The sequence below is a fragment of the Micromonospora solifontis genome (assembly GCF_003725545.1).
Lineage (GTDB): Bacteria > Actinomycetota > Actinomycetes > Mycobacteriales > Micromonosporaceae > Micromonospora > Micromonospora solifontis.
On record NZ_RJLN01000005.1, the window covers coordinates 1 to 55,633 of the forward strand.

General features: G+C 73.1%; 49 protein-coding genes, 1 tRNA gene and 3 pseudogenes (1 of these 53 cut by a window edge). 24 read left to right on the forward strand and 29 right to left on the reverse strand.

Annotation, left to right across the window (positions count from 1 at the left end):
• The first annotated feature begins 620 nt into the window (after positions 1 to 620).
• Entirely contained in the window at positions 621 to 1,628 is a 1,008-nt protein-coding gene (locus EFE23_RS02875) for an NAD-dependent epimerase/dehydratase family protein (RefSeq protein ID WP_123239311.1), read from the forward strand.
• Positions 1,629 to 1,740: 112 nt separating this feature from the next.
• Here EFE23_RS02875 and EFE23_RS02880 read toward each other — a convergent pair whose 3' ends face one another.
• Positions 1,741 to 2,730: an Acg family FMN-binding oxidoreductase gene (locus EFE23_RS02880; RefSeq protein WP_123239312.1), complete on the reverse strand. Its 990-nt coding sequence runs from the start codon at positions 2,728 to 2,730 to the stop codon at positions 1,741 to 1,743.
• Positions 2,731 to 2,917: 187 nt separating this feature from the next.
• Between EFE23_RS02880 and EFE23_RS02885 the strand changes: the two genes are divergently transcribed.
• Positions 2,918 to 3,556, forward strand: coding sequence for a response regulator (locus EFE23_RS02885; protein WP_046565573.1), 639 nt, complete (start codon positions 2,918 to 2,920; stop codon positions 3,554 to 3,556).
• Between the two features lie 22 nt (positions 3,557 to 3,578).
• On the opposite strand, the gene EFE23_RS02890 is transcribed toward EFE23_RS02885, so the two are convergent.
• Positions 3,579 to 5,249, reverse strand: a complete 1,671-nt coding sequence (locus tag EFE23_RS02890) for a sensor histidine kinase (protein ID WP_199736898.1) — start codon at positions 5,247 to 5,249, stop codon at positions 3,579 to 3,581.
• A gap of 93 nt (positions 5,250 to 5,342) precedes the next feature.
• A complete protein-coding gene (locus tag EFE23_RS02895) occupies positions 5,343 to 6,353 on the reverse strand; it encodes an Acg family FMN-binding oxidoreductase (protein WP_123239314.1) in 1,011 nt (336 codons plus the stop codon).
• Positions 6,354 to 6,543: 190 nt separating this feature from the next.
• Between EFE23_RS02895 and EFE23_RS02900 the strand changes: the two genes are divergently transcribed.
• A complete protein-coding gene (locus tag EFE23_RS02900; protein WP_123239315.1) occupies positions 6,544 to 8,892 on the forward strand; it encodes a heavy metal translocating P-type ATPase in 2,349 nt (782 codons plus the stop codon).
• Between the two features lie 618 nt (positions 8,893 to 9,510).
• Here EFE23_RS02900 and EFE23_RS02905 read toward each other — a convergent pair.
• The 6 genes from EFE23_RS02905 to EFE23_RS02930 form a co-directional block, all read right to left on the reverse strand.
• Complete coding sequence (locus EFE23_RS02905; RefSeq protein WP_123239316.1) at positions 9,511 to 10,377, reverse strand: universal stress protein; 867 nt, start codon at positions 10,375 to 10,377, stop codon at positions 9,511 to 9,513.
• Positions 10,374 to 12,776: a phosphoketolase family protein gene (locus EFE23_RS02910; RefSeq protein ID WP_123239317.1), complete on the reverse strand. Its 2,403-nt coding sequence runs from the start codon at positions 12,774 to 12,776 to the stop codon at positions 10,374 to 10,376. Before EFE23_RS02910 ends, EFE23_RS02905 begins: the two co-directional genes overlap by 4 nt.
• 128 nt (positions 12,777 to 12,904) lie before the next feature.
• On the reverse strand, positions 12,905 to 13,732 hold the full coding sequence (locus tag EFE23_RS02915; protein WP_123239318.1) for a universal stress protein: 828 nt from the start codon (positions 13,730 to 13,732) through the stop codon (positions 12,905 to 12,907).
• A 68-nt stretch (positions 13,733 to 13,800) separates the two neighbouring features.
• Positions 13,801 to 14,625 (reverse strand): oxidoreductase, encoded by an 825-nt coding sequence (locus EFE23_RS02920; RefSeq protein WP_123239319.1) that lies wholly within the window; start codon positions 14,623 to 14,625, stop codon positions 13,801 to 13,803.
• A complete protein-coding gene (locus tag EFE23_RS02925) occupies positions 14,622 to 15,185 on the reverse strand; it encodes a TetR/AcrR family transcriptional regulator (RefSeq protein WP_123239320.1) in 564 nt (187 codons plus the stop codon). The genes EFE23_RS02920 and EFE23_RS02925 overlap by 4 nt, the downstream gene beginning before the upstream one ends.
• 91 nt (positions 15,186 to 15,276) lie before the next feature.
• Positions 15,277 to 16,077: a PP2C family protein-serine/threonine phosphatase gene (locus tag EFE23_RS02930; protein ID WP_123239321.1), complete on the reverse strand. Its 801-nt coding sequence runs from the start codon at positions 16,075 to 16,077 to the stop codon at positions 15,277 to 15,279.
• A 104-nt stretch (positions 16,078 to 16,181) separates the two neighbouring features.
• Between EFE23_RS02930 and EFE23_RS02935 the strand changes: the two genes are divergently transcribed.
• The 7 genes and pseudogenes from EFE23_RS02935 to EFE23_RS02960 all read left to right on the forward strand — a co-directional run bounded on the left by EFE23_RS02935 (position 16,182) and on the right by EFE23_RS02960 (position 21,487).
• Entirely contained in the window at positions 16,182 to 16,418 is a 237-nt protein-coding gene (locus tag EFE23_RS02935; RefSeq protein ID WP_030501777.1) for an HTH domain-containing protein, read from the forward strand.
• A pseudogene (locus EFE23_RS29680) lies at positions 16,418 to 16,618 on the forward strand (Clp protease N-terminal domain-containing protein); the annotation flags it as partial. The gene EFE23_RS02935 and the pseudogene EFE23_RS29680, both read left to right, overlap by 1 nt.
• A gap of 177 nt (positions 16,619 to 16,795) precedes the next feature.
• A pseudogene (locus EFE23_RS29685) lies at positions 16,796 to 16,972 on the forward strand (Clp protease N-terminal domain-containing protein); the annotation flags it as partial.
• A gap of 129 nt (positions 16,973 to 17,101) precedes the next feature.
• Positions 17,102 to 18,109, forward strand: coding sequence for a diacylglycerol/lipid kinase family protein (locus EFE23_RS02945; protein ID WP_123239323.1), 1,008 nt, complete (start codon positions 17,102 to 17,104; stop codon positions 18,107 to 18,109).
• Complete coding sequence (locus EFE23_RS02950; RefSeq protein ID WP_123239324.1) at positions 18,102 to 19,109, forward strand: YihY/virulence factor BrkB family protein; 1,008 nt, start codon at positions 18,102 to 18,104, stop codon at positions 19,107 to 19,109. The genes EFE23_RS02945 and EFE23_RS02950 overlap by 8 nt, the downstream gene beginning before the upstream one ends.
• Positions 19,110 to 19,183: 74 nt before the next feature.
• A complete protein-coding gene (locus tag EFE23_RS02955) occupies positions 19,184 to 20,674 on the forward strand; it encodes a phosphatase PAP2 family protein (RefSeq protein ID WP_123239325.1) in 1,491 nt (496 codons plus the stop codon).
• Between the two features lie 9 nt (positions 20,675 to 20,683).
• A complete protein-coding gene (locus tag EFE23_RS02960; RefSeq protein WP_123239326.1) occupies positions 20,684 to 21,487 on the forward strand; it encodes an endonuclease/exonuclease/phosphatase family protein in 804 nt (267 codons plus the stop codon).
• Between the two features lie 298 nt (positions 21,488 to 21,785).
• Here EFE23_RS02960 and EFE23_RS02965 read toward each other — a convergent pair whose 3' ends face one another.
• A complete protein-coding gene (locus tag EFE23_RS02965) occupies positions 21,786 to 22,586 on the reverse strand; it encodes an alpha/beta fold hydrolase (protein WP_233600838.1) in 801 nt (266 codons plus the stop codon).
• 68 nt (positions 22,587 to 22,654) lie between these two features.
• Complete coding sequence (locus EFE23_RS02970) at positions 22,655 to 23,617, reverse strand: TIGR03557 family F420-dependent LLM class oxidoreductase (protein WP_123239327.1); 963 nt, start codon at positions 23,615 to 23,617, stop codon at positions 22,655 to 22,657.
• A 380-nt stretch (positions 23,618 to 23,997) separates the two neighbouring features.
• Here EFE23_RS02970 and EFE23_RS02975 point away from each other — a divergent pair, with 380 nt between their 5' ends.
• The gene (locus EFE23_RS02975) at positions 23,998 to 25,371 is read left to right on the forward strand and encodes a cellulase family glycosylhydrolase (RefSeq protein WP_123239328.1); all 1,374 of its coding nucleotides are present in this window, start codon (positions 23,998 to 24,000) and stop codon (positions 25,369 to 25,371) included.
• Positions 25,372 to 25,456: 85 nt separating this feature from the next.
• Here the strand turns inward: EFE23_RS02975 and EFE23_RS02980 are convergent, their stop codons facing one another.
• The 5 genes from EFE23_RS02980 to EFE23_RS03000 form a co-directional block, all read right to left on the reverse strand.
• Positions 25,457 to 26,464 carry a polysaccharide deacetylase family protein gene (locus EFE23_RS02980; RefSeq protein ID WP_123239329.1) on the reverse strand — a complete coding sequence of 336 codons (1,008 nt, stop codon included), beginning with the start codon at positions 26,462 to 26,464 and terminating at the stop codon, positions 25,457 to 25,459.
• Positions 26,465 to 26,648: 184 nt separating this feature from the next.
• Positions 26,649 to 28,820, reverse strand: coding sequence for an alpha-galactosidase (locus tag EFE23_RS02985; protein WP_123239330.1), 2,172 nt, complete (start codon positions 28,818 to 28,820; stop codon positions 26,649 to 26,651).
• Positions 28,821 to 29,002: 182 nt separating this feature from the next.
• Positions 29,003 to 29,884: a carbohydrate ABC transporter permease gene (locus EFE23_RS02990; protein WP_123239331.1), complete on the reverse strand. Its 882-nt coding sequence runs from the start codon at positions 29,882 to 29,884 to the stop codon at positions 29,003 to 29,005.
• Positions 29,881 to 30,837, reverse strand: coding sequence for a carbohydrate ABC transporter permease (locus tag EFE23_RS02995; protein ID WP_123239332.1), 957 nt, complete (start codon positions 30,835 to 30,837; stop codon positions 29,881 to 29,883). The genes EFE23_RS02990 and EFE23_RS02995 overlap by 4 nt, the downstream gene beginning before the upstream one ends.
• A 22-nt stretch (positions 30,838 to 30,859) precedes the next feature.
• The gene (locus tag EFE23_RS03000; protein WP_123239333.1) at positions 30,860 to 32,188 is read right to left on the reverse strand and encodes an ABC transporter substrate-binding protein; all 1,329 of its coding nucleotides are present in this window, start codon (positions 32,186 to 32,188) and stop codon (positions 30,860 to 30,862) included.
• A gap of 276 nt (positions 32,189 to 32,464) precedes the next feature.
• On the opposite strand from EFE23_RS03000, the gene EFE23_RS03005 reads away from it, so the two are divergent.
• From EFE23_RS03005 to EFE23_RS03015, 3 genes are all read left to right on the forward strand, one after another.
• Positions 32,465 to 34,531, forward strand: a complete 2,067-nt coding sequence (locus tag EFE23_RS03005) for a beta-galactosidase (RefSeq protein WP_123239334.1) — start codon at positions 32,465 to 32,467, stop codon at positions 34,529 to 34,531.
• A gap of 27 nt (positions 34,532 to 34,558) precedes the next feature.
• Complete coding sequence (locus EFE23_RS03010) at positions 34,559 to 35,335, forward strand: DeoR/GlpR family DNA-binding transcription regulator (RefSeq protein ID WP_123239335.1); 777 nt, start codon at positions 34,559 to 34,561, stop codon at positions 35,333 to 35,335.
• A gap of 152 nt (positions 35,336 to 35,487) precedes the next feature.
• Positions 35,488 to 36,441, forward strand: a complete 954-nt coding sequence (locus tag EFE23_RS03015) for a sporulation protein (RefSeq protein WP_123239407.1) — start codon at positions 35,488 to 35,490, stop codon at positions 36,439 to 36,441.
• 64 nt (positions 36,442 to 36,505) lie between these two features.
• On the opposite strand, the gene EFE23_RS03020 is transcribed toward EFE23_RS03015, so the two are convergent.
• On the reverse strand, positions 36,506 to 36,883 hold the full coding sequence (locus EFE23_RS03020; protein WP_123239336.1) for a hypothetical protein: 378 nt from the start codon (positions 36,881 to 36,883) through the stop codon (positions 36,506 to 36,508).
• A gap of 393 nt (positions 36,884 to 37,276) precedes the next feature.
• On the opposite strand from EFE23_RS03020, the gene EFE23_RS03030 reads away from it, so the two are divergent.
• On the forward strand, positions 37,277 to 37,699 hold the full coding sequence (locus EFE23_RS03030) for a hypothetical protein (protein ID WP_123239337.1): 423 nt from the start codon (positions 37,277 to 37,279) through the stop codon (positions 37,697 to 37,699).
• Positions 37,700 to 37,994: 295 nt separating this feature from the next.
• Here EFE23_RS03030 and EFE23_RS03035 read toward each other — a convergent pair whose 3' ends face one another.
• Positions 37,995 to 40,289, reverse strand: coding sequence for a HelD family protein (locus EFE23_RS03035; RefSeq protein ID WP_123239338.1), 2,295 nt, complete (start codon positions 40,287 to 40,289; stop codon positions 37,995 to 37,997).
• 249 nt (positions 40,290 to 40,538) lie between these two features.
• Positions 40,539 to 41,666 carry a LolA family protein gene (locus tag EFE23_RS03040; protein WP_123239339.1) on the reverse strand — a complete coding sequence of 376 codons (1,128 nt, stop codon included), beginning with the start codon at positions 41,664 to 41,666 and terminating at the stop codon, positions 40,539 to 40,541.
• A gap of 95 nt (positions 41,667 to 41,761) precedes the next feature.
• Here EFE23_RS03040 and EFE23_RS03045 point away from each other — a divergent pair, with 95 nt between their 5' ends.
• Positions 41,762 to 42,418, forward strand: coding sequence for a response regulator transcription factor (locus tag EFE23_RS03045; protein ID WP_123239340.1), 657 nt, complete (start codon positions 41,762 to 41,764; stop codon positions 42,416 to 42,418).
• Between the two features lie 80 nt (positions 42,419 to 42,498).
• Positions 42,499 to 43,890 (forward strand): sensor histidine kinase, encoded by a 1,392-nt coding sequence (locus tag EFE23_RS03050; protein ID WP_123239408.1) that lies wholly within the window; start codon positions 42,499 to 42,501, stop codon positions 43,888 to 43,890.
• Positions 43,891 to 43,893: 3 nt separating this feature from the next.
• On the opposite strand, the gene EFE23_RS03055 is transcribed toward EFE23_RS03050, so the two are convergent.
• Both EFE23_RS03055 and EFE23_RS03060 read right to left on the reverse strand, forming a co-directional pair.
• Positions 43,894 to 45,495 (reverse strand): tetratricopeptide repeat protein, encoded by a 1,602-nt coding sequence (locus tag EFE23_RS03055; RefSeq protein ID WP_123239341.1) that lies wholly within the window; start codon positions 45,493 to 45,495, stop codon positions 43,894 to 43,896.
• 57 nt (positions 45,496 to 45,552) lie between these two features.
• Positions 45,553 to 46,014 carry a MarR family winged helix-turn-helix transcriptional regulator gene (locus tag EFE23_RS03060; protein WP_123239409.1) on the reverse strand — a complete coding sequence of 154 codons (462 nt, stop codon included), beginning with the start codon at positions 46,012 to 46,014 and terminating at the stop codon, positions 45,553 to 45,555.
• A gap of 50 nt (positions 46,015 to 46,064) precedes the next feature.
• On the opposite strand from EFE23_RS03060, the gene EFE23_RS03065 reads away from it, so the two are divergent.
• Positions 46,065 to 46,586, forward strand: a complete 522-nt coding sequence (locus EFE23_RS03065; protein WP_123239342.1) for a VOC family protein — start codon at positions 46,065 to 46,067, stop codon at positions 46,584 to 46,586.
• Between the two features lie 44 nt (positions 46,587 to 46,630).
• Positions 46,631 to 47,539, forward strand: a complete 909-nt coding sequence (locus EFE23_RS03070; RefSeq protein ID WP_123239343.1) for a hypothetical protein — start codon at positions 46,631 to 46,633, stop codon at positions 47,537 to 47,539.
• Here EFE23_RS03070 and EFE23_RS03075 read toward each other — a convergent pair.
• The 4 genes from EFE23_RS03075 to EFE23_RS03090 form a co-directional block, all read right to left on the reverse strand.
• Positions 47,499 to 48,023, reverse strand: a complete 525-nt coding sequence (locus tag EFE23_RS03075) for a potassium channel family protein (protein WP_123239344.1) — start codon at positions 48,021 to 48,023, stop codon at positions 47,499 to 47,501. The genes EFE23_RS03070 and EFE23_RS03075 overlap by 41 nt on opposite strands.
• 120 nt (positions 48,024 to 48,143) lie before the next feature.
• Positions 48,144 to 48,323, reverse strand: a complete 180-nt coding sequence (locus tag EFE23_RS03080) for a DUF4236 domain-containing protein (protein ID WP_123239345.1) — start codon at positions 48,321 to 48,323, stop codon at positions 48,144 to 48,146.
• A 137-nt stretch (positions 48,324 to 48,460) separates the two neighbouring features.
• On the reverse strand, positions 48,461 to 48,916 hold the full coding sequence (locus tag EFE23_RS03085) for an RrF2 family transcriptional regulator (RefSeq protein ID WP_123239346.1): 456 nt from the start codon (positions 48,914 to 48,916) through the stop codon (positions 48,461 to 48,463).
• 7 nt (positions 48,917 to 48,923) lie between these two features.
• Positions 48,924 to 49,838 (reverse strand): helix-turn-helix transcriptional regulator, encoded by a 915-nt coding sequence (locus EFE23_RS03090; RefSeq protein WP_123239347.1) that lies wholly within the window; start codon positions 49,836 to 49,838, stop codon positions 48,924 to 48,926.
• A gap of 171 nt (positions 49,839 to 50,009) precedes the next feature.
• Between EFE23_RS03090 and EFE23_RS03095 the strand changes: the two genes are divergently transcribed.
• The gene (locus EFE23_RS03095; protein ID WP_123239410.1) at positions 50,010 to 50,789 is read left to right on the forward strand and encodes an SDR family oxidoreductase; all 780 of its coding nucleotides are present in this window, start codon (positions 50,010 to 50,012) and stop codon (positions 50,787 to 50,789) included.
• A 67-nt stretch (positions 50,790 to 50,856) separates the two neighbouring features.
• Here the strand turns inward: EFE23_RS03095 and EFE23_RS03100 are convergent, their stop codons facing one another.
• The gene (locus EFE23_RS03100) at positions 50,857 to 51,288 is read right to left on the reverse strand and encodes an SsgA family sporulation/cell division regulator (RefSeq protein ID WP_007457244.1); all 432 of its coding nucleotides are present in this window, start codon (positions 51,286 to 51,288) and stop codon (positions 50,857 to 50,859) included.
• 308 nt (positions 51,289 to 51,596) lie between these two features.
• Between EFE23_RS03100 and EFE23_RS03105 the strand changes: the two genes are divergently transcribed.
• The 4 genes from EFE23_RS03105 (at position 51,597) to EFE23_RS28110 (ending at position 52,965) form a co-directional block, all read left to right on the forward strand.
• Positions 51,597 to 52,103, forward strand: a complete 507-nt coding sequence (locus EFE23_RS03105; RefSeq protein ID WP_123239411.1) for a TIGR02611 family protein — start codon at positions 51,597 to 51,599, stop codon at positions 52,101 to 52,103.
• Positions 52,104 to 52,154: 51 nt separating this feature from the next.
• A tRNA-Val gene (locus tag EFE23_RS03110) sits at positions 52,155 to 52,226 on the forward strand.
• 96 nt (positions 52,227 to 52,322) lie between these two features.
• A complete protein-coding gene (locus tag EFE23_RS29250; protein WP_255421117.1) occupies positions 52,323 to 52,445 on the forward strand; it encodes a hypothetical protein in 123 nt (40 codons plus the stop codon).
• Positions 52,446 to 52,824: 379 nt separating this feature from the next.
• Positions 52,825 to 52,965, forward strand: coding sequence for a hypothetical protein (locus EFE23_RS28110; protein WP_158675821.1), 141 nt, complete (start codon positions 52,825 to 52,827; stop codon positions 52,963 to 52,965).
• 418 nt (positions 52,966 to 53,383) lie between these two features.
• Here the strand turns inward: EFE23_RS28110 and EFE23_RS03120 are convergent, their stop codons facing one another.
• From EFE23_RS03120 to EFE23_RS03130, 3 genes and pseudogenes are all read right to left on the reverse strand, one after another.
• Positions 53,384 to 53,764 carry a DUF3592 domain-containing protein gene (locus EFE23_RS03120; RefSeq protein ID WP_158675822.1) on the reverse strand — a complete coding sequence of 127 codons (381 nt, stop codon included), beginning with the start codon at positions 53,762 to 53,764 and terminating at the stop codon, positions 53,384 to 53,386.
• A 506-nt stretch (positions 53,765 to 54,270) separates the two neighbouring features.
• Positions 54,271 to 54,852, reverse strand: a complete 582-nt coding sequence (locus EFE23_RS03125; protein WP_123239350.1) for an HD domain-containing protein — start codon at positions 54,850 to 54,852, stop codon at positions 54,271 to 54,273.
• Positions 54,849 to 55,633 (reverse strand): annotated as a pseudogene (locus EFE23_RS03130) (helix-turn-helix domain-containing protein) (it continues 341 nt past the right edge of the window). The gene EFE23_RS03125 and the pseudogene EFE23_RS03130 overlap by 4 nt, the downstream one beginning before the upstream one ends.

The window sequence follows — 55,633 nt, forward strand, 5'->3', positions numbered from 1 at the left end:
CTCTCGCGGGGCTTTCGCGGGGCTCGGCCCTGTCCGGGCTGGGCCGCTTCGCGGCGCCGGGACCATGTGTAACGACCGGCGGGCCACCATCATTCCCGGTCATCTGCCGGGCGGGACTGCGTCATCCCGCTGGGCGGGGCGGTGGTCTTCCTCGGCCGTACACCGGTGTTCAACGCCCCCGACCCCACCACCATTCCGCCCCCACGATGTCCCCGGTCACACGCGGTCCGGCCCACACGCACAAACCGAACAGGCCATCCTGAAACCGGACCGCCCATCTCGACCTCGTGACCGGGACACCTCAGCCATACCGTGACCCGGCCACAGCCGCGACCGCCCAGCCCAGCCACACCGCGATCGCGCAGCCAGCCCACCACGACCGGGGCAGCCAGCGGCACCGACCGGGCCAACCCAGCCCACCGCCAACCAAACAGCCCTCCCGACCACGATCGGACAAGCACCCACAACTACCTGCCCGACCGGACCGCGGGGCCGGCCGCCGGCGTGATCCGACGCGATATCGCCGACGTGGCGGTATCTGATCCGCTTCTGCCCACGGCAGATCCGCTGCGGGTGAACAGGGGGCGGCGACCGGCCCGGGGGCGGGCAGGGTGGGACGCATGAGGTTGCTGATGCTGGGCGGGACAGGATTCGTCGGTGGGGCCACGGTGCGGGAGGCGCTGCGCCGCGGCTGGTCGGTGACGGTGTTCAACCGGGGATTGCACGGCGAGGTGCCGGCCGGCGTCCACCGGTTGCGCGGGGACCGGACGGCGCCGGACGGGTTGGCGGCGCTCGCCGGTGGCCGGTGGGACCTGGTGGTGGACACCTGGGACGGGGCGCCCCGGGCGGTGCGGGACGCGGCGCGGGCCCTCGTCGACGCGGTTCCGCACTACGTCTATGTGTCCAGCGGGTCGGTGTACGCCGAGCCGGTGCCGGACCGGGTGGGCGAGGACGCCGCGACCGTCGATGCCGAGGCGGACGCGGGCGACGGGGACTACCCGCGCAACAAGTCCGGCGGGGAACGGGCCGCGGTGGAGGTCTACGGTGACCGTGCGTTGCTGGTCCGGGCCGGGCTGATCCTCGGGCCCGGGGAGGACATCGGTCGGCTGCCCTGGTGGCTGCACCGGGTCGCCCGCGGGGGCGAGGTGCTCGCCCCCGGGCCGCGGGACCTGCCGGTGCAGTACATCGACGTCCGTGACCTGGCGATCTGGCTGTTGGACCGGGGCAGCGAGGGCGTCGGTGGGGCGTACAACGCGATCGGTCGGACCGGGCACGCGACGATGGGTGAGCTGCTCGACGCGGCGGTGGCGGCGACCGGGTCGGCCGCCACGCTGCGCTGGACGGACCCGGAGCCGATCCTGGCCGCCGGGGTGGAGCCCTGGAACGACCTGCCGATCTGGGTCCCGCCGGGGCACCCGTACCGCTGGTTGCAGGAGCGGGGCGTCGAGCGGGCGTACGCGGCGGGGCTGGTCTGCCGGCCGGTCGCCGAGACGGTCGACGACACCTGGCGCTGGCTGCGGGCGGTCGGTGGGGTGCCACCGCGCGCCGGGCGACCCGCTCGGGCGGCGGTGGGACTGGCCCCGGAGCGGGAGGCGGCACTGCTGGCGGGCACTGTGACCGGGAGTTGACCGGGCAGGCCCCACAGCGACAGCGGACAGCGAAGACGGAGCTGGTCCGGCGGGTCGGCGTCACGGTCGAGCACCCGGGGCTTGGGGCGCCGGCGTCCACCGCCCGGCCCGGTCATCGCCCGGCCGCTGGCCGGGTACCGACTGGTATGTCCAGCACCTCGTCCACCGACCGGCGCGGGGTGGCGACGCCCGGCTGGCCGTACCCGATCCGCATGACCATCTGTGGCGTGCCGAACCGGCCCAGCGACAGCCGCAGCGCCTCCCGGGCCGCCGGCACCTCGATCGGCTGGGAGATCATCGAGGCGGCCAGGCCGGCGTCGGTCGCGGTGAGCAGCACCCGCTGCAGGGCCTGGCCGGCCATGACCTGGTCGATCGCGGTGTTTCCCGCCGAGCCGAGGACCGCGACCAGGGGCTCCGGCTCGAAGTCCCGGCCGGGAGCCCGGTTGCGTCCGCCGAAGCCGCGCTGGGGCAGCAGGTCCTGCGGTTCGCTCTGCGGGCCGCCGGCCGCCGTCGGCACCCCGTCGGGCGAGGGCTCGGAGCGGATCCAGGCGGCCCGTTCGGCCACGTACGCGGGGTCGCGTTCCAGCACCCGGTGGGCGCTGCGGGCGACCTCCGCGAACGCGTTCACCGCGCTGGTCCCGATCAGCAGCTCCAGCCAGCACTGCTCGGCCCGGGCGGCCTCGCCCAGCCGCCAGCGGGCGTCGGCGGGCACCGGGTCGGGCCAGAACGGGGCGCGGTTGCTGAACCGGCGGCCGATGGCCGCGTACAGGCTCTGCTCGGTCGGGGTGGGACGGCGCGGGACGTCCGGGACCAGCCGGGCCACCACGTCCGGGTCGGCCGGGTACGGGCGGAGCCGGACGCTGGCCGGGGTGCCCGCGACGGCGAGCGCCAGCCGCAGGTTGAACAGCGCCGCCCCGCAGGCGATCCGGGCGCCCCAGCCGCTGGGGTCGGTGGCCGGCAGCCGGCGCAGCGGGTCGACGGAGAGTTCGATCCCGCCGTCGCGCAGCCGGAACCGCCACGGCTGGGTGTTGTGCAGGGACGGCGCCCGGACGGCGTCGACGAGGGCGGCCCTGAGCTGCTCGACGGTGAAGCCGGTGGTCATGATGCTGCTCCTTCCGTGCGGGCCGTGCCGCCCCCGGTTGGTGTACTCCCACGGTGCGTCGACCAGGGGCTTTCCGCGCAGGGCCGGAGGTCCCCTCCTGCTCGGGTCCGTCTGCCCGCCCGCGGCGCGTCCCGGTAGGGACCTTCGACCCGTGCACGAGACCGCCGACAGAGGGTAGAAAGGACGGATGATCCGGGTGTTCCTGCTCGACGACCACGAGGTCGTCCGTCGTGGCCTTGCCGACCTGCTCACCAGCAGCGGCGACATCGAGGTGGTCGGTGAGTCCGGCTCCGCCCAGGAGGCGGCCCGGCGCATCCCCGCGCTCCGCCCCGACGTGGCGATCCTCGACGCCCGGCTGCCCGACGGCAACGGCATCGACGTGTGCCGGGACATCCGTGCCGTGGACTCCTCGATCAAGGGCCTGATCCTCACCTCGTACGAGGATGACGAGGCGCTCTTCGCGGCGATCATGGCCGGCGCCGCCGGCTACGTGCTCAAGCAGATCCGCGGCACCGACCTGGTGGACGCGGTCCGCCGGGTCGCGGCCGGGCAGTCGCTGCTCGACCCGGCCATCACCACCCGGGTGCTGGAGCGCATCCGCAGCGGGGTGGAGCAGCCGCGCGAGCTGAAGAGCCTCACCGAGCAGGAGCGGCGGATCCTGGAGTACGTGGCCGAGGGGCTCACCAACCGGGAGATCGCCGGCAAGATGTTCCTGGCCGAGAAGACCGTGAAGAACTACGTCTCCAGCGTGCTGGCGAAGCTGGGGCTGGAGCGGCGTACCCAGGCGGCGGTGCTCGCCACCCGGCTGCTCGGCAAGAGCCACTGAGGCGGCGGGCCGCGCCGCCCGGTCAGTCGCGCAGCGGGACGCTCCAGCGCAGCTCGGTGCCGTGCGGGACCATCCGGCTGAGCTGGAAGTCCCCGCCGAGGCGCTCGGCGCGCTCGCGCAGGTTGACCAGGCCGCTGCGGGCCGCCTCCGGGTCGCAGCCCACCCCGTCGTCGGTGACCGTGACCGTCACCCAGCCGTCGTCGACCTTCACCTGCACCGACACCCGGTCGGCCCCGGAGTGGCGTACGGCGTTGGAGAGCGCCTCGCGGAGCACGGCGGTGAGTTCGGGGCGGAGCGTGTCCGGGACGGCGCTGTCGATCGGGCCGATCAGCTCCAGGCCGGGGCGGTAGCCCAGCGACTCGGCGGCCACCTCGATCGCGTCACGGATCTCGGTACGCAGTGCGGCGCTCATCGGGGTGCGCAGCTCGAAGATGGTGCGGCGGATGTCCCGGATGGTGGCGTCGAGGTCGTCGACGGCCTGGTTGATCCGCTTGGCCGCCTCGGGGCGGGCGCTCATCGCCCCGCTCTGCAACTGCAGGCCGGTGGCGAACAGCCGCTGGATCACCACGTCGTGCAGGTCGCGGGCGATCCGTTCGCGGTCCTCCAGGACCACCAGCAGCTCCCGCTCCTCCTGGCCGCGGGCCCGCTCCATGGCGAGCGCGGCCTGGCCGGCGAAGCTCCCCAGCAGCGCCACGTCGTCCTCGGCCGCCGGACCGTGGTCGGGGCCGTGCGCGATCACCAGGACGCCGTGCAGGACGTCCGCCGCGGCCAGCGGGGAGACCACCGCCGGCCCGGCGATCACCGGGCGGGGCCAGGGCGCGGCCTCCGCGATGTTCTCCACCATCTCGTGGCGGCGTTCGGTGACCGAGCCGGCGAAGGTGGTCTCGTTGGCCGGCAGCACGGCGCCGACCAGTTCCCGGGCGGCCTCGTCGGCGCCGTCGACCACCTCGACGGTGAACTGGCCCTCGTCCTCGTCGTAGAGCAGAACCAGGGCCAGCTCCGCCTCGGCGACCTCGCGGGCCCGCCGGGCCACCAGGCTCAGCGCGTCGGTGCGGCGCACCTCGCCGAGCAGCACCGAGGTGATCTCGGCGGTGGCGGCCAGCCAGCGTTCCCGCCGGTGGGCCAGCGCGTAGAGGCGGGCGTTCTCGATCGCCACGCCGGCCGCCGCGGCGAGCGCGACCACGATCTCCTCGTCGTCCTCGGTGAACTCGGCCGCCCCCTGCTTCTCGGCCAGGTAGAGGTTGCCGAAGACGTGGTCGCGGATGCGGACCGGCACGCCGAGGAAGCTGTGCATCGGCGGGTGGTGCTTCGGGAAGCCGTACGACTTGGGGTGCTGGGTGATGTCCGGCATGCGCAGCGGCCGCGGGTCGTCGATGAGCAGGCCGAGCACGCCGCGACCGTGCGGCAGATCGCCGATCTTGGCGTGCAGTTCCGCGCCGATGCCGTGGATGATGAAGTCGTGCAGGAGCCGGTCGGGGCCGATCACCCCGAGCGCGCCGTACTTCGCGCCGACCAGTTCGCACGCGGACTCCACGATCCGCTGCAGGGTGCTGCGCAGGTCGAGGTCGGAGCCGATGCCCACCACGGCGTCGAGCAGGGCCCGGAGCCGCTCCCGGCTGGTGACCACCTCACCGACCCGGTCGAGCATCTCCTGGAGCAGTTCGTCGAGCCGGACCCGGGACAGCGGGGTCAGCCCCAGTGACGGGGTGACGTGCTCGTTCCGGGGGTTCGGTGCGCTGGCCACCGGGCGATCTTACCGCCCGGTGGCCGGACCGGACGAGTCCGGTTACGGGAGGTAGTCGCGCACCGCCGAGGTGTCGACGACCTGCGCGGTGTCCAGCCGCGGGGTGTGCGGCGGCCCGGCGTGCGTCGGGTCCGCCAGCCCCAGCCGCATCGAGATGTACGGGTAGCCGAGGTCGGACAGCATGTGCCGGAGCGCGTGGCGGGTGGCCTCGACCTCCACCACGCCGCTGAGCGGGACCAGGGACACCCCGAGGCGGGTGGCGGTGAGCCAGGCGGCGGAGAGGGCCTCGCCGGCCCGCAGCCAGCTGTCCGGTTCGTCCTCGGTGCCCCAGAGGATGCCGTACACGGCGGCCCGGTCGTGCCCGGGACCCACCGGCAGGGTGCCGTGCCGGCCGAAGTCCCGCGCCGGGACAGTGGTCCGCGGCGCCTCCTGGGGCAGCACCTCCGGCGGCAGCCCGGTGCCGGTGCCGGCCCGGCTGGTCCAGTACGCCAGCTCCTCCTGCAGTTGCGGCTCATCGGCCTCGACCGCCGCCGCCTGCTGGGCCGCGCTGGCCAGTTGGATCTTCTGGGTGTCGTCCAGCACTTGGAGGTTGACCCCCTCGCGGGTGGCCGCACGGTCGATCTCGCCGAGCGCGGCGGTGGGGATCGGCTCATCGCTGACCGGCCGGCGGTCGGTACGGCGGACCTGCATGCACTGCACCATGTGCATCGCGTCCGGGTCCGCGCCGGTGTGCTTGAGCCCGGTCAGGCGGGCCAGCAGGTCCGGCTGGTCGGGGTCGGGCAGCCGCTCCACCACCGGTGTCCAGCCCTCGGCGGCCAGCGCCACCCGGGCGTGGTGCAGCGCGGTGCCGCAGCTGACGACCAGCAGCCGGCCCTCCGGGTCCATGGCGCTGAGGTGACGCTCCCGGACCACCCGCAGCTCCAGTCCCTCGTGCAGCACCGTCCAGTGCCACGGCTGGGTGTTGTGCACCGAAGGGGCGTGGCCGGCCATCCCGGCTGCCTCCGCCAGGGCGGTGGTCAGCGGGCGGTCCGTAGCCGGCGTCTCGTGGCTCATCGTCACGACCTTTCCTGTTTTCCCCATCGTGCCCCAGACCGGGGCCGACCGGGCGGGCTTGCCGCTCCATCCTCGGGCATCCCCGGACGGCCCGCACGCCCCGTCCGTCCCGCGCGTCAGGGCCGTTCGACCCCCGGGAATACCCGGGTTTGCCCTACCTGCGACACGGGGCCACTGAGACGATCCGCACGTGGGAGCGGAACCGCGCGAGTGCGTGCCCGAGCACCCGGTGCAGCGGCGCCGGGCGGACTGGTTGAAGTGGGCGCCGCTGACCCTGCTCACGCTGGCCGTGCTGGCCGGCGCCGGGCTGTGGTTCGTCGGGCTGCGCGGGGTGGCTCAGCTGATCTGGGCGGCGGTGACCCTGGTCGCCCTGGTGCCGGCGGTCTGGACCACGTTGCGGCAGCTCTGGCACCGCCAGTTCGGCGTGGACGTGATCGCCGTGCTCGCCCTGGTCGGCGCGCTCCTGGTCCGGGAGTACCTGGCCGGTGCCGTGATCGCGGTGATGGTGGCCACCGGGCAGGCGTTGGAGAACTACGCGCAGCGCCGGGCCACCCGGGACCTGCGGGCGCTGCTGGAACGCGCGCCCCGGCAGGCCCGGCGCCGGACCCCCGGCGGGGGGATCGAGGTGGTGCCGCTGGACCGGATCGCGGTGGGGGACCGGCTGGTGGTCGGTCCGGGCGACGTGGTGCCGGTGGACGGCACCGTCGAGGAGGCCGCGACGCTGGACGAGTCGGTGGTCACCGGCGAGTCGCAGCTGGTCACCCGGGCCGCGGGGGAGCAGGTGGCCAGCGGTGTGGTGAACGCCGGCGCGGGGTTCGGGCTGCGGGCCCGCAAGAACGCGGCGGAGAGCACGTACGCCGGGATCGTCCGGCTGGCCGAGGAGGCCACCGCCCGCAAGGCCCCGATGGTCCGGCTGGCCGACCGGTACGCGGCCGGCTTCGTGCCCTTCACCCTGCTGCTGGCCGGCGCCGCCTGGCTGCTCACCGGCCAGTTCATCCGGGCGGTGGCGGTGCTGGTGGTGGCCACCCCCTGCCCGCTGTTGCTGGCCACCCCGATCGCCATCGTCTCCGGCCTGTCCCGGGTGGCCCGGCGCGGCGTGCTGGTCCGCGACGGTGGTTCGCTGGAGCTGCTGGGCCGGGCCCGCACCCTGCTGATGGACAAGACCGGCACGCTCACCGCCGGCCGCCCGCGCGCCGCGGAGACGGTGGTCGCGCCCGGTGGCGACCGGGACGAGGTGCTGCGGCTGGCCGCCTCCGTCGAACAGCTCTCCCCGCACGTGCTGGCCGCGGCGCTGGTCCGGCAGGCGCGCGAGCAGGGACTGCCGCTGGCCGAGCCGACCGACGTCACGGAGGAGCCGGGGCGCGGGGTGACCGGCCGGGTGGGCGGCCGGCTGGTCCGGGTCGGCCAGCTGTCCGGCGAGCCGCCCGAGTGGGCCCACCGGGTCCGCGAGCGCGCCGAGCTGGCGGGCCGCTCCACCGTCTGGGTCAGCGACGACCGGGCCCCGCTCGGCGCGATCCTGCTCGAGGACCCGGTACGCCCCGACGCCCGGCGCACCGTGCGGCGGCTGCGCGAGGCCGGGCTGAGCCGCCTGGTGATGGTCACCGGCGACCGGCCGCGGACCGCCCGGCAGGTGGCGCAGACCGTCGGCGTGGACGACGTCTGGGCGCAGTGCTCGCCCGGGGAGAAGGTCGACCGGGTCAAGGAGGAGTCGGGCCGCGCGGTCACCGTGATGGTCGGCGACGGGGTGAACGACGCCCCGGCGCTGGCCGAGGCGCACGTCGGGGTGGCGATGGGGGCGACCGGAGCAACGGCCTCGGCCGACGTGGCCGACGCGGTGCTCACCGTGGACCGGCTGGACCGGCTCGCCGACGCCGTCGAGATCGCCCGATACGCCCGCCGCATCGCGGTGCAGAGCGCCACCGTCGGGATGGGCCTCGCGGTGGTCGCGATGGTGGTGGCCGCCGCCGGCGGGCTGCCCCCGGTGGCCGGCGCGTTCCTCCAGGAGGGCATCGACGTGCTGGTGATCCTCAACGCGCTGCGGGCCCTCGGCGGCGGGCTGCGCCGCCGCGATCTCCCGCCGGAGACCCGGGCCCTGCTCGACCGGTACGCGGGCGAGCACGGCGGGGTGCGCGACGTGCTGGACCGGCTGCGGGACACGGCCGACCTGGTGGCGCTGAGCCCGGAGGCGGCGGAGTGCGTACCGGCGCTGCGGGACGTGCACCGGCGGCTGGTCGACGACGTGCTGCCGCACGAGGCGGCCGAGGAGAAGCAGCTCTACCCGGCCCTGGCCGGCCCGTTGGGCAGTGCCGAGGCCACATCGACGATGAGCCGGGCGCACGTGGAGATCAGCCGGCTGGTGGACCGGATCGGCGGCCATCTGGCCCAGCACCCGGACGGCCGGCTGCGCCGCGACGAGGTCCCGGACCTGCTCGCCGCCCTGTACGGCCTGGACGCCGTGCTGCGCCTGCACCTGGCGCAGGAGGAGGAGGACTACTTCTCGCTCAACCCGGAGGAGGGGCCGGCCGCGTCGGGCCAGTGACCTTCGCGCCGGTCTGGCGCCCGCTCGGCGGGTCGCCCGCTCGGCGGGTCGCTCGCTCGGTGGCCCGCTCGCTCGGTGGCCCGCTCGCTCGGTGGCCCGCTCGCTCGGTGGCCCGCTCGCTCGGCGGTCGCGTGTCGTGACGACCCCGCCACCCGGTTCTCAGTGACATGTCGCTGCGACATATTCATGTCTCAGCGACATGTCTGAACAAAGGACAGGGCCTTCCCGCTGGGGTAACGGAGCGTCACGGGCGAAGCGCCGGGGGTGGGAGCGCCGCAGGCGGCGGGAGCGCCGGGGGTGGCAGGGAACTGCGGAGCCGGTCCGCGAAGGGCCGAGGGCGCGAGGGGCGAAGTCCGCAAAGGGGCGAGCGGGAAGGGGCACGGGTCCGCGAGAGACGCGAAGGGCCGAGGGGCGCGAGGGGCGCGGGGCAGGGTCCGCGGTGGGCGAGGGCGCGAGGGGCGAGGGCGCGAGGGGCGAGGGCGCAAGGGGCAGGGTCCGCGAGGGCGTGCGGGGGCGAGGGGCGCGGTCCGGGGAGGAGCGCTGGGGCGGGGCAGCTGCGGATTGGCCCGCCGTGGACCGGTCGGCCACCCGGGTGGGCGCCGACCGGTCCGCGCAGGCTCAGCGTTCCCGGACCACCGCGACGGGGCAGTGTGCGTGGTGGATGAGCTGCTGGCTGACCGACCCGAGCAGCATGCCCCGCAACCCGCCCCGGCCCCGGGTGCCGACCACCACGAGCTGGGCCTCCTGGCTCGCCTCCACCAGCAGCGCGGCCGGGTTGCCCGGGGTCACCCGGATCTCCACCGGGACCTCGGGGAAGGTCTCCCGCCACTGGGCGAGGTCCGCCTCGGCGGCCGCCCGTTCGGTGGCGGTGACCTCCTCCGGATCGAAGCCCGGCGGCACCCACCGCTCACCGGGCGGCTCCCAGACCCGCAGCACCCGCAGCGGTACGTCCCGCTGCGCGGCCCGCTCGACGGCGAAACCGAGCGCCCGCAGCGAGGTCTCCGAGCCGTCCACGCCGACCACCACCGGGCCGGAGGTGGCGGCCTGCCCGTCCCGTACCACCACGACCGGGCAGTGCGCGTGGGCGGTGACGGAGACGGCGGTGGAGCCGGCGAGCAGGCCGCCGAAGCCGCCGTGCCCCCGGCTGCCGAGCACGAGCATGCCAGCCTCGGCGGAGCGTTCCTGGAGCACCAGGGCGGGCGGCCCGTCGAAGACCTCCCCGTGCACGGTGAGGCCGGGCCGCTCGGCGGCGGCGTCCGCCGCCGCCTTGCGGACCAGGTCCTCCACCTGCCGGCGCGCGGTCTCGTCCGGCCAGATGCCGGGCGCGACCCCGGGACCGATCCAGCCGGCCACGGTCAACCACTCGAAGACGTACGCCAACCGGACCGGCCGGCCCGAGCGGCCCGCCTCGTCCATGGCCCAGTCCAGGGCGACCGACGCGTCCGCCGAGCCGTCGTAGCCGACCAGGATCTCCTCGGAACTCATGACTGGCCCCGCAGGCCCTGCTCGGTCTCCCGGATCCACCGCCACTCGGCGACCCGGGGATCGTCCTCGCCGTACCGGCGGGTGTAGTCGCGGCAGGCCTGGCGGGCGTCGACCATCTCCTGGCGGAGGTGGGCGGCGCGGGCGGCGAGCCCCGGCACCCGGTCGATGACGTCGATGACCAGGTGGAAGCGGTCCAGGTCGTTCAGCATGACCATGTCGAACGGCGTGGTGGTGGTGCCCTCCTCCTTGTAGCCGCGCACGTGCAGGTTGTCGTGGTTGGTCCGCCGGTAGGTGAGCCGGTGGATCAGCCACGGGTAACCGTGGTAGGCGAAGATGACCGGCTTGTCGCGGGTGAAGATGGTGTCGAACTCGTTGTCCGGCAGGCCGTGCGGGTGCTCCGACGGCGGCTGCAGCCGCATCAGGTCAACCACGTTGACCACCCGCACCCGCAGCTCCGGCAGGTGCTGGCGGAGCAGGTCGGCGGCGGCCAGCGTCTCCAGCGTCGGCACGTCACCGGCGCAGGCGAGCACCACGTCCGGCTCGCTGCCGTCGTCGGAGCTGGCCCAGTCCCAGATGCCCAGGCCGCGCCGGCAGTGCTGGATCGCCTCGTCCATGGTCAGCCAGTTCGGCGCCGGCTGCTTGCCGGCCACCACCACGTTGATGTAGTGGCGGCTGCGCAGGCAGTGGTCCATGGTGGAGAGCAGGGTGTTGCCGTCCGGCGGCAGGTAGACCCGCACCACCTCGGCCTTCTTGTTGACCACGTGGTCGATGAAGCCGGGGTCCTGGTGCGAGAAGCCGTTGTGGTCCTGCCGCCAGACGTGGCTGGAGAGCAGGTAGTTCAGTGAGGCCACCGGCTCCCGCCAGGGGATGTGCCGGGTCACCTTCAACCACTTGGCGTGCTGGTTGACCATCGAGTCGACGATGTGGATGAACGCCTCGTAGCTGGTGAAGATGCCGTGCCGGCCGGTCAGCAGGTAGCCCTCCAGCCAGCCCTGGCACAGGTGCTCCGAGAGCACCTCCATCACCCGGCCGTCCGGCGAGAGGTGGTCGTCGCCGGGGACCTGGCTGCCGACGAAGGCCCGGTCGGTGACCTCGAAGGCGGCGCCGAGCCGGTTCGAGGCGACCTCGTCCGGCCCGAAGAGGCGGAAGGTCTCCGGGTTGCGGGCGATCACGTCCCGCACCCAGGGGCCGAGCGCGCCGGTCGCCCCGGCCATCGGCTCGCCCGGCTGCTTGACCTCGATCGCGTAGTCGCGGAAGTCGGGCAGGTCCAGGTCGCGCAGCAGCCGGCCGCCGTTGGCCACGGGGTTGGCGCTCATCCGCCGGTCGCCCCTTGGGGGCAGCGAGGCCAGCTCGGCGACCGGGGCGCCGGTGGCGTCGAAGAGCTCCTCCGGCCGGTAGCTGCGCAGCCAGCGCTCCAGCTCGGCCAGGTGCGCCGGGTTGTCGCGTACCTCGGCGATGGGCACCTGGTGGGCGCGGAAGGTGCCCTCGACGTGCTTGCCGTCGACGTCCTTCGGCCCGGTCCAGCCCTTCGGCGTACGCAGCACGATCATGGGCCAGCGGGGACGCTCGACCTGGCCGCCGGAGCGGGCCCGGCGCTGGATTTCGGCGATCTCCTCGACCGCGCGGTCCAGGGTCGCGGCCAGCAGTTGGTGCACCCGGGTCGGGTCGTCGCCCTCGACCACGTACGGCTGGTAGCCGTAGCCGCGCATCAGGTCGAGCAGGTCCTCGCTGGGGATCCGGTCGAGCACGGTGGGGTTGGCGATCTTGTAGCCGTTGAGGTGCAGGATGGGCAGCACCGCCCCGTCCCGGGCCGGGTTGAGGAAGACATTGGACAGCCAGCTGCCCGCCAACGGGCCGGTCTCCGCCTCGCCGTCCCCGATCACGCAGGCCACCAGCAGGTCGGGGTGATCGAACGCGGCCCCGTACGCGTGGCTGAGCGCGTACCCGAGCTCGCCGCCCTCGTGGATCGAACCCGGCACCTCCGGCGCCACGTGGCTGGGGATGCCACCGGGGAAGGAGAACTGGCGGAACAGCCGCTGCATGCCGGTCTCGTCCCGGGGGATGTGGTGGTAGAGCTCGCTGTAGGTGCCCTCCAACCAGGTGTTGGCCACCAGGGCGGGGCCGCCGTGGCCCGGCCCGGTGACGAAGATGGCGGACAGGTCCCGGTCGACGATGACCCGGTTGAGGTGCGCGTAGATGAGGTTGAGGCCGGGGCTGGTGCCCCAGTGCCCCAGCAGGCGCGGCTTGACGTGCTCGGACTTGAGCGGCTCGCGGAGCAGCGGGTTGTCGAGCAGGTAGATCTGCCCCACGGTGAGGTAGTTGGCCGCCCGCCAGTAGGCGTCAAGCCGGCGCAGCTCGTCTTCGGTCAGTGGGCTGTGCAGGTCGAGAGCGGTGTCCATGCTGCGTTAGCCTCTCGCGGCTCGGGGTCTTCTGCCACCCGGGGCGGCGGATCTCCCACCCCGGCAGATCCAGCCTCGTCGCTGCGGCCGGAATTGATCAGGGCCGTTGGTCCCGGGATCCACGGGCGTCACGACCCCTCCCCGCGTTCCGGGTCGATGCCCCGGACGACGATCACCGGGGCGGGCGAGTGGTAGAGCAGGGTCTGGCTGACCTCGCCGAGCATGCCCCGCCACGACTCGTCGCCGCGCGGCCCGACCAGGGCCACCTGCGCCGAGCGGGACTGTTCCAGCAGGACGGTGGCCGGGTCACCGCGGATGGTGTGGCACTCGGTGGCCACCGTGGGGTGCCGTGGCCCGTACCGGGCCACCGCCTCATCCAGCAGGTGGTCGTCCTCGGGGTGCTGGTGCTCGACGACCCGGACGGCGAGCAGCCGGGCGGACCGTCGTCGGGCGCAGTCGAAGGCGTAGCCGAGCGCGACCCGGCCACTCTCCGACCCGTCGAACCCGACCAGCAGCGGCCCCTGCGGCGGCGGCGTCGACCGGCCGACCAGCACCGGGCAGCCGGCCCGGGCGGCGAGCTGCACGGCGGGTGCGTCGGCCGGCACGCAGGTCGGGCAGTCGGACATCCCACCGTCGCCGAGCGCCACCAGGAACGCCGAGTCGGAGGCCCGGATCAGCGCCTCGACCGGGGAGCCCTCGACGATCTCGCCGCTGACCGGCACGGCCGGCTCGGCGGCGGAGGCCACCTGCCCGGCCCGTTGCAGCAGCTCCTCGGCGGCGTCGCGTGATGCGCCGACGGTGGGCGCCTCGAAGGCCGCCGCCCAGTTGAAGGCGTGCAGCAGGTGCAGCGGGCGGCCGTGTGCGGCCGCCTCGCCGACGGCGGCCCGGACCACCTCGAGGTCCTCGTCCGACTGGCCGACGCCGACCACCACCGCGCCGTGGGTGGGTGCGGTCATCCCGCCTCACCTCCCGACCGCGTTCACCTCACCCACGGTAGTCAGCGGGTGGCCCGGCCCGGGTCGGGTCAGCGGAACTGGAGCCGGTTCACGGCGTCGAAGAGCCGGGCGCCGAGCAGCCGGCGGGTGTGCACCATCGCCCAGGCCGCGGCGGTGACCAGGTAGCGGGTGCGTGGCCGGCGGGCGGTCGCCGCCCGTTCGATCACCCGGGCCACCGTCTCCGGCGTCGCCGCGAGCATCCGGTTCTGGTACGACCGCGCCATCACCGTGTCGACGGTGGCGACCATCTTCCGGTACGGCCCGTCCGGGGCGGACCCGGCGCCGAGCGAGGAGGCGGCGACGGCGCCGAAGCCGGTCCGGATCAGCCCCGGTTCGACGATCGCCACGTCCACCCCGAACGGCTGGACCTCCTGGCGCAGCGCGTCGGAGATCGCCTCCACCGCGTACTTGCTGGCGTGGTAGTAGCCGCCGCCGGGGAAGACCAGCCGGCCGCCCATCGAGCTGACGTTGACGATCCGGCCCCGGCCGGCCCGCCGCATGCCGGGCAGCACCAGCTGGGTGAGCCGGCTGAGCCCGAAGACGTTTGTCTCGAACTGGGCGCGGACCCGGTCGAGCGGGGTCTCCTCGATCGGGCCGTACTCGCCGTAGCCGGCGTTGTTGACCAGCACGTCGACCTGGCCGTGCTCGGCCTCCACGGTGGCCACGGCGGCGCGCATGGACGCCTCGTCGGTGACGTCGAGGGGGAGCAGCCGGGCGCCGGTGTCGGCCAGGTCGGCGATCGCCTCGACCTTGCGCGCGGTGGCGTAGACGGTGAGGTCGGGTCGGCGGGCGAGCCGCCGGACGGTGGCGCGGCCGATGCCGGAGGAGGTGCCGGTGATCAGGACGGTGGTCATGTGGGGTCTCCCGGGTGCGGTCGCAGGCCCGCGACGACCAGCGCGACGCCGTCGCGCAGCCGCCGCCGGGGCAGGTCGGGGTCGGTGAGGTCGGCCTCCAGGCCGCGGGTGAGCGCGACCAGCACGTCGGCGACCGCGCGGGCGCGCGGCCCGGCGGCGTCGGCCAGCGTGCCGGCCACCAGGTCGGTCAGCTCCCGGGTGTACGCCTCGACGAGGTCGCCGGTGAGCTTCGTGCTGGCGTCGAGCAGTTCGGCGGCGTGCCGGCTCTCCCGGTGCAGCCGCAGGGTGAGTTCGAGCTTGGCGGCGAGCAGGTCGTGCAGCCGCCGCTCCAGCGTGCCCGCGTCGGCGGCGCTCCGGCGGGCGGCGGCGAGCGACTCGGCGAAGAGCCGCTCGGCCAGCCGCCGGTACGCGTCGTCCTTGTTGCGGACGTACTGGTAGACGGCGGGGCGGGACATTCCGGCCGCCGCCGCGATGTCGTCCATCGTCGTCCGCCGCACGCCGTGCCGGGTGAAGCACTCGTACGCGGCGGTGAGGATCGCTTCCAGCCGCTCGCTCGACATGCTGACAATGATTGCACAAATTGTCAGCTCGTCACAGGTGGCGCCGCTCACCCGGTGCCGGGCGAGGTCGAGGCGAGGGTCGAGGGTGCGCTCAGCGCGGGGTGGGGACCGCCGGGTGGACCCGGACGATCACCGCGGTGGCGTTGTCGTCGCCTCCCTCGTCGAGGGTGGCGGCGAGCAGGGCCTCGGCGGTACGCGCCGGATCCTGGCGGGCGGCCAGCAGGTCCCGCAGCCGGTGGTAGTCGAGCTGGTCGCTGACCCCGTCGGTGCAGAGCAGCCAGGTGTCGCCGGCGCGCAGCGGCACGGCGAGCAGGTCCGGTTCCGGCTTGTCCGGGTGGCCCACGTAGCGCAGCAACTGGTAACGCGCCCGGGCCGCCTCAGGGGAGTCCGCCGGCCACCAGCCGTGCACCACGCCCAGCCAGGCCATGGTGTGGTCCACCGTGATCAGCTCCAGCAGCCCGTCCCGCAGCCGGTACGCCCGCGAGTCGCCGAGCTGGACCAGCCATCCCTGGCCGGTCTCGGGCTCGACGACCATGGCGGTCAGCGTGCAGCCGGTGAGCCCGGCGACGGCCGCCCCGGCCCGGCGTACCCGGAGTTGGGCCTCGGCCGTCGCGGCGCGCAGCGCGGCCGGGTCGACGGCCGGCCAGCCGCCGCGGACCTGGTCGACGAAGGTGCTCATCGCGGTGGCGCCGGCGACCCGGCTGCCCTCGCCGTCGCCCATGCCGTCGGCGACCCCCGCGAGCGGCAGTTCCGGATCGAGGTGCAGCACGTCGAAGTTCTCGGGGTAGCGGTGCCCGACCACGCTGCCCCCGGCGATCTCCAGGCCGAGCCACCCGACCGTCAGCCGGCGGGCGGCCTCGACGGGTCGGTCCAGGGGGCGACGGCGGAACACCAGCGGACCGTAGCACCGGCCGGGGCGCGGCCGGGCGTCATGGAGTTCGTGTTTCCTGTCAACCAGGGTTGACAGGACTTCCCTTGTCAACCTATGTTGACAACATGAGTCAGGCGACGGAACTCGCGGCGGCCGCCGGCAGCACCGACCCGAAGGTCGGGCTCCGCGCGGTGCTCGCCCTGCGCCGGCTGCTCGAGCGACTCGAGGTGATCCAGGTCGACAACGCCCGACGACAGGGCTGGTCCTGGCAGGAGATCGCCGACGCGCTCGAGGTCAGCCGGCAGGCGGTCCACAAGAAGCACGCCGGGCGACCGGCGGTACGGGGAAGCTGGGAGGCGTGATGTTCGAACGGTTCACCGACCGGGCCCGGGCCGTGGTCCGGCACGCGGTCGACGAGGCCCGCGCCGAGGGTCGGCGCCCGGTCGGCACCGAGCACCTGCTGCTCGGCGTGCTGTCCGACGGCGACAACCTGGCCGTCCGGGTGCTCTCGGACAGCGGTGTCCGGGCCGAGGAACTGCGCGCCGCGGTGGCCCGGCACACCGCGGCCGGCGTCGACGGCCTGGGCGAGGCGGACGCCGCCGCGCTGCGCGAGATCGGCATCGACCTCGCCGCGATCGTCGCGCGGATCGAGGAGTCGTTCGGTCCGGACGCGCTGCGCGAGGCCCCACCCGCCCCGCGCCGCTGGTGGGGCGGCCGGCGCCGGCCCGACGACGGCCGGTTCTCGCCCCGGGCCAAGAAGGTGCTGGAGCTGTCCCTGCGCGAGGCGCTGCGACTGCGGCACCATCACATCGGTACCGAGCACATCCTGCTCGGCCTGCTCCGGGAGGGGAACGGCCTCGCCGCGCTGGTGCTCACCGAGGCCGGCGCCGACCTCGACGACCTGCGCCGCCGGGTGGAGGCCGCACTGCGTACGGCGGCCTGAGCGGCCTGCCCCGTCGCGGCCGCGGTCAAACCTGTTTGCCGTCCTTGCGACATCGTCCGCCGTCGGCTCGCTGACCCGCCGGATCTGCTGCACACTGGCGCCGTGGACGGTGGAGAGGACAAGCGCCCGGTGACCGCAGACAACCCCGCGCCGCGCTCCGCGGTGGTGGTCAACCCTGCCAAGGTGACCGATCTCGACAACTTCCGCGAAACCGTGGACGGCGCCCTCGAGGCCGCCGGCTGGCCCGCGCCGACCTGGTACGAGACCACGGTGGAGGACCCGGGTCGCGGGCAGGCCGAGGCCGCCGTCAAGGCCGGCGCGGAGGTGGTCTTCGCCTGCGGCGGTGACGGCACCGTGATGGCCTGCGTCACCGCGCTGGCCGGCACCGACGTCGCGCTCGCCGTGCTGCCGCAGGGCACCGGCAACCTGCTCGCCGCCAACCTCGGCCTCTCCAACGACCTGGCCGCCGGCTTGGAGGTCGCCATCGAGCGGGGCATGCGCCGGCTCGACGTCGGCGTCGTCGGCGACAGCTGCTTCGCGGTGATGGCCGGCATGGGCTTCGACGCGCAGATGCTCGACTCCACCTCCGAGACGACCAAGAAGCGGATCGGCTGGCCCGCGTACCTCGTGGGGGCCGCCCGGCACCTGCGGGACCGGCCGATGCGGGTGTCCATCCGGATCGACGGGGGCCCGCCGCTGCGCCGCCGGGCCCGCTCGGTCCTGGTCGCCAACGTCGGCCGCCTGCAGGGCGGCGTACGCCTGCTCACCGACGCCGAGCCGGACGACGGCTGGTTCGACGTGGCGGTGCTGACGCCGCGGACGCTGGGGCACTGGCTGGCGATGGGCTGGGCACTGGTGCGCCGCCGCGGCAGCGTGCCCCGGATGGAGGTGCTCCGGGCCCGCAAGGTCGAGATCACCAGCAACCGGAGCCAGCCCCGGCAGCTCGACGGCGACCTGATCGAGCCGGGCCGGTCGCTGACCGCCGAGATCCGGCCCGAGTCGCTCTGGCTCTGCGTGCCGCGACCCGAGCGTGACCCCGACCTGTCGGTGGACGCCGACGCGGCGGCCAAGCGCGGTGAGCGGTTGGTCGAGCAGGCCCGCCGTGAGTAGCACCAAACTGGTCCCCGAGACCCGGTTGATGTCGGAGGAGGAACTCTCCGCCGACGACGCCTGGCGTACCCTGCGCCGGCACGGCGGCTGGTGCCTGCTCCGGGACGCCTTCATCCGGTTCCGCTACGGCGACGGCTTCAGCCACTCGCGGGCGTTCGCCCTTCAGCTCTGCCTGGCCGTGGTGCCGTTCCTGATCGCGCTCACCGGCCTGATCTCCGACCTCGGGGCCGACGAGGGCGGCAAGGTGGTCGCCGACACCGTCCTGGCGCTCACCCCCGGGCAGAGCGAATCCGTGGTGCAGGAGCTGCTCGGCGACGGCCAGCACACCGAGCGGGCCGGCGAACTGGCCCTGGCCCTCGGTCTGATCACCGGGCTGGTCGCGCTCACCACCGTGATGGCCCAGATCGAGCGGGGCGCCAACCGGATCTACGGCGTCGAACGCGACCGGCCGGCCCTGGCCAAGTACCTCCGCGCCGCCGTCCTCGCCCTGGTCGCCGGGGTGCCCGCGCTGACCGGGTTCCTGATCCTGGTGGGCGGCCGGGCGATGGGCGACTCGGTGCAGCGGCACTACGAGTGGGGGACCTTCGCCAACGCCGCCTGGGACGTCATCCGCTGGCCGCTCAGCCTGGGGCTGACCGTGCTGGCCGTGGCGGCGCTGTTCCGGCACGCCCCCCGGCGCAACCAGCCGGGCCTCTCCTGGCTCTTCTTCGGCGCCGGGATCGCCACCGTGCTCTGGTGGCTGGCCAGCCTGCTGCTCGCCGCGTACGTGAAGTACAGCGGCGGGTTCGGGCAGACCTACGGGGCGCTCACCGGGATGATGGCCCTGCTGCTCTGGGCCAACCTGACCGGGATGGCGCTCTTCGGCGGCCTGGCCTTCGCCGCCCAGCTGGAGGCGATGCGGATCGGCGTGGAGGAGCCCGCCCAGCCCGACCGCTGGGAGCCGGAGGCGGAGGTCGCGCGCGCGGAGGTGCTCGACACCGGCGAGATGACCGCGCTCTGACGGCCGACGGCCGCGTGTAGCGGGGGCCGGAATCGGGTACAGCGCGCCTCGCAGCTGAAAAGGGAGGTGCTCAGGTGACCGCGGTCAAGGAGGCGGCCCGGCGGCCGCTCGGCCATTTCGCCGAGCGGAGCGTCGCGGGCCTGCTCGCCGTCGCCGGCGCGGGTGTCGGGTTCGGCGTGCTGCTGATGCTCGTGCGGTTCCACTGGGGGCCGCTCTACCACGCCGACCACGAGGCGGCCGAGTGGTTCAACAACCTCGTGGCGCCGCACCACCCCGTGGTCACCGTGCTCAAGGCGATCAGCGACCTGGGCGGCCGACCGGTGCTGATCTGGCTGGTCACCATCGCCGTGATCAGCCTGCTGATCCGCCGCCAGTCCCGGCTGGCCGCGTACCTGATCATCACCGGGGTCGGTGGGCTGATCCTCGACCCGTCGCTGAAGGCGCTGGTCGGTCGGCTCCGCCCGGTGGTGGACGTGCCGATCACCCACGCCCCCGGCAACAGCTTCCCGAGCGGTCACGCGCTCGGCTCGTTCGTCGCGTACGGGGCGCTGCTGCTGGTCTTCCTGCCGGCGATGCGACCCCGCTGGCGCAAGCCGGCCATCGCGGTCGTCGCCGTGCTGGTCGTCCTGATCGGGCTGACCCGGATCGCGCTGGGCGTGCACTTCGTCTCCGACGTGCTCGGCGGCTGGCTGCTCGGCGCCCTCTGGCTCGGCGTCAGCGCGTACGCCTTCCGGCTCTGGCGGCGGGAGCGGGGCCGCACCGTGCCGCCGATCAGCGAGGGCCTGGAACCGGAGGCCGGGGAGGAGATCAAGCCCGCACCGGCCGAGGAGCGGTTGCTGGACCACCCCCGCTCGGCCGTCGCCGAGCTGCTGGTCGGCTGGGTCCTCGTGTTCGGCGCCCTCTACGCCTTCGGCATGTACGTCAGCTACCACGCCAAGGGCACCGTCTTCGACACGCTGGACACCGAGGTCCCGCAGTGGTTCGCCGCCCGGCGCACCGACCAGCTCACCGAGCTGAGCTGGTGGTGGAGCAAGTTCGGCGACACCCACGCGATCCTGCTGGTCTCGCTGGTCTTCTGCCCGCTGGTGCTGGCGGTCTGGCGGCGCTGGCGGCCGGTGCTCTTCGTGGTGCTGGCGATGTTCGGTGAGCTCAGCCTCTTCCTGGCCAGCGCCCGGGTGGTCGAGCGCCCCCGGCCGCCGGTGGAGAACCTGGACGGCCAGATGCCCACCTCGTCGTTCCCGTCCGGGCACATCGCGGCCACCATCTGCCTGTGGAGCGCGATGGCGATCATCGTGTTCGTCCGTACCGACCGCTGGTGGCGGTGGCTCTTCGTGGCGATGGCGGTGATCATGCCGGTCGGGGTGGCCATCTCCCGGATGTACCGGGGCATGCACCACCCGACCGACTTCATGGGCGCGATCCTGCTGGGCGGGCTGTGGATCCCGCTGCTCTACTGGGTGGTCCGCCCGAACGCCGATGTGTACCAGGGCAACCGGCCGGCGATCGAGTCCGAGCAGGTGCACGAGCTGGACGACGAGCTGGCCAAGGCCGGCCGGGAGGGCTGACCGGGCGCCATGCTGCGGGTGATGACCTGGAACATCCGTACCGGCGGGCGGGACCGCGACGGGACCGACCGCTGGGACCGGATCGTCGCGGTCGTCGCCGCGCAGCGCCCCGACGTGCTGGCCCTGCAGGAGCTGCGCGGCCTGGACCGGGGCGGACGGCTGACCGACCTGGCGGGCCGGCTGGGCATGGCGCCGCACCTGGCCCGGTCCTGCTTCGGGCAGCCGGTGGCGGTGCTGGTCCGCGCGCCGCTGCGGGTGCTCCGGTCCGGCCGGGTGCGCCGTCCCTTCCACCACGCCGCGGCCCGGGTCGAGGTGGCCACCTCGACCGGGCCGCTGACCGTGCTCAGCACCCACCTGAACCCGTACTCCGGCGGCCGGCGGCGGATGGAGGCCGACTGGCTGGCGGCGACGGTCCGGCGCACCGGGGGCCCGCCGGCCCTGCTCGCCGGGGACCTGAACACCCTCGAACCGGCGGTCGACCATACCGCCCGGCTGGCCGGCCTCACCGAGCTCTACCGGCGGCGGCACCTGCGCCGCGACGGCCGTACCGTCGACACCCGCGCGGTGGCCCGGCTGCTCGACGCCGGTCTGGTCGACCTCTGGCCGCACCTCGGCGGCACCGAGCCGGACGGGCTGACCGTGCCGACCGGGTACGCCGGGGCGGAGTTCGCCGCGATGCGGCTGGACTACCTGCTCGCCACCCCGGACCTCGCGGCCCTGACCGACGCGGTCCGGGTGATCCGCGACGCCCCGGCGGACACCGCCTCCGACCACTACCCGGTCCTGGCCGACCTGGCGCTGGATCCGGCCTGACGCGCGTCCCCCGCCCCGCCTCGCCCCGGCGAGGGGCCAGGTTCACGGAAAGAGTGGCCTTGGCTGCTCGTGCGGCCACTCTTTCCGCGAACTTGCGCGGATCTTCGGGCGCGGCGCGGCGCGGCGAAACCCGAGTTCGCCTGGCCGGCCGCGGGGCGGCGGTCGCCCGAGCTGTCAGAGGATGAGGTTCAGCAGGACGGTGAGCACCACCGAGGCGAGGATCGAGAAGAGGATCATCAACAGGCAGCCGAGCCCGCCGCCGAGAGGCCGGATCTCCGTGTTCCCGATACGCATGGACTCACCTTTCCAGGACGGGCGCCAGCAGGGCGCGGATCGCGTCGGCGACCTGCGCGGGGGCGGTGGTGGCCACGTTGTGCGCGGCGGCCGGCACGGTGACCGACCGGCCGTCGGGCACGAGCCGGGCGGCCTGCTCGCGCCAGCGTGCCGGGGCGACGGGGTCCCGGGCGCCGCCGAGCACCAGCGCCGGCGCGGCGACCCGGACCAGGTCCGCCTCGACCGCGTTGCGGACCGAGTGGGACAGGGTGGCGACGACCCGCCAGGGCCGGGCGTCCCACCCGTCCCGGAACAGGATCGGCGCCTGCAACGGGGCCTCGCGCAGGGCGTCGACCAGCCAGCGGCTGAGCTGTCCCCGGCGGCTGCGGGCGGCTGGGTCGCTGGTCGGGCCGGCCAGCACCAGGGCGCGGACCAGGTCCGGGCGGCGGGCGGCGAGCGCGGCGACCACCTCCGCGCCGAACGAGTGCCCCACCAGGCAGACCGGGTCCAGCCGGTACGCGTCCAGCCAGGCCGCCAGGTGCGCGGCGTGCCGGGACACGTCGTACGCGGTGCCGGGGCGTTGGGTGAGCCCGAATCCGGGCAGGTCCGGCACGTACACCGGATGGGTGGGGGAGAGGGCGACGGCCAGCGGGGTGAGGTAGCGGTGCGAGACGGCGAGCCCGTGCACCAGCACCACGGCCGGGGTGCCGCCGACCGGGTCGGTCGAGCGGCGGGTGTGCGTCCGCAACCCGGCGACGAGCCGGAACTCGCTGATCAGGCCGGCCGCCGGCCGGGGCGCGGCGAGGGCGAGGCGCAGTCCCGCCACGCCGAAGCGCCCGGGTGGCGACGGCCGGAGAGCGCGGCCGGCGCTCCCCGGTCGCGTCGTCCGCAGCGTCACAGCTCGCGGAGCCGGGGCAGCAGCTCCTCCTGCGCCCAGTCCAGGAACATCGGCTGGCTGTCGCCGCCGACCTGCACGAGCGCCACATGGGTGAACCCGGCGTCGACGAACTTCTTGAACGCCTCGACGTGCCGGTCGACGTCCGGCCCGCAGGGGATGCCCTGCGCCACGTCGTCCTCGCGGACGAACTGGGTGGCCGCCGCGAACGCGTCCGGGTCGGGCAGGTCCGCGTTGACCTTCCAGCCCAGCCCGAACCAGCGGAACTGGTCGTGGGCGATCTTGCGGCACTCCGCCTCGTCCGGGCCGTAGCAGATGGCCACCTGGCCGTAGCGGGGGCGGCCCGCGCCGCCGGCCTCCTCGTACATCTCGATCAGGTGCGGCAGTGGGTCGGTGGCGATGAGCCCGTCGCCGTACTCGGCGGCGAGGGTGGCCGACTGCCGGCCGGAGGCGGCGACGGCCATCGGCACGGGACGTTCCGGCCGGTCCCAGACGTACGCGTCGGGTACCTCGAAGTGGTTGCCGGAGAAGGTCAGCGACTCGCCGTTGAGCAGGGGCCGGATGATCTGCAGCGCTTCCTCGAACATCTCGTGCCGCTGCTGCACGTGCGGCCAGCCGCCGATCACGTGCTCGTTGAGGTTCTCCCCGGCGCCCAGGCCGAGGGTGAACCGGCCGTCCGAGAGCATCCCGATGGTGCTGGCCTTCTGTGCCACCACGGCCGGGTGGTAGCGCCGGATCGGGCAGGTCACGAAGGAGAGCAGTTCGGCCCGGCTGGTGGCGTGCGCGACCGCGCCGAGCACCGACCAGGCGTACGGGGAGTGGCCCTGGGTGCCGAGCCAGGGGCTGTAGTGGTCGGACATGACCAGGTGGTCGAAGCCGGCGGCCTCGGCGCGGATGGCGTGGTCGACCAGCTGCTTCGGGCCGGCCTGTTCGCACATGAGGGTGTAGCCGACGTTGACCATGGCGCATCTCCTTCCGGGCGGATCGTCACCGGATACCCCGGCCCACGCGGGCCAACCCTGGAGTCCGCTTTCCGGGTCGCGGTGCGTCTTGACGCCGGGAGGGACGGTGCCTACAGTCCGCCTTAACCGGTTCAGACCGGGGTGGCGCTACATCCTGTGGTGGGGATGACCGCCCCTGTGGCGGCCCGTGGCGACACGGGCCGCCACAGGCCACCGCCCCGAGGATCGGCGAACTTAACCGGTTGCTTTCCGTGATCCATCGCCCTACGCTGATGCCTGCGTCCGCCGGGAACCGGGCGGCGGCTGTCGGGCTCGGCCGCCTTCGTCACCACCACCGCACCCCCCACCTGGGCACGGGGGAGACCTCCCTGAGGACAGCCATGAAGAAGTTGCTCTCCGTCGCGGGCGCCGCCCTGCTGACGGTTCTCGCCGCCGTCTTCGCCTTCGGGCAGCCGGCGCACGCCGCCGCCGGCTTCTCCGTCTCGAACGGGCGGCTCTACGACGCCAACGGCAACGAGTTCATCATGCGCGGGGTCAACCACGCGCACACCTGGTACCCGCAGCAGACCAGCTCGTTCGCCAACATCAAGGCGCTCGGCGCGAACACCGTCCGGGTGGTGCTGGCCAGCGGCGACCGCTGGGCCAAGAACGACACCGCCGACGTCGCCAACGTCATCTCGCTGTGCAAGGCCAACAAGCTGATCTGCGTCCTGGAGGTGCACGACACCACCGGATACGGCGAGCAGAGCGGCGCGATCACCCTGGACCGCGCGGTCGACTACTGGCTGAGCATCGCCAGCGCCCTGCAGGGCCAGGAGAAGTACGTCATCGTCAACATCGGCAACGAGCCGTACGGCAACCAGGGCTACGGCACCTGGGCCACCGACACCGCCAATGCGATCAAGCGGCTGCGCGCCGGCGGCCTGGCCCACACGATCATGGTGGACGGCCCGAACTGGGGCCAGGACTGGTCCTTCACCATGCGGGACAACGCCAGCACGGTCTTCAACGCCGACCCGCAGAAGAACACGGTCTTCTCGATCCACATGTACGGCGTCTTCGACACCGCCGCGGAGATCACCGACTATTTGGGCCGGTTCCGCAGCGCCGGACTGCCCATCGTGGTCGGTGAGTTCGGCTTCAACCACTCCGACGGCAACCCGGACGAGGACACCATCATGGCCTACAGCCAGGCCAACGGGATCGGCTACCTCGGCTGGTCGTGGAGCGGCAACGGCGGCGGCGTCGAGTACCTCGACATGGCCACCAACTTCGACCCGAACCAGCTGACCAGCTGGGGCCAGCGGATCTTCAACGGGGCCAACGGCATCAAGTCCACCGCCAAGGAGGCGTCGGTCTACTCCGGCGTCACCCCCACCACGCCGCCCCCGACGACGACCCCGCCGACCACGCCGCCGCCCACCACCGCGCCGCCGACCACCCCGCCGCCCAGCGGCGGCTGCACCGCCAGCTACACGATCGTCAACTCCTGGCAGGGCGGCTTCCAGGGCGAGGTGAAGGTGACCGCCGGCTCGGCCGCCATCAACGGCTGGACGACGAAGTGGACCTTCGCCAACGGCCAGACCGTCACCCAGTCGTGGAACGCCACGATCAGCGGCAGCGGGTCGACGTACACCGCCCGCAACGTGGACTACAACGGCCGGCTCGGTGCCGGGTCCAGCACCAGCTTCGGTTTCATCGGCAGCTGGAACGGCACCAACTCGGTGCCCGCGGTGACCTGCACCGCGAGCTGACCGCCGTCGTACCACCGGTGGCCGGGTCCGCGCGGACCCGGCCACCCCCTTTTCCGGTACGTCGGCGGTGCGGCGATCTGGGGTGTCAGCCGGCGGCGCAGGAGACCGTCGGCCAAGTCCAGTTGCCGTTGTGCTGGATGGTGACCCCGAAGTTGTTCCCGCTGCCGTTGGGCCTGGCGACCATGGTCTGGGCGTTGGTCCAGGTGGCATTGACGTTCCAGGTGGCGATGACCTTCGCGGGGTACGGGATGTTCATCGTGACGGTCCAGGTGTTGGTGCCGGACACTGAGACGTTGAGGTTGTAGCGGTCGTACCACTGCTGGCCGGCCGACAGCGTCGCCGTGCAGCTACCGCCACCGCCACCGCCACCGCCACCGCCGCCGCCGTCGCCGTCCGGGGCCACGGCGCGGCCGGTCTGCGGCGAGATCATGCCGGCGCAGAGCCCGCGACTGGCCAGGACCTGGGCGATGCGCGGGATCGCCGCGAGCGTGTTGGCGGGCCACTCGTGCATGAGGATGATCTGTCCGTTGGTCAGCCGGCCGACGGCCTGCACGATCGCGTCGACGCTCGCGCCGTTCCAGTCCTGCGAGTCGACGTCCCAGATGATCTCGGTCAGGCCGTACTTCGTCTCCACCGACCGCAGCGTCGAGTTGGTCTCGCCGTACGGCGGACGGAACAACTTCGGCGTGCCGCCGCCCGCGTTGGCGATGGCCTGCTGGGTCCGGGAGATCTCGGAATCGATCTGGGCCTGGCCCTGCTGGACCAGGTGCGGGTGCGTGTAGCTGTGGTTGCCGACCCACATGCCGGCGTCGACCTGGGCCCGGACCTGGGCCGGGTAGGCGGCCGCGTACTGGCCCTCGTTGAACATCGTGGCCCGCAACCCGTTCTGCCGTAGCGCGTTGAGCAGGGCCGGGGTCTTGTCGTTGGACGGGCCGTCGTCGAAGGTCAGCCCGACGTATCCGGCGCAGGCGGCGGCTTGTGCCGGTGCGGCGGTGGTGGTCAGGGTGCCGACGACCCCGCCGGCGACGACCAGCGCGGCGGCGGCGAGGCCGGCGATCAGGGACCGCTTCTCGGGGTGTGGTGTGGTACGCATCCGGATGGCTCCTCCGCATCGATGGCGGTCGAGGTATTCGGTGGCGACAGTATTGGCTCGCCGCTTCCGCCATGTCAACGACTTCCGGAAGTCCGGCGCGGGCCCTCCCGAGCACAGCGCGCCTGCGGGGCGAACATCCACACTGCGCGGCCCGAAACTTTTCGGACCCGTTCCGGACGTGCCGCTACCCGACCTCGGTGAGCTCCAGCAGCAGCGCCTGCTCCGGATGCAGGGCCGGCAGTTGCAGGCCCACGGCCGCCAGCACCGACCCGCTCAGCGTCACCCCGTCGCCCGGCGACAGCCAGCCGGGTTCGGTGAGCTGGAGTACCGCCGGCTCGGGGACCCCGGCCGGCGGCCGCACCCGGTAGCGCCGGGACGGATCCAGGCCGGGTAGCCGCAGCACGCCGGGCACCTGCGCCACCGAGGTGGCCAGCCGGGAGATCGCGTACACCGCGTGGGAACGGTCGTGGGCGACCACGCCGTGCGCGTGGACGGCCGGGTCCGGGTGGTCCACCCGGACCACCCGGCCGCCGTGCAGCAGCGGTCGCAGCCGCTTGTGCAGCGCCACCCAGGCGGTGAGCTCGGCCCGCTCGGCGGCGGTGATCCCGCTGATGTCCCACTCGATGCCGTGGTGACCGAAGAGCGCGGTGACGGCCCGGAAGCCCAGGTCGTGCACCCGGTGGGTGGTGTGCGAGCGTTCCGGTCCGATGTGGGTGCCGACCAGCTCGGGCGGGAGCAGCAGCCCGGTCCAGCGCTGGATCGACAGCCGCTCCAGCGCGTCGTTGCAGTCGCTGGCCCAGACCCGGTCGGTGCGGCGCAGGATCTCCAGGTCGACCCGGGCCCCGCCGGAGGAACAGCTTTCGATCTCCAGCCGCGGGTGCCGGGCGCGCAGTTCGTCCAGCAGCCGGTAGACCGCCACGGTCTGCGCGTGCACCCCGGGCCGGCCGGCGTGCCCGGCCTCGGTGAGGTCCCGGTTGTGGTCCCACTTCAGGTACGCGATCCCGTCGTGCCCGGTCAGCACGGCGTCCAGCCGGGACAGCAGGTGCGCGTACGCGTCGGGGTGGGCCAGGTCGAGCACCTGCTGGTGCCGCCACGGCAGGGGGAGCCGGCCGGGGGTCTGCAGCACCCAGTCCGGGTGGGCCCGGAACAGGTCCGAGTCCGGGTTGACCATCTCCGGTTCGACCCAGAGCCCGAACTGCATGCCGTACCCGCGGACATGGTCGATGAGCGGTTGTAGCCCGTCCGGCCAGACGTCGTCGTCGACCCACCAGTCGCCGAGGCCGGCCCAGTCGTGCCGGCGGCCCCGGAACCAGCCGTCGTCCAGCACGAAGCGTTCCACGCCCACCTCGGCGGCCCGGTCGGCGAGCCCCTTGAGCCGGTCCAGGTCGTGGTCGAAGTAGACCGCCTCCCAGACGTTCAATGTCACCGGTCGTGGGCTGCGCGGGTGCTGCGGGCGGGCCCGCAGGTGGGTGTGCAGGACGTCGCTGAGCCCGTCGAGGCCCTCGACGGAGTGCACCGCGTAGAGCAGGGGAGTCGCGTACTCCTCGCCCGGGCCCAGCACGATCTCGCCCGGGGTCAGCAGTTCGCCGCCGCCCAGGGTGGCCTCGCCGGTGGGGCGGCGCTCCGCCACCGTGACGTGGTCGCCGCTCCACGCGGTGTGCACCGCCCACAGCTCGCCGTGCCCGAAGCCGAAGCCGGGCGTGCCGGCGACCAGCAGCAGCGTGGCGTCGTGCCCGGTCCGGCCGTGCCGCCCCTCGCGGACCCAGGCGCCCATCGGCCACGGGTGCCGCTGCGGGGTCCGCTCCCGGCACCAGCGGCCGGTCAGGTCGAGCAGTTCGGTGGCGACCGCCGGCACCGGCAGCACCGGGGTCAGCTCCCGCACCTCGTAGGGGGCGTCGCCGTCGTTGCGCAGCCGGTGCCGCAGGGTCAGCAACCCGGCCGGGTCCAGCGCGATCTCGACGGTCAGGGACAACCCCGCGCCCGGGTCCGCCGCCCGCACGGTCACCCGCGCGGCCCCGCCCCCGGCGGACGGCGGCGCCACGGGCTCGTCGACCACCTCCAGGCCCGTCAGCCGGAAGGCGGTCGACCAGTCCCGGCCAGCGCGGTGGCCGGCCAGCCCCGGCCGGCCGCTCCAGCCGGCGCTCGCCTCGGGCAGCAGCGACAGCACGGTGGGCGCGTCGAAACTGCTCGGCACCACGGGTGGGACCGTGGCGTCGACCAGCGCGGGCAGGTCCTCGGCGGGCAGCGGGCCCAGGTCGGCGCCCCAGTGCACGACCCGGGGAAGGCCCGGACCGCGCGCGTCCAGCACCAGGCTGGTCCGCGCGCGGCGGAGGTGGAGGATGGCCGGAGTCGTCATACCGCTCGGCTTTCTGTGCGGGCCCCCGGCCGTGACAGCGCGTGACACGAGCCGGGCGGCCGAACCATGGTGAGCGGCATGTCTGTCAGACATGGTCATGTCTCACAGACATACCGCTCTACGGACAACAGTCTTCGCCGCCGGAGCGGCCGGAGCGGCCGGAGCGGCCGGAGCCGGGCCGGTCAGCCCTTGCTGGCGCCCAGGGTGAGGCCCCGGACGAACTGCTTCTGCAACAGGAAGAAGATCACCAGGGTGGGGATGGCGACCAGCACCGAGCCGGCCGAGACCAGGTTGTTGTCGGTGAAGAACTCGCCGCGCAGGTTGTTCAGCGAGCTGGTGACCGGGAACTTGTCGCCGGTGCGCATCAGGACGGTGGCCCAGAAGAACTCGTTGTAGATCCAGGTCACCTCCAGGGTGGCCAGCGCCGCCAGGGCCGGCCGGCACAGCGGCATGGTGACCTGCCAGTACTGCCGCCAGACGCTGGCCCCGTCGACCATCGCCGCCTCGTACAGTTCGTGCGGCAGGGCCTTCATGTAGTTGCTCAGCACGAAGACGCAGAAGCCGCACTGGAAGGCGACGTTGACCAGGATCAGCCCCCAGTAGCTGTCGTAGAGCAGCTCCGAGTCGCTCATCCAGGCGGGCAGCGGGATCTCGGTGAACATCCGGAACAGCGGGATCAGCAGGGCCTGCTGGGGCAGCAGGTTCGCCGCGGTGAAGAGGCCGAGCAGGGCGATGTTGAACTTCCAGCTGAACCGGGCGATCACGAACGCCACGCAGGAGGCGAGGAAGAGGGTCAGCAGCACCGCCGGGACGGTGATGTAGACGGAGTTGAGGAAGTGCTTGCCGAACTCCGCCGTCCGCCAGGCGGTGACGTAGTTGTCGAGGGTCCAGCCGCCGAGCGAGACGTAGCCGTGGGTGGCGGTGTACTCGTACGACCGCAGCGAGGTCAGCGCCGCCCAGAGGATCGGGAAGAGCCAGCCGACGGCCACCGTACCCAGGAACAGGTGCAGGACCACCCGGGCGGGGCGCAGCGGCCGGCGGCGCCCGGCCGGCATGGTGGTCATCGCTTTTCCTCCCGCATCACGGTGGCCAGGTAGACGGTGATGAAGACCAGGGAGACGACCAGCATGATGGTCGCCAGGGCGGAGCCGAAGCCGATCCGGCTGGCCTCACCCACCACGTTCTGGGTGACCAGCGCGGAGAGCAGCTCCAGCCCGTTGCGGCCCTTGTTGACCACCCAGACCAGGTCGAACGCGCGCAGCGACTCGATCACCGTCACCACCAGCACGATGATGTTGATCGGCCGCATCACCGGGAAGACGACCCGGAAGAAGGTGCTGGCCTCCGAGGAGCCGTCCACCGCGGCGGCCTCGCGCAGCGACGGGTCGACGCCCTTCAGCCCGGCCAGGTAGAGCAGCATGATGTAGCCGACGTGCCGCCAGCCGGCGGCGACCAGCACCGCCCAGATGTTGACGTGCGGGTCGCCGTACCAGTCGGTCTGACTGCCCAGCACCGCGTTGAGCAGGCCCTGGTCCCGGCTGTAGATGAGCTGCCAGACGAAGCCGATCAACGCGAGCGAGAGCACCACCGGCAGGTACAGCGCGGTCTGGTAGAACCGGCTGCCGCGTAGCTCCTTGTCCAGCAGCACGGCGAGGAACATGCCGAACGGGGTGGCCACCACGAACAGCGCGGCCAGCCAGAGCAGGTTGTTCTGCACGGCCGGCACGAACGGCGGGTAGATGTTCACCACGTCGTCGTAGTTCTTCCACCCGACCCAGTCGATCTCGCCGAGCGGACCGATGCCGTCCCAGTTCGTGCCGGAGAGCAGCACGGTCGCCACCGCGGGCAGCCAGACCAGGGCCACCACCAGCAGCAGGGGTACGAGCACCATCAGCGTGATCACCACGCGGTCGGTGCGGGAGAGGAGCCGCAGCCGGCGGCCGCGACCACCCGTGACGGTGGTCGGGGCCGCCGGCGGTACGGCGCGATCCGCTTGGACCAGGGGCAGGTCGGACATGGAGTCCTCCCCCTTTCCGCCGTCAGCTGGTGAAAATCGACTTCTTCTGGTTCTCGATGCTGGTCAGCAGACCGCTGACGTCCTTGGGGTTCTTGATGAACTGCTGCAGGGCCGGGATGATCACCGTGGAGGCGAAGTCCGGCCGGGTGTCCCGGTCGAGGAACTGGGCGATCTCGGTGGCCGAGCCGACCAGTTCGGCGGCCTTCTTCTGCAGGGCGGTGTAGCCGCCGGTGTCCGCGCCGGTGTTGGCGACCAGGGTGCTCGGGTCGTTCTTGACGGTGATGTCGGCGGCGTCCTTCGAGCCCAGGTATTCCAGCAGCTTCTTGGCGTTGGTCTCGGACTTCGGCTTGCGGGCCATCATGTAGCCGTCGATCGGGGCGTCGAGGGCCTTCGCGCCGATCGTCGAGTCGATCTCGGGAAAGGTGAAGAAGTCCAGATCGTCCTGCTCGTCGTTGTTGAACTGCTGGGCGACGAAGAGGCCGAGCAGGTACATGCCGCTCTTCTTCTGCTGCAGCGACTGGGCGGCCTCCTGCCAGGTCCGGCCGAGCGCGTCGGGCTGGTGGATGGGGAGCAGCCCGGCCCAGGCGTCGAAGACCTTCTTGACCTTGTCGGAGGTCCACGCCTCCTTGCCGGCCATCAGGTCGATGTGAAACTGGTAGCCGTTGATCCGCAGGTTGAGGATGTCGAAGGTGCCCATCGCCGGCCAGCCGTCCTTGTCGGCGAAGGCGATCGGGACCAGGCCGTCCTTCTTCATCTGCGCGCCGAGCGTGTTCAGGTCGTCGAGCGTCTTCGGCACCTGGTAGCCGTGCTGCTGCCAGACCGACTTGCGATAGAAGACGGCCCACGGGTAGTACGACGCCGGCACGAAGTACTGCTTGCCGTCGTCGCCGGTCGAGGCCTTCTTGAACGCGTCGGAGTAGCCGGAGAGCTTGCCCCAGACGTCGCTGAGGTCGCCGGCCAGGCCCTTGGCGGCGAAGAACCGCATCCGGTAGCCGGCGAACCAGGTGAACACGTCGTCCGGCTTGCCCTGCAGGTAGTTGTTGATGTTCTCCTGGAACGTGTTGTGGTCGACCGTGTTGATGGTGACGGTGACCCCGGACGACGTCTTGAAGCCGTCCATCACCTTGGCGATGACGTCCTTCGGCTTCGGGTCCGACTGGTTCGACCCGAGCGACACCACCTTGGAGCCGGCGCCCGAGTCGGAGTCGGAGCCGCAGCCGGCGAGCAGGCCCGTGCCCAGCAACGCGCCCGCGCCGGCCGCGCCGGCGAGCAGCGAGCGGCGGTTGAGGCCGGCGACGGACGGGGGTACGAGTCGGGCGAGGTATTCGGCTTGCGAGCGGGGACGGGACATTGTGCCTCCTGCGTGGAAGAGGTGCGCTGCGCCCAAGGGCCGTGAGGTGGCGGGGATCGGTGTTCGCGTCGGCACCGGTAGATCCACCGAGAATCCACATGTCCGAACACAAACAGCCGGTGGCGGTTGAAGCTACCCCTTGGTTCCGCGCTGTCAAGAGGGCGGACGGACAGCGATAACCCAGTTGTGACAAGGCCTTGGCCAGGTAAACGTTGTAATCGTGTCGATGTTGGAAAGTGTTGACTTGGGTGCCGTTCGGGGGCACGCTCTGCAGCCATGCGGAACTGGCAGGGCGAGCGCATCTGGTACGGCGCGGACTACAACCCGGAGCAGTGGCCCGAGGAGACCTGGGCCGAGGACGTCGCGCTGATGCGCCGGGCCGCGGTCAACCTGGTCTCGGTCGGGATCTTCTCCTGGGCTCTGCTGGAACCCGCCCCCGGGCGCTTCGAGTTCGGCTGGCTGGACCGCGCGCTGGACCTGCTGCACGACGGTGGGATCAAGGTCGACCTGGCCACCGCCACCGCCAGCCCGCCGCCGTGGCTGGCCCACCGCCACCCGGAGACGCTGCCCCGCCGCGCCGACGGGACGGTGCTCTGGCCCGGCGGGCGGCAGGCGTACTGCCCCAGCTCGCCGGTCTTCCGGGAACGCTCGCTGGCCCTGGTCGAGGCCGTCGCCGGCCGGTACGCCGAGCACCCCGCCGTGGTGATGTGGCACGTCTCCAACGAACTGGGCTGCCACAACGTGCACTGCTACTGCGACGTCAGCGCCGAGGCGTTCCGCCGCTGGCTGCGCGACCGCTACGGCGACCTGGACACGCTCAACGCCGCCTGGGGCACCGCGTTCTGGAGCCAGCGCTACCACGACTGGGCCGAGATCAACCCGCCGCGTGCCGCGCCGACCTTCGCCAACCCCACCCAGCAGCTGGACTTCCTGCGCTTCTCCTCGGACGAGCAGCGCGACCAGCTACGCGCCGAACGGGAACTGCTGACCCGGCTCGCCCCGCAGCCGGTCACCACGAACTTCATGATCGGCACCGGCATCAAGTACCTCGACTACCACTCGTGGGCCGCCGACGTGGACCTGGTCGCCAACGACCACTACCTCACCGCCGCCGACCCGCGGCCGCAGGTCAACCTGGCCCTCGCGGCCGACCACACCCGAGGCGTGGCCGGCGGCGCGCCGTGGCTGCTGATGGAGCACTCCACCAGCGCGGTCAACTGGCAGCCGCGCAACGTCGCCAAGACCCCCGGCCAGCTGCGCCGCAACAGCCTCGCGCACGTGGCGCGCGGCGCCGACGGGGTGCTCTTCTTCCAGTGGCGGGCCTCCCGGGCCGGCGCGGAGAAGTTCCACTCCGCGCTGGTCCCGCACGCCGGACCGGAGACCAAGGTGTACCGCGAGGTCTGCCGGCTCGGCGCCGACCTCCAGGCCCTGGCCGAGGTACGCGGCAGCCGCGTCGAGGCCGAGGTGGCGATCCTCTTCGACTACGAGGCCTGGTGGGGTGCGGAACTCGACTCCCATCCGAGCGTCGACGTGACGTACACCGACCGGCTGGCCGCCCTGCACGGCGCGCTCTGGCGGGCCGGCGTGACCGCCGACGTGGTGCACGCGACCACCGATCTCGCCGGCTACCGGCTGGTCCTGGTGCCCACCCTCTACCTGGTCCGCGACGCCGACGCCGACGCGCTGCGCCGGTACGTGGCGGCCGGCGGAACGGCGCTGGTGACGTACTTCAGCGGCATCGTCGACGAGCACGACCAAATCCGGCTCGGCGGCTACCCGGGCGCCTACCGGGAGCTGCTCGGGGTGCGCGCCGAGGAGTTCTTCCCGCTGCGGCAGGGCGAGCGGGTCCGCCTCGACGACGGCGCGACCGCCGACGTGTGGACCGAGTGGCTGCACGCCGAGGGCGCCGAGGTGCTCGCCTCGTACGCCGACGGGCCGCTGCCCGGGGTGCCCGCGTTGACCCGGCACGCGGTCGGCGCCGGCGCCGCCTGGTACGTCGGCACCCGGCTCGACGACGCGGCCACCGACCGGCTGGTCGCCCGGCTGCTCGCCGAGGCCGGCGTCCGGCCGGCGGCGGCCGCCCCGGCCGGCGTGGAGGTGGTCCGCCGCCGGTCCGCCGACCGGAGCTGGCTGTTCGTCATCAACCACACCGACGCCGAGGCCCGGCTGGCGGTCACCGGCGCCGAACTGCTCGCCGGCGGCTGGTGCGACGGCGAACTGGTCGTCCCGGCGGGGGAGGTGGCCGTGGTCCGCGAGGCGTCCGGGGGCGCTGCCGACCGGGCGCTGCCGACCGGACCGGACGCCGGCGCTCCCGCCATCGATCGGGCCGTCGAGGCGGCCTGACGTACCGTGCCGGCGGAAGGAGGTTCGATGCTTGCTCAGCAACGGCAGAGCGCCATCCTGGAGCTGATCCGCCAACGCGGCGGGGTCCGGGTCAGCCATCTGGTCAGCCGATTCGGCGTCTCGGACATGACCATCCGGCGGGACCTGGAGGTGCTCGCCGAACGCGGCCTGGTCGACAAGGTCCACGGGGGAGCGACCCTCGCGGGTCCCGGCTCGGCCGACGAGCCGGGCTTCGCCGCCAAGTCGATCCGGCAGCAGGCCGAGAAGCGGGCGATCGCCGAGCGGGCCGCCGGGCTGATCGAGCCCGGCATGGCCATCGCGCTGTCCGCCGGCACCACCACCGCCGCCCTCGCCGGGCGACTGGCGGACGTCCGTGGCCTCACCGTGGTCACCAACTCGATCCCCGTGGCCGACGTGCTCTACCAGAACCCCCGGCCGGACCAGACCGTCGTGCTCACCGGCGGCATCCGTACGCCCTCGGACGCGCTGACCGGGCCGGTGGCCGAGGCGGCGATCGCCACCCTCAACGTAGACCTGCTCTTCCTCGGCGTGCACGGGATGAGCCCGCGCACCGGGTTCACCACCCCCAATCTGCTCGAGGCGGCGGTCAACAAACGGCTGATCGGCGCGGCCCGGCGGCTCGTCGTGCTCGCCGACCACACCAAGTGGGAGACCATCGGCATCGCCACCATCGCCCCGTTGGAGGAGGCGGACCTGCTGATCACCGACGGCGGCCTGCCGCCCGACGCGCGTCGCCAGATCGGCGAGCAGGTCGGCGAGCTGATCGTGGTGGACGTCAACTGACGGGGACGCCTGGACGCCGGACGGGACCTGGCCGGCACGGGCAGCGGCGGTCCGCGCTTTCAGGCACTTCACAGCCGTGCAGGTTAGGGTGCCCTTCGTGGCTTGCGCACTCCATGGTGGAGTGTGCCGACGGTGGAGGCGGGGTAGTGCCGATGGTCTTCAAGAAGATGCTGAGCGCGTTCGGCGTGGGCGGCCCGAGCGTCGACACGGTCCTGACCAACCCGAACACCCGGCCCGGCCTGTCCCTCGACGGGCACGTGAACCTGATCGGCGGGGACGCGCCGGCCACCATCGAGCACATCGCCGTCGGGCTGGTCACCCGGGTGGAGATCGAGGGCGGCGACTCCGAGTACGCCGGCATCATGGAGTTCCACCGGATGCCGGTCAGCGGCCCGTTCGAGCTGGCCCCGAAGCAGCAGATGTCCATCCCGTTCCAGCTTCCGGTGCCGTGGGAGACCCCGGTCACCGACGTGTACGGCCAGCGGCTGCACGGGATGACGATGGGGCTGCGCACCGAGCTGGCGGTGGCCCGGGCGGTGGACAAGAGCGACCTGGACCAGGTGGCGGTGCACCCGCTGCCGATTCACGAGCGGATCCTCGACGCCTTCCAGGCGCTCGGATTCCGGTTCAAGCACGCCGACCTGGAGCGGGGCCACATCCACGGGGTGCAGCAGACGCTGCCGTTCTACCAGGAGATCGAGTTCTTCGCCGCGCCGCAGTACGCCCGGGTGATCAACGAGGTCGAGCTGACCTTCGTGACCAGCCAGCGCGGCGTCGACGTGATCCTGGAGTGCGACAAGCGCGGCGGCTTCCTCAGCGCCGGACACGACGTCTTCGGCCGGTACGCCGTACCGCACACCGACGCCGACCGGGCCGACTGGGTGCAGGTGGTGGACGGCTGGCTGCGGGAGACCACCTCCCGCTACGGCAACCTGCGCGCCGACGGCTTCGGCGCGCCGCACGGTCACCACGGCCGGCACGGCTCGGGCATGGGCGGCATGGTGGCGGGCGCCGCGCTGGGCGTGGCCGGCGGACTGGTCGCCGGCGAGCTGATCGAGGACGCGTTCGAGGGCGACTTCGGCGACTTCGGCGGGGACTTCGAGTAGGTACGACGCGACGGTGGCCCCGGAGGTTGTCTCCGGGGCCACCGTCGTCTCAGGTGTGGTGCGCTCAGTGCCGGGCCCGGCGCTCCTCGCCGCTGCGGAAGTTGCTTCCGGCCTTGGCCAGGCCGCGGCTACCCAGGTAACCGATGGTCAGCAGCGTGATGAAGAACCAGGCCTGGGGTGCGCGGAAGATGTCCACGCCGACCGAGTTCTTGCCGACCAGATAGGACGCGATCAGCACGGCCGCGACGGACGCCACGTACACCCAGAACTCGGTGGTCGCGAACGACTGTTTGGTCTCGGTGCCCGGGGCGCCCATCGCCCGCTCCCGGTGCCCGTCGTACGCCGCCATCGGACGGGTCGGCGCTTCCTGCATGGCCGCCCGGTTCTGGACGTCGGGCGCCGGTCGGTTCATCGGCCTGGTGGATGCAGCCTGCGTGCTCATCTGCTCCTCCTCAGGATTGATGAGTCGTTTCCTGCACTCCCTCGCCCCGCTACCGCGTTTCGGCCACGGCACGGTTCGCGTTCATGGCGGGGGCACCCCCCGTCTACCCGGGGCCCCGGAGAGGTAACACCGGTCCCCGGCCGAATACCGCCCGCCGGCGGCCAGGGGGCCGGCGGTTCGCGCTCGGCATGCCGCAAGCCGGGGTGGTGCGACGCCTCCGACACCACGCCATGCCGCGACCGGAGCCGATCACCCGGGGGAACCGGACAGGCGGGCACGGACGGGACGGCCGCCCGGCCGCCCGGCGGCCCGGCGGCCCGGCGGGGCCGGTTTGGGCCGCCGGTCGACGGGCACGCAAGGAGGATCCCGAGAGACTTCTGCGAGGTGGTTGACGTGCGTGAGGACGACATGCGGCAGGACGCCGCCCGCCGGGCCGAGGAGCGGGTCGCCGGTGGGGTGTACGGCGAGGGCGCGCTCGACGAGGTCACCGTGCCGCAGACCGATGTGACGCGGGTGATCCAGGAGGAGGACCCGGACGACCCGGCGCACACCCGGGTGGACCCGAACGTCCTCCGCGACGGCGGGCCGACCGGGGGTCAGGGCGCGGTCACCACGACCGGCGGCACCGCGGGCCCGGCGAGCGCGCGCCGGATCGCCCGCCAGCCGGAACGGCACCCCGGAAAGGTGGCTCCGACCACCACCGGCGACGCCACCACCGGCGGCCTGAGCACCCCGGCCGGCGGCTCCACCAGCGACGCCTCGTCGTCCGGCAGCCAGGTCGGCAACTTCACCGACGAGGAGCCGAACCCGGGCTGACCACGAAGGTGCCGGCCTGGCACTCCGCGCCGTGGCGCCCCGCCCCGTGGCGCCGCACCGCCTGCGCGCCGCACCGCCTGCGCTCCGCGCCGAGCGCCCGACCGCTTGGCCCCTGATTCACGGAAATAGTGGTCTCCGCGGCGTGGGAGGCCACTATTTCCGTGAATCAGGGCGGATCTTGAAGCGCAGCGCAGCGCAGCGCAGCGCAGCGCAGCGCGGTGTGGTGCGACGCGGTGCGGCGCGACGCGGTGCGGCGCGACGGAGGGCAGCGCGGGGCGGCGCGGGGCGGGGCGGGTCAGGTTACCCGGAGGATGCCGAGGCGCTGGGTGGCGCGGGTGAGGGCGACGTAGAGGTCGCTGTGGCCGCGCGGGGACTCCGCCACGATCCGGTCGGGTTCGACCACGAGCACCGAGTCGAACTCCAGGCCCTTGGCCTGTTCGGTGGTGAGCACGACCACCCGGTTCGCCAGCTCGGGCTGCTCGCCGAGGGTGGCCTCGGGCAGTGCGGCGACGATCGCCGCGCCCAGCTCGGCCGCGCGTCCGCCCGGCACGATCACCCCGAGCCGCCCGTCGGCCAGTCCGGCCGCCTCGCGGGCGGTCGCCTCGACCAGCTCCGCGCCGAGCCGGTCCGCCGCGACCGTGCGGTCCCACGGCGGTACGCCGCTGGCGCGTACCGAGCGGGGCGGGCGCAGCGCCGGGTCGATCTCGGTGAGCACGTCGGCGGCGACCGCCATGATCTCGGCCGGGGTGCGGTAGCTGACGGTCAGCTCCTCCAGCCGCCACCGGTCCGCCACGTACGGCTTCAGGGCCTCGGCCCAGGACGGCGTGCCGGAGAGGGCGCCGGTCTGCGCCACGTCCCCGACGATGGTCATCGACCGGCTCGGGCAGCGGCGCATCAGCAGCCGCCACGCCATCGGCGACAGCTCCTGCGCCTCGTCGACGATGACGTGCCCGAACGCCCAGCTCCGGTCGGCGGCGGCCCGCTGCGCGGTGGTCAGCCGCTCGGCGTCCTCCTGCCGCTCGGACAGCCGGTCGGCGTCGATCAGGTCGGTCACGCCGAGGATCTCACCGCCGTCGGCCTCGTCCTCCACGTCGATGGAACGGGAACCGCGCCAGATCTCCAGCACGCCCTCGGCGTACTCGCGTTCGAGGGCGCGCAGCCGCTCGCGGCGGGCGACGGCGGCCCGCTCGTCCTCGCCGAGCAGTTCGGCCGCCTCGTCCAGCAGCGGCACGTCGGCCGGCGTCCAGCCGCCCGGCTCGCGGTGCAGCAGCGCCCGCTCGGCGTCGGTGAGCATCGGCGCGGCGGTGGCGATCCGCTGCTCGTCGGCGTACAGATCGGCGAGCAGGCGCTGCGGGGTGAGCACCGGCCACAGCTGGTCCAGCGCGGCGCGGACCTCGGGCTCCTCGCGCAGCTCCCGGCGGATCTCCGCGATGTCGGCCTCGGAGAGCAGGTTCTCCCCGCCCAGCGGGTCGGCGCCGATCCGCTCGGCGACCTGGGCGGCGAGCGCGTGCACGATCTCGATGTCGAACAGCGCCCGGGCCAGGTTGTGCGGGCGCTGCGCCCGCCGGGCCCGCTCCCGGGCCTGTCGGACCACCTCCGGGTCGAGGGTGAGGATCTCCCGCTGCGGCAGCTCGATCTCCAGCGGCTCGTCCGGCACCCACTGCCGGTCCCGCACGGCGTTCGCCAGCACCTCGGCCATCACCGCGCGCCCCTTGAGCGCCGCGGTGCCGGCCGGCTCGGCGCGCCGGGCGCTCACCCCGGGGAAGAGGTCCGCCTGGGTACGCAGCAGCACGCCGGTCTCGGCCAGCGCCGGGAGCACCTGGGAGATGTAGCGCAGGAAGGTGGCGTTCGGGCCGACCAGCAGCACGCCCCGGGTGGAGAGCTGCTCCCGGTGGGTGTAGAGCAGGTACGCGGCCCGGTGCAGCGCCACCGCGGTCTTGCCGGTGCCGGGGCCGCCCTGGACCACCATGACGCCCGGCAGTTCGGCCCGGATGATCCGGTCCTGCTCGGCCTGGATGGTCTCGACGATGTCCCGCATCCGGCCGGTACGGCCGGCGTTCAGTGCGGCGAGCAGCGACGCCTCGCCGGTCAGTTCCTCGTGGGCGGTGGGGGAGGCGGCGGCGATGTCCAGTACCTCGTCGTTGAGGCCGGTGACCTTCCGCTCCCGGGTGCGCAGGTGCCGGCGCCGGCGTACGCCCTGCGGGTTGGCGGCGGTGGCCAGGTAGAACGCCCGGGCGGCCGGGGCGCGCCAGTCCATCAGCAGCGGGTCGTAGTCGCCCGAGGTGTCGAAGATGCCGATCCGGCCGATGTAGCGGCGGGAGCCGTCGTCGCCGTCGAGGCGACCGAAGCACAGGCCGCTCTCCACCGCGGAGAACCGCTCGACCTGCTCGGCGTACATCCCGACGGCGGAGTCGCGCTGGGACCGGGCCTGCTGGGTGCCGCCGGTGCTGCGCAGCTCCTCGGTGAGCCGGCGGGCGGCCTGCTCGCGCATGCCGTCCAGCCGGTCGTAGAGCATCGAGACGTACTCCTGCTCGCGACCGATCTCGTCGTCCGGGGGCAGCTCAACCGATACGTCGGAGTGCGTTGACAAGCCAGCTCCTCAATTGCTAAAATCAGCGAAGGAATGGCCTTTTTCGCCATTCCTTTTTGTGTTTGAACTGAGAAAGATACCGCGTGGCTAGCCGCCGGACCAAGCCTGGTGCAGCTCGCCGAGGTGGGAATGTTCGGGGTTGTCGGATCCCGCCAGGTCGGCGATGTGGTGCCGGATCACGCGGGGGGTGACCTGACGGGTCGGGGCCCGGCCGGCGTACGCCGACCGGGCCCCGACCCGTTCTCCTGGTCAGCCCTTGGCCACCTGGTAGAGCCGCTCGGGGGTGACCAGTCCGGCCAGCACCCGCCCGTCGTCGGTGAGCAGCACGCTGAACAGCTTCGAGGTGAGCAGCCGGCCGCTGCCCCAGTCCCCGCTCACCTTCGGCAGCGCACCCAGCAGCCCGGCCACGTCGGGGGCGCCCGCGCCCGCCGCCGGGCCACCCGGCTCCCGCGGCGACGCCGGCGCGTCGGCGGCACCGACCTTCCCGGCCTGGTCGAGCCGCGCCACCAGCACCGTGGTCCAGCCGGTCCCGACGGTACGCAGGTCCGAGCCGTCCGGCCGGCGGTCGGTCGGCGCGTGCCGGCCGGGTGCGCCCGCCTTCTCCTCGGTGACCGTCACGCCGGGCGGCGGGTTGAACCGGAACTGGTCCGCGTCCGGGGTGCGGAAGTCCACCTGGGTGAAGGCCACCTCGAAGGCCGGCTCGTCGGCGCCGTCGGCGAGCACCTCGAACCGCAGCGGCACGTGCTCCTTGGCGTCCAGCGCGATCCGCACCTGGTGCACCAGGGAGTCCTTGTCGCGCGGGGTGAGCACCAACTCGTACACGCTGCGACCGGCCACGGTGGCGGAGCGGCCGACGGTCACCGCGGTGCTCGGGTCGATCGCCGCGAGGGCCCGGTCGGCGGCGTCGGCCGGGGTGGCCGGCGCGGACGACAGGTCCGCGTCGCCCGCCGGCAGCGTCCGGTGCGACCCGGCGTTGGTCCGGCTGCTCCACGTCCACAGGTCGCGGCCGTTGCGCAGCACGTCCCGCTCACCCAGCGTGTCGACCAGGGCCAGCCGCTGCCGGTCGGGGCCCGCGTACCAGACCCGCAGGGTGTGGGTGCCGCTGATCAGGCTGGTCAGCTGGTCGCCGCCGGCCATCCCGGCCAGGTTGGCCAGCGGCGGCAGCCCGAGGTCGGCCCGCTGCACCACGGTGCCGGACAGGCCGTCCAGCCGCGACGTGCGCAGGTCCTCCAGGAGCTGCGCGGCGGTCCGCGGTGGCAGGGCCGGATCCGCGGTGGCGGCGAACGTGCCGACGGCCGCGCCGCCGCCGATCACGGCAACCCCCGCGGTCACCGGGACCAGCCAGCGCAGCACGGCGTGATTCTTCAGTACGGACATGGTGGACACCTCCTGACGGTAATGCTGCCTGCGGGCCGCTGTGAACGCGCTGAGGAGATTCCCTAGGGGGCGTCACCTGGTGGCACCCTGGACGGGTGCGGTTGCTGGTGGTGGAGGACGAGTCGCGGTTGGCGGCCGCGCTGCGCCGGGGTCTGCAGGCGGAGGGGTTCGCGGTGGACGTGGAGTCCACCGGCCCGGCCGGCCTCGACGCCGCCCGGCACGGCGAGTACGACGCCATGATCCTCGACGTGATGCTGCCCGGTCTCTCCGGGTACGAGGTGGTGCGCCGGCTGCGCGCCGAGGAACGCTGGCTGCCGGTGCTCATGCTGTCGGCCAAGGACGGGGAGTACGACCAGGCCGACGGGTTGGACTGCGGCGCTGACGACTACCTCACCAAGCCCTTCTCGTACGTGGTGCTGCTGGCCCGGCTGCGGGCGCTGCTGCGCCGGGGCGCGCCGCAACGCCCGGCCGTGCTGGCCGTCGGTGACCTGCGGCTGGATCCGGCGCGGCGGCGGGTGACCCGGGCCGACGCCGAGGTGACCCTGACCGCCCGCGAGTACGCCCTGCTCGACTACCTGATGCGCCGGGCCGGCGAGGTGGTCTCCAAGACCGAGCTGCTGGACCACGTATGGGACGCCAGCCTGGACACCGCACCGAACGCGGTCGAGGTCTACGTCGGCTACCTGCGCCGCAAGATCGGCCGGGACCGTCTGGAGACGGTCCGGGGCGCCGGCTACCGGCTCGCCACGTGAGCACGAAAGGAAGGGCCCCCTTTTATCGCCTCCGGTATAGGAAGGGCCCCCTGCTAACACTGAGCCTGCGTGCCCGGCTGCTGGTGATCGGGGTGGCCGGGTTGAGCGTCGGGCTCGCGCTCGGCGGCACCCTGCTGCTCGGCGCGCTCGGCTGGACGTTGCAACGCTCGGTCGACGCCGAGGCGTTGCGGACCGCCGACGCGGTGGCGCTGCTGGCCGACTCCAACGCACTGCCCGACCCGCTGCCGGTGGCCGGCGGCCAGCTGCGAGTGCAGGTGCTGGACGGCCAGGGCCGGATCCGGGCCGCCTCCATCGACGCCGACCGGCTGGTGCCGATGCTCCGGCCCGACCAGCTCCGGGCCGGGCAGCGCCAGCGCCTGGTGGTGGACGGGCGGCGGGTCGGGCTCACCGGCCCGGTGCGGGTGGTCACCGTGCCGGCGGGCGGTCCCGCCGACCCGCTCACGGTGCTGGTCGCCAAGTCGATGACCGACGTCCGGCACAGCCTGCACGTGGTCCGCACCCTGTTGCTGGTGGGCTTTCCGCTGCTGGTCGCCGGGCTGGCGCTGGTGGCCTGGCGGGTGATCGGCGCGACGCTGCGCCCGGTGGAGGCGCTGCGCCGGGGCGCCGCCGAGATCACCGACCGGGCCGGGCCGGGGCGGCTGCCCGTGCCGGCGGCCCGGGACGAGATCCACCGGCTGGCGGTCACCCTCAACGACATGCTGGACCGGCTGGCCGCCGCCCGGGCCCGGCAGCGGGCGTTCGTCGCCGACGCCGCGCACGAGCTGCGCAGCCCGCTGACCAACATGCGGACCGAGTTGGAGGTGGCCCGCCGGCTGGGTGCCGCGACGGACTGGCCGGCGGTCGCCGACGACCTGCTCACCGACACCGAACGGCTCGGCCGGCTGGTCGACGACCTGCTCCTGCTGGCCCGCCTCGACGAGGAGCCGGGCCGGCCGGGCGCGCCGCTGCGTACCGTCGGCCCGGTCGAGCTGGGTGAGCTGCTGCGCGCGGTGGCCGACCGTTACCCGTCCCCGCCGCTGCGGCTGGTGCCGCCGGCCGCTCCGGCGTGGACCGAGGGCGACCCGGCCGAGCTGCGCCGGGTGCTGATCAACCTGGTGGACAACGGGCTGCGGCACGCCCGCGGCGAGGTGCTGCTCGCGGTGACCGGCCCCGAGCCGGACGGGCCGGTGCCCGGGCCGCGCCGGGCCGGGCCGGGGGAGCGGGCGTACCACGTGGTGACGGTGACCGACGACGGGCCGGGCATCCCGGCGGCCGACCGGGAACGGGTCTTCGAGCGGTTCACCCGGCTGGACGACGCGCGGGCGCGGGACGACGGCGGTGCCGGGCTGGGCCTGGCCATCGTGCGGGAGCTGGTCCGCCGGGCCGGCGGCAGCGTCGCGCTCGCCGACGCCGGGCCCGGGCTGCGGGTGAGCGTACGGCTGCCGGCGCTCGACGAGCCGGAGGCGGACTGACGGTCAGCCGCGGTCGGTGCAGACCGGGGCGGCCCGGGCGACGGTGTCGGTGGACCAGACCACCGCGACGGTGAAGCAGTAGTCCTGGCTGCGGCTCAGCCCGTACGCGGTGTAGCTGTCGGTGCCGGCGGGCAGCTCCTCGAAGGTGTGCTGGGTGTCCCGCGAGCGGCCCCCGGCGATCACCACCGGCCCCTCCGCCCCGGCCGGGTACGTCCAGCTCAGCACGATGCTGTCCCGCCGGTCGGTGAGCCGGACCCGACCGGGCGGCGTGCCCGGGGAGGCGGGGGCCGCCGTCGGCGTGCCGGCGGGCGTGCCGGTCGGTGACGTGCCGCCCGTGGTGGGCGCCGACGCCGGGGTCCCCCGGGACCGGTCCACCCGGGACACCCCGGCCACCACCGCGATCGTGCCGAGCAGCAGGGCGACGATGACCCCGACCACCACCAGCGGCAGCCAGGGCGTGGCCTGGCGTTCGGGCGCGGGCGGGCGGGGCACGTGCACCGGCAGGTAGCGCGACGGCGGCTCGGGTTCGGTGGCCCCGGGCACCCGGCGCACCCCGGCCGGGTCCTCCCCGGCCGGCTCCGCCCCGGTCAGCCCGACCACGGTCGGGGGCAGCGCGCTCTCCCCGGCCACCCGGTCGTCGTACGGCTCCTCCGGCGGCCACCAGTCGCCCGCCGGACCGGCGAAGTCGTCGTCGGCGTCCGGCGGCGTACGCGGGGTGGGCACGCTCGGGTGCGCCGCCTCGGCCGGCTCGACGGGGTGCTCGGCCGGGTGGTGGAGCGGCGGCTCCGGCGCCGGTTCGGGGGTGCGCTGCGGTGGGTGGTAGAGCAGCGGCTCGGGCGGCCCCTCGGCGGCCGGGGGGATCCGGGCGCCGGGCACCACCGGCCGCTCCCGGGCCGGTGGCTCCGGCGCGACGCAGGCGTGGTCCGGGTCGGCGGCGGCCCGGACCAGCGTGGCCACCTGCCCGGCGAGCGGGTCGTCGGGGGCCAGGTGCAGCGCGCACAGTTCCTCGGCGAGGGTCAGGTGCTCGTGCGACTCGGCGTACCGGCCGCAGTCGCGTTCCATCGCGCCCAGCTTGGCCAGCATCTTGATCCCGCTGGGATGGCCGTCGCCGTACACCTCGCGGTGCAGCTCCCAGGCGTCCTGCAGGCGGTCCCGGGCGACCTGGCACTGGCCCCGGGCGTACTCCACGGTGGCCAGGTCGGCGTGCGCGGCCAGCACCCGCTGCGACTCGGGGCCGTCGCGGGCGGTCAGCTCGATGATGACGTCCGAGTAGAGCCGGGCGGCGCGGGCGTCGCTGCCGACCCGGTGCAGCACGGCGGCCAGGGTGGCGGCGGCGGTGACCGTGCGCTCGTCCGACCGGCCGTAGAGCCGGGTGGTCGCCGCGTACGCGAACGCGGCCCAGCCGCGCGCCGAGTGCGGCTCGCCGAGGGCGACCAGCACCCTGGCCTGGAGGCCGGCGGCGTCGGCCAGCTCGGGGGAGGCGTTGGCGGGACGCGGGTCGGCGTCGGTCAGGGCGTCGGCGAGCAGCCGCTGGGCGCCGGCGAGGTCGCCTTCGGACACCAGGTGGTGCGCCTGGACCGTCAGTTCACCGAAGCCGGAGGACACGCCCCATCGTGCTCATCCGACGACGGTAAGTACAAGACCCGGAGTGGATCAGTTTGGTCAGGATCCGGTCAGGTGGTCGGCGAGGGTCTCGCTGATCCGCCGGAGCTGGTCCACCTGGGCCGGGCTCAGCGCGTCGAACAGGTGCCGGCGTACCCCTTCGACGTGGCCGGGCGCGGCGGCGGCGAGGGTGGTGAAACCGGCGTCGGTGAGCACGGCGATCTGGCCGCGCCGGTCGGTGGGGCAGTCGTCCCGGCGGACCCAGCCGGCCGCCTCGAGCCGGGCGACGGCGTGCGAGAGCCGGCTGCGCGAGGAGCCGGCGGCCTGGGCGAGTTCGCTCATCCGCAGCCGCCGTTCGGGGGCCTCGGAGAGCCGGACCAGGATCTCGTAGTAGGCGTGCGGCATCCCCGCGTCGCGTTGCAGGTCGCGGTCGAGGGTGTCCATCAGCGCCCGGGTGGCGGCGAGGAAGGCGCGCCAGGTCCGCTGCTCGTCGGGGTCCAGCCACCGGGTCATGACGACCATCATAGCCGAGGTTGTTGAACGCTCAACCAAATCGGGGTACCGTCGACGGCATGGGAATCCACCGGCTCAACCACGCCGTCCTCTACGTCCGCAGCCTCGAGCGCAGCGTCGCGTTCTACCGCGACGTGCTGGGCTTCCGTCCGGTGCCGATGACGCCGGACGGGTTCTCGGGCGCCGCCTTCCTCCAGGCGCCCGACTCCACCAACGACCACGACCTCGGCCTCTTCGAGATCGGCGCCGCCGCCGGTCCGTCCCCGGCCGGCCGGGCCACCGTCGGCCTCTACCACCTGGCCTGGGAGCTCGACACCCTGGACGAACTGGCCGCCACCGCCGAGCGGCTCTCCGCCGCCGGCGCCCTGGCCGGCGCCTCCGACCACGGCACCACCAAGAGCCTCTACGGCCGGGACCCGGACGGCCTCGAATTCGAGATCGTCTGGATCGTCCCCGCCGACCTGCTCGACGACGACGCCCTCGCGGCCCGCAAGCGGATCGGCCGGCTCGACCTCGACCGGGAGCGGCAGCGCTACGGCGGGCAGACCCGCGGCGGCGTGGGCATCTCCGTCCCGGCCTGACCCGCCGCCGCACGGCCGGGGTGCCGGTGCGGTAGAACGGCACCATGTCCACCGAAGCCGTCCTGCGCGAGCTGCTCGTCCGGCAGCTCGACCACTGGCTGCCGGGAGCGTTGCACCGCTCCCGGCGGGCCACCCTGGCCCTCGCGTACGCCGGGAGCGACACCGGCGGCGCGGAGGCCGCGCTGCGGGTGGTGGCCGAGTTCGCCGACCGGCTACGCGGCCGCCGGCTGACCGTGCTGGTGCTCGCCGAGGGGGGCGCGGAGCTGCCGGCCCGGCTCGGCGCGGCCGAGACCGCCCTGCCGGCGGACGTGGCGGTGCACGTGGTGCCCGGCCACCCCGACCGGCTGCCGGTGGCGCTCCAGGCCGCTGGCGCCGCCGGGGCCCCGCTGCTGGCCGTGGTCGACGGCGGCGATCCCGACCCGGCCCTGCTGGCCGCCGTGGCCACCGGCCGGCCGGCCGAGCTGCTGCTGGTCACCGCGGCGGGCCGGCCCGTCCGGCCGGCCCTGACCGCGGCCGGGTTCCCGCTGGCCACCGAGGTGGAACTGGTCCCCGTCGGCGGTGGCCCGGCCCGGCTGCTGGGCTACGCCACCGCCTCGGACAAGGGCCTCGAAGCGCTCAAGGACGCGCTCTGGGCGGTCGACGAGTACGCCGGGGTCCGCTACCGCGACCCGGCCGACCCGGCGGGGCGGCTGCTCGACATCAGCCTCGACCCGGACCCGGGCCCGCTGCGCCGCGAACTGCTCGCCGAACTCGCCCGCTCCGGCCCGCGTACGGTCACCGAACTGCGCCGCTTCGCGGCCACCTCGACGGTCTACCGGGCCGCCGACGCGAACCGGGCGCTGGCCTCGCTGCTCGCCTCCGGGGCGGTGACCCGGTCACCCGAGCACGGCCGGCTCGGCGGGGACGTGCTGGTCACCCTCGCCCCGGGCGGGGACGCTGGGTCATCTGCTTGATCACGATGGACGCCCCAGTGGCGATCACCCCGATGCTGAAGATCATCTGTGCGCAGACCAGCACCCGGGCGATCTGGCCCTGGGCGTGCACGTCGCCGTAGCCGACGGTGGTCAGGGTGGTCAGGGCGAAGTAGAGCGCGTCGACGCGGGTCCGCAGGCCGACGAACTCGCCCGGCCGGGTGTTCGCCACCACGAAGTCGGCGAGGGCGAAGACCAGCAGCCCGGCGATCAGCGCGACGGCGAGCCGGATCAGCGCCCGGATCTCCGCCTCTCCGGTCGGCTGTTGCACGGCGAGCTGGCGGCGGACCTGGCCGGTGACCAGGAACGCCACCACGACCACCAGGAGCAGCGTGCCCGCCGAGCGCAGCGCCAGCCGCAGCCCGTTCGGGTCCGGCTCCACGGGGACGGCGAAGTAGGCGACCAGCAGCAGGGCGACGGCGAACATCGCCAGCCACCGCTCCCGCCGGAAGGACTCGTCGACCATGCGGCGATTGTCCTGTCGTCCGCCGTGCGGTGCCGGCGGAACGGCCAAGCCGGCCCACCTGCCCCGAGATGCCGAGCGGGGTGCCGGTGAACCACCGGCACCCCGCGCGACCTCGGGACGTCACGCCCGGGACTTGTCCTGCTTCCAGGAGATCGGCCCCGGCAGGTCCACGCGGTGGGCCCGGGTCCGGGAGTTCCAGGACCACTTGCCGATCTTGATGCTCCAGGAGGAGAAGCCGTTCTCGGTGAAGTTCAGGTACAGCGGGCCGATCTTCTTCCGCTTGCGGAACACGATGCCCATCGCGGGGCTCCTCTCTCGCTCTCTCCCTGCCTCTGCGGCATCGAACATGCCCGAATCCGCAACCCGCGAAACCCGCTCAGGTCCGCCGTGGACGGTGTCGCCCGGACCCCGGCCGGGCGGGCCCGGATGGGCCGACGTCAGCGCGGTTCCCAGGCGTCCGGGAGGGCGGTGAGCTGACGGACGTGGGCGGGGAGCCGTCCGCTGGCCAGCTCGGCGAGGCTCACCTCGTCGACCACCCGGCGCACCGAGGCGCGTACCGCCACCCAGAGCTGGGGCAGATGCTGCGCCGCGCCCGGGTAGCTGGTCTGCTCGGGGCGCAGCCCGCGTACCCCGGCCAGCGGGCCGTCGACGGCGCGCAGGATCTGTCCGACCGGGACCTCCCGCGGCGGCCGGGTCAGGGTGTAGCCGCCCTCCGCGCCGCGCTGCGCCCGGACGATCCCGGCCCGGCGCAGGTCCGCCAGCACGGCCTCCAGGAACTTGCGCGGCATGTCCTGCTCCGTCGCGATGGCCTGGGTGGACAGCAGGCGGGGGTACGCCTGGGCCAGGCTCAGCGCGGCCCGGACCGCGTAGTCGCCGCGCGCGGTGATCTGCACCCTGCCATCATGCCCGGCCGGGCCGGACGGGCGAGTCGGCGGGCGGTCGGGGCCGCACCGTGCGGACCGGGACCGGCCGCTCCCGGGCGGCCCGGAAGGCGCCCGGGCTGACCCCGACCTCGCGGGTGAAGAAGCGGCCGAAATTGGTCGGCTCGGGGAAACCCAGCCGGCGGCCGATCCGGGCGATCGGCTCGTCGGTGGCGGCGAGCAGCCGGCACGCCTGCAACGCGACCCGCTCGTCGATCACCTGCTTGGCGCTGCGGCCGGTCACCGCCAGGCAGGCGCGGGTCAGGGTACGCACCGAGCAGCCCAGCCGGGCGGCGTAGTCCTCGACCCGGCGGGTGTGCCGGTAGTCGCGTTCCACCTCGTGGCAGAGCCGGTGGAAGGTCTCCGCCTCCGCGCGGTGCGCCGGCTGCCGCGCGGTGAACGGAAGCAGGCTCAGCCGCAGCAGCAGCACCGCGAGCTGGTGCCGCAGCAGCGCCCGGGCGGCCGGCACCCCGGCGTGCCGGTCGGCGTCCACCGCCAGCTGGGTCACCTCGCTGATCACCGCGTCCTCGTCCTCGCCGGCGAGCTGCCGGTACGCCGGCACCGCGTCCGGGTCGACGTCCAGCCCGCGCAGCGTCCCGGCGTCCCAGCGCACCACCGTCGCGTCCAGTTGCGGGCCGAGGCAGCGCAGCGCCTGGCCGGGGCGGACCCGCAGCAGGGTGCCGGGCCGGCAGGGCAGCGCCCGGAAGTCCAGCTCGGCGGTGCCGTGACCGCCGGTGACCAGGATCAGCACCTCGGCGTCGAGCAGGACCGGGCGGGGCCAGCCGGGCTCGGGCGCGAGCTCGGCGAGGGCACCGGTGACGATCTCCGCGGCAGCGGGCCGGGCGGCAGGCAGGTCGGTACGGCTGGCCGGGGGGAGCTGTCCGGTAGTGGCCATCGTCCCGACGTTAACCGGCGCCGCTGCATCCTGCATCTCGGCACTTCCACCGGTCGGGGGCGGGTCTTGTCGCCCCGGACGCGGGACGGTTAGGTTACCGAGCGGTAGCGCGAGGGTCGCCGGACCGCCGGACCGACCCCGCGGCCACCGCCGACTCGCGATGGGATGGGCATGACGGATCTGTTCTCGGTCGAAGGCAAGACGGTCCTGGTCACCGGTGGATCCCGAGGGATCGGGCTGATGATCGCCCGGGGCTTCGTGCGGGCCGGCGCCAAGGTGATCATCTCGTCGCGGAAGGCGGAGGTCTGCGAGACCGTGGCCGGGGAACTGGCCGCCGAGGGGACCTGCGCGGCGATCCCCGCCGACCTCAGCCACGACGAGGGCGCGCTGGGGCTGGCCGCGGCCGTGCGGGAGCGCACCGGCGACCGGCTCGACGTGCTGGTGAACAACGCCGGCGCCACCTGGGGCGCGCCGCTGGAGTCGTACCCGGAGAGTGCTTTCGACAAGCTCTGGGCGGTGAACGTCAAGGCCGTCTTCCGGCTCACCACCGCGCTGCTGCCGGCGCTGCGCGCGGCAGCCACCGCCGACGATCCGGCCCGCGTGATCAACATCGGCTCGATCGACGGCCTCCGGGTGCCGTGGATGGAGGTGTACGCGTACTCCGCCACCAAGGCGGCCGTGCACATGCTCACCCGCAGCCTCGCCCACCAGCTCGCCGGCGAGCAGATCACGGTCAACGCGATCGCGCCGGGGCCGTTCGAGAGCAAGATGATGGCCTTCGCGCTGGACGACCCGGGGTCCCGGGCGGCGATCGAGCAGCAGGTGCCGCTGGGCCGGATCGGCCGTCCCGAGGACATGGCGGGCACCGCGATCTACCTGTCGTCGCGGGCCGGGGCGTACCTGACCGGGGCGGTGATCCCGGTCGACGGTGGGATCACGACGCACGGCTGACGTCGTACCCGATGACGGCCCGGGGCCGCGCGGACTCGGCAGATCCGCGCGGCCCCGGGGTGCGTCGTCAGCGGCCGGCGAGCAGCCGGTTCACCGCCGTGTCGACGTCCAGGTGCTCGGCCTCGCGGCCGCGCGGGACGACGACGTAGGTCCGGCGCAGGAAGCGCACGAGCACGCTGCGCGGAACCTCGAAGAGGGCGTTGCCGTCCGGGGACGACAGCGCGAGGGCGACGAAGTCCCCGCGTGGGGTGGCCCAGGGCCACACCCGCACGTCGCCGATGCCGGCCGGCTCGTCGAGCCCGGTGACCAGCAGTTCGCGAGCGAACGACCAGCTCACCGCCTCGCCGCCGGCGGATTCGGCGTGGAACAGGACATGGACCGCATACGGGTCAGCAGGGTCGTAACGCAGACTGGCACGCACCGGCAAGGCGGTGGCGTCAGGCGCGACGAGCCTTAGCGACGTCTCGACCTCTACGGTCGTCGGTCGGATGACACTCATGGACGTTCTCCCCCCGGCACCGCTGCGGAACGCGCGTGTCCCGCTTTTCCCATACTCAGGTGCTACTCCTGGCTACGCTCCGCCATACGCTGACTTCACCCAGTGGTGGGAAGGGGTGCGGAACGCCTCCGAGAATGTGAAAATTCTTGTAGGATTTCCGCTTCGCCCAGTCCGTGATCCCGCCCGGCAACGGGTGGTTCAGTCGTCGACTTACTCCGGTAACGTCCAGTCCTCAGCAGGGGTGACGGTCCCGGGCGACACTGGGGGTGGAAATGGTCCTCGGCTCCACTGAGGAACCCTTCGCGACCATGGCCGACCCGGCGAAAGGAGCGGCCCGAACAGCCGAAAGGCGGGGGTACGAGGTGCCAGTCGAACGGGGTTCCCAGGGTGCTGGCGTCTCGCTCGCCGAGCGCCGCCGCAGCGGTTGGCGGGCGCGGCTGCACACCACCCTCGAGCTCATCCGGGCCAACCCCACCGGCCGGGTGGCGCTCAAGATCTTCATCGGCATCCTCGGCGCGCTCATCGTCACCATCGGGGTCGCCCTCATCCCGCTGCCCGGACCGGGCTGGCTGCTGGTCATCGCCGGCCTCGGCGTGTGGGCCGTGGAGTTCCACTGGGCCCGCCGGCTGCTCGCCTTCACCCGCCGCAACGTGCAGGCCTGGACACGTTGGGCGACCAGCCGGCCACTGTCCGTACGCATCCTGCTGGGCACCGTCGGCCTGCTCTTCGTGTCCGTGGTGGTGTGGCTGTCGCTCAAGTACAGCCTCGGCATCGACGTCGTCGCCCGCGCCCTGCACTACCTCGCCACGCACTGACCCCCGGGTTTTTGGTCCGGCAAGTGGATCAGGTAGAGTCATCGGCGCTGAGGGCGATTAGCTCAGCGGGAGAGCGCTTCGTTCACACCGAAGAGGTCACTGGTTCGATCCCAGTATCGCCCACGCAGGTCAAAGGCCACTTCCCGGCTCCGGGAGGTGGCCTTTCTGCTTGTGTACAGCAGTTCCGTCAGTGGCCGAGTGAGTCACCGAGGCGTTTGAGTGTCGTCCCTCGGATGGCGCCAGAAGACCGAAAGACTTTGGACCGGCGGCCAAGCGAAGCTCGCCACCCTCAGCTTCGTGGTTGGCACCGTGGTCAGCGTCATCGGGCTCATCAAGAAGTAGCCGGACAGCCGGGCCGCGGGTAGGCGAAGCGGTAAGCAGCGAAGTACAGCAACCCGCCGGCACTGAGCGGAGCGGCTAGGAGCGGTATCGGACCACCGACCAGCGCTGCACATCGAACCAGGATGCGGCGCGACTTCCTGGTCTTGGTGTCTCCGTCCGCGCGGCTGGGCCTTGGTCCAGCCTGCCGGTGCTGGCCTATCGTGTTGACGTGAAGCGCCCACCCCTGCCGATCGCTGTCGCGAGCGGTCTCGCCATCGTCCCCGGGATCGCGGCCGTCGCGCTATCGGCTCCCATCATTGCTGTACTGGCTGCGCTGCTGCATGCACTCATAGCATTCAATATATGGCGGGGTCACCCTCGCTTCCTCCCACTCCCTTTCGTGTTCCTAGCGATCAGCCTGCTCGCGTTGGTGCTTAGACAGAACCCTTCTATCCTGCTTCCTGTAGTGCTGTGGATGGCCGTGGCGCTGCTGGTGTCGCTGCCCGAGCGGTCCCGGGCGTGGTTCCGGCAGCCCGGCTGAATGCTGTTGCGAGGACGAAGACAGGCGTCGAGTCCGCGGTGATGCCGGGCCAGACGGCCTTGTGGTGGGTGACGAAATGAGTGACAACCCGGACGCACGGCGGCGGACGTCCACGGACGTCGGTGAAAACGCCCGCAGTTCAGGCCAACAGCTACGCAGGTTAGCGAGCCCCGTTGGTTGCCTGGGGGTTAAGGATTCTGCCGGGGCACACACGGGGCACAAGACACTGTGAAACGTCGGCAACCAGCCATCAACGACGTGAGCCCAGGAGCAGGCGTGGCCAGCGCGCCGGCCAGATTGCCGCAGGTCACGGGAGAGGCAGCCGAAGTTCCGCTTCAACTCAACGCGAAATCCTTGATGTTGGTCGCGATGGCGGAGACGGTCCCGACGAGACCGGAGAGCGGCCGAGCGGACGGGGTCAGCGGCTCATCGCAACGGCGTACACGATGACGGCCAGGATCCCCGTCACAACTATGACCGCGACTGTGTTGAAGACGAGTGAGTCGGAGTTGGATACGTTCGCGACCTTCGGACTTGCTGGGAGGTAGCAGACCTCGTACTTCTGTCCGGCCCTGAGGTCTGCCCGGAAGTGAGCTTTGATCGTGTACTTACCCAGTGGGGTGGAGTACTGGATGGTTCCTGTCGTGTAAGGCCCGTCAGGTGCGAACCTTCGCTGGACCCTGATGACCCTGCCGGTAACCGTGGCCGTCTCGCTGGCAAGCCGTAGCCGCCACCGCCATACCGTTGTCCGGACAAACATCAAGAAGACGACGAAATACGCGATCCAGATTGGCAGCATGACGAACTTGATGTACCAATGCATCGCCGGACCTCCGACCACTGACCCCGGTGACGCCGTTGATCCTAGTCACGGGAGGCAATTGCCGATCATGGCCGGTGGGACGCAGGTGCTGCCACACCCGGCAGGCGGAAGGCCAGATGCCTGAACCGGCACAGCGGAAGAGTGCCGTCTGACAGCAGCGGCGACAGCATCCGAGCCTAGCGCCAGCAGCCACAGCCGGGAGCTGGCCGTCAGGACAGCCGAGGCTGCGGGCAGGGATGCCGCTCACGCTGTGCCTCTTGATCCGAGGGTCTTCTCTGGACGACCGAACGCATGGGTGGCTGTCGACAGCAACGGTGACAGCAACGGGCTCGGACGAAGGCAGCGGCCAGCGGTGGCGCGTGGACAGTCGCCCGAGGTCGCTGACGCGGACGGACGCCGCCGAACGAAGCGCCCGGAACTTACAAGCGAGGGGTCAACTCGCTTGGAGTGGTGGGCGTCGGTGGTAGTTCAGTGCCTGGTGGCTATGCCGGTGGTGGGGGAGGGGTGAGCCAGGCGAGGGGTTGTCCGTTGAGGGCGGCGTCGGCGAGGCGGTGGGCGCTGGTGGTTTTGAGTGCCGCGCGGGAGCTGTCGATCCAGCGCTGAACGTTGTCGATGCCCTGGTGGCGGTACTCAACCGCTTGGACGAGGCATTCCAGCTTGTCGGCGTCGCGGGCGACGATGGCCTCTGGCGTCTCGCCCGCTTCGTACTCCGCGACGGCGGCGTTGATGAGGTTAGCGACGGCCGGTGGGCAGGCGGCGACCTGATCGGCGGTGACGGTGGTGTTGGCTGCGGCGGTGAGGTAGCGCTTGGCGATGTGTGGGATGTCCGTGATCCGGGTTTCCTGGGTGTCGTGCAGAACGCACAGCATCGATACCCGGGCTGGGTCGGCACCTTCCATGGCGGCGAGCATCATCCCGATGAGCGCGGTCCGGAACGAGTGTTCGGCGATGGATTCGGGGTGCTTGATGCCGGCGAACCACCAGCCGGTGCGGGCGGCGCGTTTGAGTACGCCGGCCTCGAAGATGAAGCTCATGGCTCCGGCGGCGTCGTGGTCGTCGTTCATCTGCCCGTCCCTGTGCCGGTGACTCCGTCTGCTCGCAGGCTGTAGACGATAGAGGTTAGTTCCTGCCGGGACTGTGGAGAGATGCGGTCGCTGTCCAGGATCTGCGTACTGCGATTGAGGAGCGCGCGGCCCTCGGCGGGGTTGTCGAGAGTGAGGCCGCGTCGTACGGCGAGCAGAGCCCAGATGTTGTGGACGTTGAGGTCGACGAAGGGGTGCGTTGGGTCGAGGCGCTGGACCAGGTGCCGGAAGAGAACCGAGCCGTGCCAGTCTGCGAGCGGCGCCGGCATGAAGGAGTCGTCGCGCTGGCGATACGGGATCTCGCCGACCCAGTAGGCCGAGTAGTTGAGGGCTGCTCGCTCGCAGGCATCGTCCGGATGCGCGTGGGCGAGGAAGTCTCGTAAAGGTTCCGGGTCGCCCTGGTTGGCCAGGGATGTGACTACGGAGCGGGCGTCAGGCCACAGCGGTGACCAGGTGCGGAAGGTGATCGCCCTGCGGGCACGGGTGGTGGTCTGGGCCAGCCATCCTGCCGCCGTTCTGGTGGTCCATGCCCGCGAGAAAGCAGGCCTGTCGATGCAGCAGAACGTTCGGGTCACGTCCGGTGGCTGCGCGTTCGGCGAGGACGTGAAGTCGGGTGAAGAAGGTGCGTTGCTCGTCGGCGGGCAGGGCCGGCCCTGACGCCACTGGCCCTCGCCGGGTCTGTGCGATGGGTAGCCCTCTGGCGAAGGTCGGTGTCTGCCCGAGAACAGCCCAGAGGATCAGATCGGTCAGACGGTGGGTGAGT

Excerpts from the sequence above, each read along its gene's own strand:
- EFE23_RS02920 (WP_123239319.1), bottom strand. The coding sequence starts at position 14,625 with ATGACCACCGTCCTGATCACCGGCACCTCCTCCGGCATCGGCCGCGCC.
- EFE23_RS02990 (WP_123239331.1), bottom strand. The coding sequence starts at position 29,884 with ATGACCACCATGCCGGCCGGGCGCCGCCGGCCGCTGCGCCCCGCCCGG.
- EFE23_RS02995 (WP_123239332.1), bottom strand. The coding sequence starts at position 30,837 with ATGTCCGACCTGCCCCTGGTCCAAGCGGATCGCGCCGTACCGCCGGCG.
- EFE23_RS03060 (WP_123239409.1), bottom strand. The coding sequence starts at position 46,014 with ATGGTCGTCATGACCCGGTGGCTGGACCCCGACGAGCAGCGGACCTGG.
- EFE23_RS02905 (WP_123239316.1), bottom strand. The coding sequence starts at position 10,377 with ATGAGTTCCGAGGAGATCCTGGTCGGCTACGACGGCTCGGCGGACGCG.
- EFE23_RS03075 (WP_123239344.1), bottom strand. The coding sequence starts at position 48,023 with ATGGTCGACGAGTCCTTCCGGCGGGAGCGGTGGCTGGCGATGTTCGCC.
- EFE23_RS02895 (WP_123239314.1), bottom strand. The coding sequence starts at position 6,353 with ATGAGCCACGAGACGCCGGCTACGGACCGCCCGCTGACCACCGCCCTG.
- EFE23_RS03020 (WP_123239336.1), bottom strand. The coding sequence starts at position 36,883 with ATGAGCACGCAGGCTGCATCCACCAGGCCGATGAACCGACCGGCGCCC.
- EFE23_RS03040 (WP_123239339.1), bottom strand. The coding sequence starts at position 41,666 with ATGTCCGTACTGAAGAATCACGCCGTGCTGCGCTGGCTGGTCCCGGTG.
- EFE23_RS02960 (WP_123239326.1), top strand. The coding sequence starts at position 20,684 with ATGCTGCGGGTGATGACCTGGAACATCCGTACCGGCGGGCGGGACCGC.
- EFE23_RS02970 (WP_123239327.1), bottom strand. The coding sequence starts at position 23,617 with ATGGTCAACGTCGGCTACACCCTCATGTGCGAACAGGCCGGCCCGAAG.
- EFE23_RS02915 (WP_123239318.1), bottom strand. The coding sequence starts at position 13,732 with ATGACCGCACCCACCCACGGCGCGGTGGTGGTCGGCGTCGGCCAGTCG.
- EFE23_RS03120 (WP_158675822.1), bottom strand. The coding sequence starts at position 53,764 with ATGCTGCCAATCTGGATCGCGTATTTCGTCGTCTTCTTGATGTTTGTC.
- EFE23_RS02880 (WP_123239312.1), bottom strand. The coding sequence starts at position 2,730 with ATGACCACCGGCTTCACCGTCGAGCAGCTCAGGGCCGCCCTCGTCGAC.
- EFE23_RS02910 (WP_123239317.1), bottom strand. The coding sequence starts at position 12,776 with ATGGACACCGCTCTCGACCTGCACAGCCCACTGACCGAAGACGAGCTG.
- EFE23_RS02875 (WP_123239311.1), top strand. The coding sequence starts at position 621 with ATGAGGTTGCTGATGCTGGGCGGGACAGGATTCGTCGGTGGGGCCACG.
- EFE23_RS02975 (WP_123239328.1), top strand. The coding sequence starts at position 23,998 with ATGAAGAAGTTGCTCTCCGTCGCGGGCGCCGCCCTGCTGACGGTTCTC.
- EFE23_RS02980 (WP_123239329.1), bottom strand. The coding sequence starts at position 26,464 with ATGCGTACCACACCACACCCCGAGAAGCGGTCCCTGATCGCCGGCCTC.
- EFE23_RS03015 (WP_123239407.1), top strand. The coding sequence starts at position 35,488 with ATGGTCTTCAAGAAGATGCTGAGCGCGTTCGGCGTGGGCGGCCCGAGC.
- EFE23_RS03000 (WP_123239333.1), bottom strand. The coding sequence starts at position 32,188 with ATGTCCCGTCCCCGCTCGCAAGCCGAATACCTCGCCCGACTCGTACCC.
- EFE23_RS03065 (WP_123239342.1), top strand. The coding sequence starts at position 46,065 with ATGGGAATCCACCGGCTCAACCACGCCGTCCTCTACGTCCGCAGCCTC.
- EFE23_RS02885 (WP_046565573.1), top strand. The coding sequence starts at position 2,918 with ATGATCCGGGTGTTCCTGCTCGACGACCACGAGGTCGTCCGTCGTGGC.
- EFE23_RS03005 (WP_123239334.1), top strand. The coding sequence starts at position 32,465 with ATGCGGAACTGGCAGGGCGAGCGCATCTGGTACGGCGCGGACTACAAC.
- EFE23_RS03100 (WP_007457244.1), bottom strand. The coding sequence starts at position 51,288 with ATGAGTGTCATCCGACCGACGACCGTAGAGGTCGAGACGTCGCTAAGG.
- EFE23_RS02935 (WP_030501777.1), top strand. The coding sequence starts at position 16,182 with ATGAGTCAGGCGACGGAACTCGCGGCGGCCGCCGGCAGCACCGACCCG.
- EFE23_RS03010 (WP_123239335.1), top strand. The coding sequence starts at position 34,559 with ATGCTTGCTCAGCAACGGCAGAGCGCCATCCTGGAGCTGATCCGCCAA.
- EFE23_RS03125 (WP_123239350.1), bottom strand. The coding sequence starts at position 54,852 with ATGAACGACGACCACGACGCCGCCGGAGCCATGAGCTTCATCTTCGAG.
- EFE23_RS02985 (WP_123239330.1), bottom strand. The coding sequence starts at position 28,820 with ATGACGACTCCGGCCATCCTCCACCTCCGCCGCGCGCGGACCAGCCTG.
- EFE23_RS03105 (WP_123239411.1), top strand. The coding sequence starts at position 51,597 with ATGGCCGACCCGGCGAAAGGAGCGGCCCGAACAGCCGAAAGGCGGGGG.
- EFE23_RS03095 (WP_123239410.1), top strand. The coding sequence starts at position 50,010 with ATGACGGATCTGTTCTCGGTCGAAGGCAAGACGGTCCTGGTCACCGGT.
- EFE23_RS02925 (WP_123239320.1), bottom strand. The coding sequence starts at position 15,185 with ATGTCGAGCGAGCGGCTGGAAGCGATCCTCACCGCCGCGTACGAGTGC.
- EFE23_RS03080 (WP_123239345.1), bottom strand. The coding sequence starts at position 48,323 with ATGGGCATCGTGTTCCGCAAGCGGAAGAAGATCGGCCCGCTGTACCTG.
- EFE23_RS03070 (WP_123239343.1), top strand. The coding sequence starts at position 46,631 with ATGTCCACCGAAGCCGTCCTGCGCGAGCTGCTCGTCCGGCAGCTCGAC.
- EFE23_RS03090 (WP_123239347.1), bottom strand. The coding sequence starts at position 49,838 with ATGGCCACTACCGGACAGCTCCCCCCGGCCAGCCGTACCGACCTGCCT.